The sequence below is a fragment of the Paraburkholderia sp. GAS448 genome, from assembly GCF_050435685.1.
GTDB lineage: Bacteria > Pseudomonadota > Gammaproteobacteria > Burkholderiales > Burkholderiaceae > Paraburkholderia.
The window spans coordinates 1-57671 of record NZ_JBNDKT010000019.1; the positions used below are offsets into that span (position 1 = coordinate 1).

Annotated in this window: 47 protein-coding genes and 1 pseudogene (1 of these 48 running past the window's edge); 31 read left to right on the plus strand and 17 right to left on the minus strand. The window is 61.9% G+C overall.

The window, feature by feature from the left end; translation table 11 throughout:
- The first annotated feature begins 316 nt into the window (after nt 1-316).
- From P3T23_RS28710 to P3T23_RS28740, 7 genes and pseudogenes are all read left to right on the plus strand, one after another.
- Entirely contained in the window at nt 317-1165 is an 849-nt protein-coding gene (locus tag P3T23_RS28710; protein ID WP_429319472.1) for a DUF2167 domain-containing protein, read from the plus strand.
- Nucleotides 1162-1881, plus strand: coding sequence for a hypothetical protein (locus P3T23_RS28715; protein WP_429319473.1), 720 nt, complete (start codon nt 1162-1164; stop codon nt 1879-1881). Before P3T23_RS28710 ends, P3T23_RS28715 begins: the two co-directional genes overlap by 4 nt.
- A complete protein-coding gene (locus P3T23_RS28720; RefSeq protein WP_429319474.1) occupies nt 1881-2264 on the plus strand; it encodes a J domain-containing protein in 384 nt (127 codons plus the stop codon). The genes P3T23_RS28715 and P3T23_RS28720 overlap by 1 nt, the downstream gene beginning before the upstream one ends.
- A 248-nt stretch (nt 2265-2512) precedes the next feature.
- Nucleotides 2513-3389 (plus strand): annotated as a pseudogene (locus P3T23_RS28725) (tyrosine-type recombinase/integrase).
- A gap of 21 nt (nt 3390-3410) precedes the next feature.
- Nucleotides 3411-4580 (plus strand): IS91 family transposase, encoded by a 1170-nt coding sequence (locus P3T23_RS28730; protein WP_429319475.1) that lies wholly within the window; start codon nt 3411-3413, stop codon nt 4578-4580.
- Nucleotides 4581-4778, plus strand: a complete 198-nt coding sequence (locus P3T23_RS28735) for a hypothetical protein (RefSeq protein ID WP_429319476.1) — start codon at nt 4581-4583, stop codon at nt 4776-4778. It begins immediately after the preceding gene.
- A gap of 833 nt (nt 4779-5611) precedes the next feature.
- Complete coding sequence (locus P3T23_RS28740) at nt 5612-6445, plus strand: DUF932 domain-containing protein (RefSeq protein WP_429319477.1); 834 nt, start codon at nt 5612-5614, stop codon at nt 6443-6445.
- 268 nt (nt 6446-6713) lie between these two features.
- On the opposite strand, the gene P3T23_RS28745 is transcribed toward P3T23_RS28740, so the two are convergent.
- The 5 genes from P3T23_RS28745 to P3T23_RS28765 form a co-directional block, all read right to left on the minus strand.
- The gene (locus tag P3T23_RS28745) at nt 6714-7523 is read right to left on the minus strand and encodes a hypothetical protein (RefSeq protein WP_429319478.1); all 810 of its coding nucleotides are present in this window, start codon (nt 7521-7523) and stop codon (nt 6714-6716) included.
- Nucleotides 7516-8208 carry a protein mobD gene (locus tag P3T23_RS28750; RefSeq protein WP_429319479.1) on the minus strand — a complete coding sequence of 231 codons (693 nt, stop codon included), beginning with the start codon at nt 8206-8208 and terminating at the stop codon, nt 7516-7518. The genes P3T23_RS28745 and P3T23_RS28750 overlap by 8 nt, the downstream gene beginning before the upstream one ends.
- A 9-nt stretch (nt 8209-8217) precedes the next feature.
- Nucleotides 8218-8682, minus strand: a complete 465-nt coding sequence (locus tag P3T23_RS28755) for a hypothetical protein (protein ID WP_429319480.1) — start codon at nt 8680-8682, stop codon at nt 8218-8220.
- A gap of 2025 nt (nt 8683-10707) precedes the next feature.
- On the minus strand, nt 10708-12219 hold the full coding sequence (locus P3T23_RS28760) for an aldehyde dehydrogenase family protein (RefSeq protein ID WP_429319481.1): 1512 nt from the start codon (nt 12217-12219) through the stop codon (nt 10708-10710).
- A 58-nt stretch (nt 12220-12277) separates the two neighbouring features.
- Nucleotides 12278-13879, minus strand: a complete 1602-nt coding sequence (locus P3T23_RS28765) for a GMC family oxidoreductase (RefSeq protein WP_429319482.1) — start codon at nt 13877-13879, stop codon at nt 12278-12280.
- A gap of 810 nt (nt 13880-14689) precedes the next feature.
- On the opposite strand from P3T23_RS28765, the gene P3T23_RS28770 reads away from it, so the two are divergent.
- The 8 genes from P3T23_RS28770 to P3T23_RS28805 all read left to right on the plus strand — a co-directional run bounded on the left by P3T23_RS28770 (nt 14690) and on the right by P3T23_RS28805 (nt 25165).
- Nucleotides 14690-16390 (plus strand): DUF1302 domain-containing protein, encoded by a 1701-nt coding sequence (locus P3T23_RS28770; protein WP_429319483.1) that lies wholly within the window; start codon nt 14690-14692, stop codon nt 16388-16390.
- 106 nt (nt 16391-16496) lie between these two features.
- Complete coding sequence (locus P3T23_RS28775; protein WP_429319484.1) at nt 16497-17864, plus strand: DUF1329 domain-containing protein; 1368 nt, start codon at nt 16497-16499, stop codon at nt 17862-17864.
- 123 nt (nt 17865-17987) lie between these two features.
- A complete protein-coding gene (locus tag P3T23_RS28780; RefSeq protein WP_429319485.1) occupies nt 17988-19094 on the plus strand; it encodes a WD40/YVTN/BNR-like repeat-containing protein in 1107 nt (368 codons plus the stop codon).
- A 69-nt stretch (nt 19095-19163) separates the two neighbouring features.
- Complete coding sequence (locus P3T23_RS28785; RefSeq protein ID WP_429319486.1) at nt 19164-21659, plus strand: efflux RND transporter permease subunit; 2496 nt, start codon at nt 19164-19166, stop codon at nt 21657-21659.
- A gap of 47 nt (nt 21660-21706) precedes the next feature.
- Nucleotides 21707-22684: a lactoylglutathione lyase gene (locus P3T23_RS28790; protein WP_429319487.1), complete on the plus strand. Its 978-nt coding sequence runs from the start codon at nt 21707-21709 to the stop codon at nt 22682-22684.
- Nucleotides 22685-23512, plus strand: a complete 828-nt coding sequence (locus P3T23_RS28795) for an enoyl-CoA hydratase/isomerase family protein (RefSeq protein ID WP_429319488.1) — start codon at nt 22685-22687, stop codon at nt 23510-23512.
- A 4-nt stretch (nt 23513-23516) separates the two neighbouring features.
- A complete protein-coding gene (locus P3T23_RS28800) occupies nt 23517-24377 on the plus strand; it encodes an SDR family NAD(P)-dependent oxidoreductase (protein ID WP_429319489.1) in 861 nt (286 codons plus the stop codon).
- Nucleotides 24374-25165: an alpha/beta fold hydrolase gene (locus tag P3T23_RS28805; RefSeq protein WP_429319490.1), complete on the plus strand. Its 792-nt coding sequence runs from the start codon at nt 24374-24376 to the stop codon at nt 25163-25165. Before P3T23_RS28800 ends, P3T23_RS28805 begins: the two co-directional genes overlap by 4 nt.
- Nucleotides 25166-25215: 50 nt before the next feature.
- On the opposite strand, the gene P3T23_RS28810 is transcribed toward P3T23_RS28805, so the two are convergent.
- The gene (locus P3T23_RS28810) at nt 25216-28824 is read right to left on the minus strand and encodes an indolepyruvate ferredoxin oxidoreductase family protein (RefSeq protein ID WP_429319491.1); all 3609 of its coding nucleotides are present in this window, start codon (nt 28822-28824) and stop codon (nt 25216-25218) included.
- Nucleotides 28825-28917: 93 nt separating this feature from the next.
- Between P3T23_RS28810 and P3T23_RS28815 the strand changes: the two genes are divergently transcribed.
- Entirely contained in the window at nt 28918-29823 is a 906-nt protein-coding gene (locus P3T23_RS28815; protein WP_429319492.1) for a LysR substrate-binding domain-containing protein, read from the plus strand.
- A gap of 29 nt (nt 29824-29852) precedes the next feature.
- On the opposite strand, the gene P3T23_RS28820 is transcribed toward P3T23_RS28815, so the two are convergent.
- The gene (locus P3T23_RS28820) at nt 29853-30314 is read right to left on the minus strand and encodes a MarR family winged helix-turn-helix transcriptional regulator (protein WP_429319493.1); all 462 of its coding nucleotides are present in this window, start codon (nt 30312-30314) and stop codon (nt 29853-29855) included.
- Nucleotides 30315-30429: 115 nt separating this feature from the next.
- Between P3T23_RS28820 and P3T23_RS28825 the strand changes: the two genes are divergently transcribed.
- The 3 genes from P3T23_RS28825 to P3T23_RS28835 all read left to right on the plus strand — a co-directional run bounded on the left by P3T23_RS28825 (nt 30430) and on the right by P3T23_RS28835 (nt 34480).
- Complete coding sequence (locus P3T23_RS28825; RefSeq protein ID WP_429319494.1) at nt 30430-31983, plus strand: DHA2 family efflux MFS transporter permease subunit; 1554 nt, start codon at nt 30430-30432, stop codon at nt 31981-31983.
- Nucleotides 31984-32106: 123 nt separating this feature from the next.
- The gene (locus P3T23_RS28830) at nt 32107-32961 is read left to right on the plus strand and encodes an SDR family oxidoreductase (protein WP_429319495.1); all 855 of its coding nucleotides are present in this window, start codon (nt 32107-32109) and stop codon (nt 32959-32961) included.
- A gap of 115 nt (nt 32962-33076) precedes the next feature.
- Nucleotides 33077-34480, plus strand: a complete 1404-nt coding sequence (locus tag P3T23_RS28835; protein WP_429319496.1) for an MFS transporter — start codon at nt 33077-33079, stop codon at nt 34478-34480.
- A gap of 78 nt (nt 34481-34558) precedes the next feature.
- Here the strand turns inward: P3T23_RS28835 and P3T23_RS28840 are convergent, their stop codons facing one another.
- The 4 genes from P3T23_RS28840 to P3T23_RS28855 are packed head-to-tail and all read right to left on the minus strand — an operon-like array spanning nt 34559 to nt 37451.
- Nucleotides 34559-35443 (minus strand): fumarylacetoacetate hydrolase family protein, encoded by an 885-nt coding sequence (locus tag P3T23_RS28840; RefSeq protein ID WP_429319497.1) that lies wholly within the window; start codon nt 35441-35443, stop codon nt 34559-34561.
- A gap of 3 nt (nt 35444-35446) precedes the next feature.
- On the minus strand, nt 35447-36397 hold the full coding sequence (locus P3T23_RS28845; protein WP_429319498.1) for a VOC family protein: 951 nt from the start codon (nt 36395-36397) through the stop codon (nt 35447-35449).
- A 43-nt stretch (nt 36398-36440) separates the two neighbouring features.
- Nucleotides 36441-37199, minus strand: coding sequence for an SDR family NAD(P)-dependent oxidoreductase (locus P3T23_RS28850; RefSeq protein WP_429319499.1), 759 nt, complete (start codon nt 37197-37199; stop codon nt 36441-36443).
- Nucleotides 37200-37220: 21 nt separating this feature from the next.
- The gene (locus P3T23_RS28855) at nt 37221-37451 is read right to left on the minus strand and encodes a ferredoxin (RefSeq protein WP_429319500.1); all 231 of its coding nucleotides are present in this window, start codon (nt 37449-37451) and stop codon (nt 37221-37223) included.
- Between the two features lie 358 nt (nt 37452-37809).
- Here P3T23_RS28855 and P3T23_RS28860 point away from each other — a divergent pair, with 358 nt between their 5' ends.
- The 7 genes from P3T23_RS28860 (at nt 37810) to P3T23_RS28890 (ending at nt 45247) form a co-directional block, all read left to right on the plus strand.
- Nucleotides 37810-38658 carry an IclR family transcriptional regulator gene (locus P3T23_RS28860; protein ID WP_429319501.1) on the plus strand — a complete coding sequence of 283 codons (849 nt, stop codon included), beginning with the start codon at nt 37810-37812 and terminating at the stop codon, nt 38656-38658.
- Between the two features lie 435 nt (nt 38659-39093).
- Nucleotides 39094-40407, plus strand: a complete 1314-nt coding sequence (locus P3T23_RS28865) for an amidohydrolase family protein (protein ID WP_429319502.1) — start codon at nt 39094-39096, stop codon at nt 40405-40407.
- Nucleotides 40408-40593: 186 nt separating this feature from the next.
- The gene (locus P3T23_RS28870; RefSeq protein ID WP_429319503.1) at nt 40594-41742 is read left to right on the plus strand and encodes an acyl-CoA dehydrogenase family protein; all 1149 of its coding nucleotides are present in this window, start codon (nt 40594-40596) and stop codon (nt 41740-41742) included.
- A gap of 5 nt (nt 41743-41747) precedes the next feature.
- Entirely contained in the window at nt 41748-42839 is a 1092-nt protein-coding gene (locus tag P3T23_RS28875; protein WP_429319504.1) for an acyl-CoA dehydrogenase family protein, read from the plus strand.
- Nucleotides 42836-43639 (plus strand): crotonase/enoyl-CoA hydratase family protein, encoded by an 804-nt coding sequence (locus P3T23_RS28880; protein WP_429319505.1) that lies wholly within the window; start codon nt 42836-42838, stop codon nt 43637-43639. Before P3T23_RS28875 ends, P3T23_RS28880 begins: the two co-directional genes overlap by 4 nt.
- An 84-nt stretch (nt 43640-43723) precedes the next feature.
- On the plus strand, nt 43724-44848 hold the full coding sequence (locus tag P3T23_RS28885) for an acyl-CoA dehydrogenase family protein (RefSeq protein ID WP_429319506.1): 1125 nt from the start codon (nt 43724-43726) through the stop codon (nt 44846-44848).
- Between the two features lie 75 nt (nt 44849-44923).
- A complete protein-coding gene (locus P3T23_RS28890; protein ID WP_429319507.1) occupies nt 44924-45247 on the plus strand; it encodes a 2Fe-2S iron-sulfur cluster-binding protein in 324 nt (107 codons plus the stop codon).
- 73 nt (nt 45248-45320) lie between these two features.
- On the opposite strand, the gene P3T23_RS28895 is transcribed toward P3T23_RS28890, so the two are convergent.
- Nucleotides 45321-46598 (minus strand): cytochrome P450, encoded by a 1278-nt coding sequence (locus P3T23_RS28895; RefSeq protein WP_429319508.1) that lies wholly within the window; start codon nt 46596-46598, stop codon nt 45321-45323.
- 193 nt (nt 46599-46791) lie between these two features.
- Between P3T23_RS28895 and P3T23_RS28900 the strand changes: the two genes are divergently transcribed.
- Nucleotides 46792-48438: a phytoene desaturase family protein gene (locus P3T23_RS28900; RefSeq protein WP_429319509.1), complete on the plus strand. Its 1647-nt coding sequence runs from the start codon at nt 46792-46794 to the stop codon at nt 48436-48438.
- On the opposite strand, the gene P3T23_RS28905 is transcribed toward P3T23_RS28900, so the two are convergent.
- From P3T23_RS28905 to P3T23_RS28925, 5 genes are all read right to left on the minus strand, one after another.
- Nucleotides 48394-49149: a TetR/AcrR family transcriptional regulator gene (locus P3T23_RS28905; RefSeq protein ID WP_429319510.1), complete on the minus strand. Its 756-nt coding sequence runs from the start codon at nt 49147-49149 to the stop codon at nt 48394-48396. The genes P3T23_RS28900 and P3T23_RS28905 overlap by 45 nt on opposite strands.
- Before the next feature lie 155 nt (nt 49150-49304).
- The gene (locus tag P3T23_RS28910) at nt 49305-50039 is read right to left on the minus strand and encodes an SDR family oxidoreductase (protein ID WP_429319511.1); all 735 of its coding nucleotides are present in this window, start codon (nt 50037-50039) and stop codon (nt 49305-49307) included.
- A 15-nt stretch (nt 50040-50054) separates the two neighbouring features.
- Nucleotides 50055-51533, minus strand: coding sequence for an acyl-CoA reductase (locus P3T23_RS28915; protein WP_429319512.1), 1479 nt, complete (start codon nt 51531-51533; stop codon nt 50055-50057).
- Nucleotides 51534-51540: 7 nt separating this feature from the next.
- On the minus strand, nt 51541-52959 hold the full coding sequence (locus P3T23_RS28920) for a hypothetical protein (RefSeq protein WP_429319513.1): 1419 nt from the start codon (nt 52957-52959) through the stop codon (nt 51541-51543).
- Between the two features lie 123 nt (nt 52960-53082).
- Nucleotides 53083-54060, minus strand: coding sequence for a helix-turn-helix transcriptional regulator (locus P3T23_RS28925; RefSeq protein ID WP_429319514.1), 978 nt, complete (start codon nt 54058-54060; stop codon nt 53083-53085).
- A gap of 230 nt (nt 54061-54290) precedes the next feature.
- Here P3T23_RS28925 and P3T23_RS28930 point away from each other — a divergent pair, with 230 nt between their 5' ends.
- The 4 genes from P3T23_RS28930 to P3T23_RS28945 form a co-directional block, all read left to right on the plus strand.
- Nucleotides 54291-55577, plus strand: a complete 1287-nt coding sequence (locus P3T23_RS28930) for a cytochrome P450 (RefSeq protein WP_429319515.1) — start codon at nt 54291-54293, stop codon at nt 55575-55577.
- Between the two features lie 80 nt (nt 55578-55657).
- Complete coding sequence (locus tag P3T23_RS28935; protein ID WP_429319516.1) at nt 55658-56689, plus strand: hypothetical protein; 1032 nt, start codon at nt 55658-55660, stop codon at nt 56687-56689.
- Nucleotides 56690-56726: 37 nt separating this feature from the next.
- The gene (locus P3T23_RS28940) at nt 56727-57083 is read left to right on the plus strand and encodes a nuclear transport factor 2 family protein (RefSeq protein WP_429319517.1); all 357 of its coding nucleotides are present in this window, start codon (nt 56727-56729) and stop codon (nt 57081-57083) included.
- A 105-nt stretch (nt 57084-57188) separates the two neighbouring features.
- Nucleotides 57189-57671 carry the 5' portion of a glutathione peroxidase gene (locus P3T23_RS28945; RefSeq protein ID WP_429319518.1) on the plus strand. 63 nt of this gene lie beyond the right edge of the window, so 483 of the gene's 546 nt are visible here — the first part of the coding sequence; it begins with the start codon at nt 57189-57191; its stop codon lies off the right edge, out of view.

Sequence of the window (57671 nt, forward strand, 5' to 3'; positions counted from 1 at the left end):
TATCGCCTTGAACGAACCGCTTCATCTTGCTCATCCTCCGCTATCGGATGAAGAATTTTAGCGCTCCAAAAATGCGTTTTGACACACTCTGGGCCAACAGCCGCCGTTCGCTCCCGCGTATTCCCTGCCACTCAAACGGCCGTTTCGCGACGACGGTTTAGCCGCCAGCTGGCTCTGACGGTAATACCCTCCCCCCGTAGCCAAGCAGGACAACGCTGTTGCAAGACCCATGACCTCATAGGAAACTGTGGGGTCCTTTCTTCTTGCAGTCTCGGCAAGAACACAATTTCAAGCATCCACAGGGGCCTCTCACATTATGAAAAAAATTTTGCTTGCCCTGATTTTTATGCCAGTGCTCGCTTTCGCACAGAATGACCAACAACAAAGTGCAGCCGATAAGCAGACACAGGAGCTACGCACTCTCAATTGGCAGAATGGCCCCATAACAGGGACGATAGGTTCTCACGCCACCATTCGAGTACCACAGGGTTACGTTTTTTTGGATTCTCAAAATACCAGACGGTTTCTTGAAATTCTTGGCAACATTCCCAAAGATAATGAATACATGATGGGACCCCAATCATTAAGCTGGTTTTCTATCTTCTCATTTCACGAATCAGGATATGTCAAGGACGATGAAAAGATAGATCCTGACACCCTTCTTAACCAGCTTAAAGCCAGTGATGGGCCAGCCAATGAAGAACGTCAACGTCTCAATATGAGACTGATGTATACAGATGATTGGGTTGTGGAGCCACACTATGACATTCAAACCAAACAGCTTGAATGGGGTATTCAGTTGCATGACAGCACCGGCGCAAAGACTGTCAACTACACTACCCGGATTCTTGGTAGAACTGGCGTAATGAGTGCTACTTTGGTAACGGATAACAGTACGCTCGCGTCAGATACCAGAGCCTTCAAAGATATCCTAACGGGCTATAGCTATAATGCTGGCGATACTTATGCTGAATTTAGGCCGGGCGACAAAGTAGCGGAATATGGGCTCGCTGCTCTTGTTCTTGGCGGCGCAGCGGCAGTGGCGGCTAAGAAAGGATTTTTTGCCATCATTGCCGGGGCTCTTGTCGCTTTTTGGAAACTGATCGCTGCCGCTGTGATTGCTGTATTTGCAGGCATAGCCAAAATCTTCAAAAAGAAACAATGATTCATCTATCAACAGAAACACAGCTACTAATAGTGGCTGTGTTTTTTTACATCTATGACGCCTGCCAATTACTCTTTGTCAATGAAGGTATAATCACAGGCCACAGGAAAAATTGGACAGCAACCACCAATAAAAGTGGCGTGGGCCTGCTTGGAAAAAGATTATTCATACCCAATCTTCTGTTGCCGCATCAACCTATTTATAAATTGGCTTGGTATCCAGAAAGAATAGAGCAGACATCTACTGTAAATTGGAAGAATGAGAAAGCTTTGTATTCTTGGTTTACCCTTCCAGCCTACGGCATGGCAGTTGCCTTGTTCATTATCACACCAGTTACTTATTACAGGTTTAGAACGGACGAAGCATTGCTTTGGTGTCTTGGCCTAATCTACTATTTCTCACTTGCAGTAGGGGTGGGGCTATACCTCTATAGAAAACAACTTGGACTAAGCAGCAAGCAGGCTATTTCTATTTTTACTGAATGCTTATGCTGCCCACCGTTTACTATTAATATAGTTCGCAAACTCTCTCTATCAAGATCTATTCGAGCTAATTTTGTGGAATCAGCCTTTCAATTGGTTGATACAGTGCAATGGGCCAATCTACAGAATGAACTTGTCGATTACATTGATGAAGAAATCGAAGAAACCGACTTAGAATATAAGATTGCCCAGCTTGAAAAATCCAAGGGAATAATTTTAAGGATGGTTAAATAATGTCCGCCACAGAAATTCTTGTCGTTGCTGTGTGCCTGTTTGTTGGCTATTGGGTTGTATCAAAAATGATGACCCCAAAGGCGAAACCACAACCACAGGCATCATCAAAAAATGATTCAAAGCCTAACGATCCACCACCTAACAACGACACTTACAACAATACCAAACAAGAGAGCAAGCCTTTGCAGTGGTATGAAGTGCTGAAAGTGAGCCCCAATGCCACAGTGGAGCAAATTCAAGAAGCTTATAAAAAGCAAATTCGTCAATATCACCCAGACAAGGTGAACAATCTTGGCGAAGAGCTACGAAATCTAGCAGAAGAAAAATCAAAGGCTATCAATGTAGCATATCAAACCGCATTGAGAGCGAGAGGACAATATTAATTCAGGCGGCAATCCATAGCCTAACTCTGTCTGCGGCTAGCAGTCGTGGCAGGAAAGATGGCCATTGTAAGCATGGAAGCGGCCCTTTCCTTATCGCAGCGACGTTTGGCCGCAATGGGTCGATGGACTAAACCGCTCGCGCGGTAGGGGCTCCGGCGCGACGCCGGTGGCGAATGAGAGGTCCGTGACGCGATTGCTTATGTTGGCGAATGAGGCAATCCGCCTCGTTCTCCAGCAGGAGCCCCATCATGACCTCCTCACACCCGGGCGTCAGCCCGCTGCGCCAGCGCATGATCGACGACATGCACATGCGCCAGCTTTCGCCGAAGACGCAAGCCACCTATCTGCGCATCGTGCGGGAGTTTGCCCGGTTTCTCGGGCGCTCGCCTGGCACCGCCACCGTCGAGGATCTGCGGCGCTACCAGCTGCATCTGGTCGATCACGGCACCTCACCCGTGTCACTGAATGCCGCGATCACGGGACTGAAGTTCTTCTTCGAGATCACGCTCGACCGGCCCGAGCTGATGGTCAGGATGCAGCCGGTGCGCGTGCCCCGCACCTTGCCCGTCGTGCTCAGTCCCGATGAAGTGCGGCGGCTGATCGAGGCGGCCGGCAACCTGAAGCACCAGACCGCGCTGTCGGTCGCGTACGGGGCCGGGCTCCGCGCGAGCGAGGTGGTGGCCCTGAAGGTCACCGACGTCGACAGCCAGCGCATGACGCTGCGCATCGAGCAGGGCAAGGGCCACAAGGACCGCTACGCCATGCTCTCGCCGGTGCTGCTCGAGCGCCTGCGCGTCTGGTGGCACGTCGCACGGGCCCAGGGCAGGATTGCTCGATGGCGGGTGGCTCTTTCCCGGGCGCGATCCCGTTGACCAGCTTAGCCTGAGGCAGCTGAACCGCGTCATTCATGCCGCCGCCGAGGCCGCAGACATCGACAAACGTGTATCCATGCACACCCTGAGGCACAGTTTCGCCACACACCTGCTCGAACAGAAGGTGGACATCCGCGTGATCCAGGTGCTGCTCGGTCACAAGAAGCTTGAGACCACCGCGCTTTACGCCCAGGTGGCCACCGATCTGCTGCATGAGGTCACCAGTCCGCTGGACCGTCTGCCTCCCGATTAGGCCCGCGCGCTGCAGCGCCTCATGCTGGAGGTTGCGGACATCTTCCGCAGCCACGGGCCAGCGTGGCGGGCCACGGCACACCTGAGCCTGGGGCAGCTGAAGGTCATGTCGGCCATCGAACAGTGCCGCACCGCGGCGCTGGGCGGGCATGTGCTGCGCTGTTCAGGCTGCGACCACATCGAGGTCGCGTTCAACTCCTGCCGTAACCGCCACTGCACGAAGTGCCAGGCCAGTGCCGCACATCGCTGGCTCGAGGCGCGCCAGGCTGACCTGCTGCCCGTGGAGTACTACCACGTCGTCTTCACGCTGCCCGCGCCCATCAGTGCCATCGCCTGGTACAACAAGGCCGTCATCTATGGGCTGCTGTTCGATATCGCTGCTGAAACGCTGCGCACCATCGCCGCGGATCCGAAACATCTGGGTGCCAACATCGGCGCCACGTTCGTGCTGCATACCTGGGGTTCGGCGCTCACGCATCACCCGCACGTGCACGGCATCGTCCCCGGTGGCGGGCTGTCGCCGGACGGTGAACGCTGGGTAGCATGCCGGCCCGGCTTCTTCCTGCCCGTGCGCGTCCTCTCGCGCCTGTTCCGGCGCCGCTTCCTCGAGGCACTCCAGGCGGTTCACCTCCGTGGCCACCTGCAGTTCTTCGGCGAGTACACCGGGCTCGCTGATCGCGCCACCTTTACCCGGTGGCTTGCGCCGCTGCGTACCTGCGAATGGGTGGTCTACGCCAGGCGCCCGTTCGCCGGACCGAAGGCGGTGCTCGAGTACCTCTCACGCTACACGCACCGCGTCGCCATCTCCAACCAGCGCCTCGTTGCCTTCGATGAGCGCGGCGTGACGTTCCGCTGGAAGGACTACCGTGCGAAGGGACGCACCCGCTACAAGACCATGACGCTTGAAGCCGGCGAGTTCATGCGGCGCTTCCTGCTGCATGTGCTGCCCGGCGGCTTCCATCGCATCCGTCACTACGGGCTGCTGGCCAACCCGGTACGCCGCGCCAGTCTCGCCAAGGTGCGTGAGCTGCTGGACGTCGTGCCCGAGGCCGGCACCCAGCCCGACGATCCCAGGGGAGCTGTCCCTCCGGTCTTCGTCTGCCGCCACTGCGGTGCGCCGATGATCGTCATCGATATCCTCCAGCGCACGGCGCCCATTCGCGCACCACCCATGCCGCGAGGCGAGACATGAGTGCAACGCTTCATGAACGTGCAACCCGACCGTCGGCTCTGCGGCAACGCGGCCCACGGGCGCAAGCTCGCGCCTGTCGTTTCGCGCAGCCCCTCACACGTCCGCGTCATCATCACCATTGCGCGGCTGCACCGCTTCGCCACCGCGTCAGCGCCCATCCAGCATCCCGACCGGCCGCGCCGCATCCGACACCGCTGAGCATGCTGACCTATCAATCGCCATAGCCGCGAAGCTCCTACCGCATCGGGGCACTCCGCGGTTTCCTCCATCGAGGCTTATTCGACGCCTGCCGACACGCGCGGAGGCGCCGTCACATTCCTGCGGCCGATGGCAGGCATCGAATAACCCTAAACGGGAAGACTCATTCGCCATAACGAAAAGCTGACGCTCGCCGACACCTGGTCGCGAATGTCAGCAAAGTGATCTGGAACGGCCGCACGTTCCTGATCGACCACCGTCCGCTAAGGCCGAAAACCGACCCCGCGTCGAGGTGTCGGCAAGTTCCCGATCCCTTCGCTATGAGAGGCCGGCGGCCGCGCGGCCATGGAGCCGCGGGCCGCACGACCGCCATCAATCCGGCTACTCGAGGCGCATCCTGGCCTGCCGCCGCGCACGGTTGTATATCATCTGATGGCGCCGGTTGTCGGTCATCAACTCCAGGCGCAGCAGTCAACCCCGTCGCTTCTTAGCGAGGGGTGGCCTACGCGACCGCGCCCTAAGGACCGCACCTGCATGCCCGGTCAACCCGAGGCATGGCATGCACCCGGCTCCCAGCTTCCCGCCCTTGACCCGCGACAGTAGCCGATAGCGGGCGCGCATCAAGGGGCGAGGGACCGTGTTGCCCGCACCCCTCCCTCGCCTTTTTCCTTGACGCCCGCCCGCTATCGGCTCCTCCAGTCGCACGGGCGCGAACCCCGGAGCCTGGCGGTAGCAACGCCAACCCCGAGTTCCACCGGGAAGTGTCCAGCCGCAATGGCAAGGCACCTCCCCTCGCCCGGTTCAGGTCCTCAACCTTGACTGTGGAGATTGCCATGCAACTCGCTTCCTCTTTCCATTACGGCTCCCCGATGCTTCGCGCTGACGCGCCCCTCTCGGACGACCAGATTCGTCGGGTTGCTCCCTCCATCTTCGCGGACGGCAAGCACGAAAGCCGTTCCGAACGCTACACCTACATTCCCACCATCGACGTCCTGCGCGGCCTGCGCAACGAAGGGTTTCAGCCGTTCATGATCTGTCAGACCCGCGTACGCGATCAGGGCAAGCGCGAATTCACCAAACACATGCTCCGGCTTCGCCATGCCGACCAGATCTCCGGCGAGGAAGCCGACGAAATCGTGCTGCTCAACTCGCACGACGGCACCAGCAGTTACCAGATGCTGGCGGGCACATTCCGGTTTGTCTGCCAGAACGGCATGGTCGCGGGCGAGAACATCGCCGATATCCGCGTACCGCACAAGGGCAACGTCATCCAGAACGTGATCAATGGCGCTTTCGACGTGCTCGACGGCTTCGACCTGATCCGCGAGCAGAAGGACGGCATGCGCGCCGTCGAGCTGAACCGCGACGAGCAGCATGCATTCGCCCGCTCCGCCCTTGCGCTGCGCTACGACCCGACCGACGCCGAGGCACCGGCCCCCGTCACTGAAAGCGAGCTACTGGTGCCGCGCCGTTTCGAGGACCGCCGCGACGACCTCTGGACCGTATTCAACCGCGTGCAGGAAAACCTCATGAATGGCGGGCTGCATGGACGCTCGCGCAGTGGACGCGCCATGTCGACTCGCCCCATCACCGGCATCGACCAGAACGTGAAGCTCAACCGCGCGCTGTGGATGCTCGCTGACGCCATGCGCCAGATGAAAGCATAAGCGCCTCAGGAGCAGCAACGTCCCTCCGCCCCGCCCCACCTCGTTCCATCAGGACTCCCATCCGGGTCATGTCCTGATGGAATCCGGCAGCACCCAACCCGGACCCTTCTTTTTAGTTTTCTGGAGTCAGTCACGCAATCTCAACCCGAAACCCCTGCGGCAACCACCGACGAAACCGTTTCGCCGCTCGAAACCAATTTCGGCAACGAACAGCCGGTCGCCACCGTGCCGTATTCCAGCCTGGGGCCCTCGCCGCTCAAGGCCAGCACTACGACATAGCCGTCGCCCGCGCCGAAGACAAAGGCTGCCGGCCACCGGTGATTGCCTTCGACCAGAACGACGCGGCAGCAAACGTGCTACGCCACGCCGCCGAATTCATGGAAGGCGATACCGATGAGGTGTAACCCATGCGGGCAGACGGCAAGCCGTCTGCCCGCCCCCAATGCACGCCTGCCCACCATCCGGCCAGCGCGCCCGCACCCGCCGCCACCAGCATCACAATCAGCCCACCGACGACCAGCCCATAGCACACCCGCTCGAGCCGCCGCATGGCGATGCGCTCGAATGACGTGAGCGCAGCGTCGATCCGTTTCTCCTGCGCACGTGCAGCGACAGCCGTCGCCCCCACGAGCCGGTTTCCGGCAACTTGAGCAATGCGGTTCGCCGCCCGCTGCGTCAGCGCAGCCAGCGCCTCGTCGTTCAGCGCTGCAAGCGCGGCCCGGTAGCGCTCCTCGTGTTCGTCGGTCATCTGCCCGGCCAGTTCAATCGTCGCCTTGCAGCGCGCAAGCGCGTCGCGGTGCTGCATCATCAACGTATCCGTCGCTGCTCGTGCCTCCGTCCGCACAACATCCAGACCGCCCGCGCCTGCCTGCCGGATGCGTTCCGGCATGGTCTCGTAGAGTCGCCCGTAGTATTCGAGCATAACCAGCACAGACCACAGCGCATCGTTATCGCGCAGATTGAGCGCACCCGATACCCGCCTCATTCGCAGCACACTGGCATCGTCGGGCAATTCACCCGTGACGTCGAGAAACAGACAGGCAAGCGTATCCACCGGCCTGCCCTGTCTGTTATCCATCGACCGTTACCTTCGCGAACATGGCATCGCATAACGAACGCCAACGCAAGAGCTCGACCCGTTCACCGATATGCATCGTCGCCACTGCCTTACGGATCGACATGCGCTGGCTGCGAAGCTCGTCGGCGACCCGATCCGCGAGATCGGGAAAGTCCAGTGAATAACCGCGCGCTTCGATGGAACGGCGAAGCTGCGACCCCTGATACAGTGTGAACTTGTCCGCCGGACCGAAGTAGCCATTGCGCACAACATTCGTCACCGCGTCCGGGAACGTCTCGCTGAAAGCGCCCAGCAGTTCAAGGCTGTCGCGTTGCCGGTTGATCACCCACAGGACAACAAGCCGGCGCCGAAGCTCGCCAAGCGCTCCGGCCAGTGTCGCGCCGAACTGCTCAACACCGGTCTGGCTCCGCGCCGCAGTGTTGACAACGATCGCCGCGTCCCTTTGCTCGTCGCAGAAATTGACGAGGCCGATCCAGCCGTCCGCATCGTCCAGGTTATAGGCGATGCAACGCATCTCATCCTGAACCGCTTTCATTACGTCCGGATTGGCGGTATCGGTCTCCACCAGCGCCGCATGAATATCGCGCCGTAGCAGATAATCGGCCAGCGCGAGCGCAACGAAGCTCTTGCCCACGCCGCCCTTGCTGCCACCAACGAGATAGATGGGGTAAGTCGTCATGTCCATTTGAATCCTCTAAAGGTTCTCGGTATCTGGCCGGATCTCGAATGAGAACGCGTCACGCATCACCATGCTTCCTGGCCTGCTAACTATCTTTCCCCCATCCTGCGTTTGATTCTCTCTGACAGCCTCTGCGCGAGCTACATCGCCCTTACTTACCCTCTTTACACGAGGCGACGGTGCAGCATTGCCTCGTGCCGATTCCTTTGCTACCTGTCGAGCTGGCTTGTCTTTTTTCGATGGGTATAACGCGTACTTGACCGAGCCAACACTAAAATCGACTCCCTTCTTCCTTGCAATTTCAACGATTTCTTCCAGCGTATATCCCTTCTTCCTCACCGCACCGATCACCAGACGCATCTCTTTCATCGCATCGGTAATAGAGACGCGCTGCTCGGCCTCTGGCTTGACCGGCAGTGATTCCAGAGAGCGGACAAGCTCATCCCATTGCGTCCGGGTATAGCTTTTCGCAACTGGCATGGTTCGCTCCGTCGTGCTCTCTTCATCCCATCTTGTTCACTCAGGAAGACGCCGTCAACACCTGTTTCTTGCCGGATTTTCGCTATCGGAACGTCATGGAATCAAACGGATCGCGTCGGAATAAGAGAAATATTTTGGACGCGTCTGCCACAAGCAACGGACCGGGCCGATGTTCAGAAAACGTAGCGAAGGAATTCTGCGCAGACCCTACGACGGCGGAGGCGCAGAACGATCACAGCAAACGGGCTGAATCGCTCTGGCCATCAGGATTCACACATTGGAGCTGCGAGCCGACAAAGACTCGATAGTCTCGCGTACCATATCCCTTGCTCTGTGAACTGCCGATAGCGGTGCCTGCACGCCTTCGCAAAAGACACGGCAGATTTTGGAAATCAACGGCCACCCGGAGCTGAATCGACGTTGCCGATTCAGCGCATGCGATTACCGACTCCAGCCGCCACTCGCGCAGACATCTGTCATTCAGGTAGCCGCAGTGGACCGGATCACTAAACAGAAATCGCCCTGCCAAGTATGCCGCCCCGATCGATCGACATCCCGCACCACGAGATACGGTTCGCGGTCAAGCAAAGGAAGACGTGCGGACTTGATAGGTGCATCCCGCGGACGCATCTAGCCACCTTACAGATAGTTCCCGGCCGACCTCGCTGAAAGCGCTTAGCCGTCAGACAAAAAAACGATATTAAAAGGAGGGATGGCAGGATAGGCTACCGCCGGTTTTGGGCGCCATGTGCGACGCACTTCTACTAGACAAACATGGTCGCGGCCTCAACAACTTTGCGCTTGTCAACAAGCGCTCTCGCGTCGACCGGGATCCTGTTGCGTATTCCGGTAATGTCGATCAGATCAAGGAGAATATCGAGAGCTGCATTCGTGACCGCCGAAATAGCTCGCCGTCTGCAGCCGAGTCGAGGGGCTGAACGCACCCTACTCCAGCCAGCCGGCACGATGTCGCGCCCAGGACTGCTTGCAAAGAACAGCGGGCGCTAGAGGCTTCGTCGCGGCCGACGGGTGTCGGCAATTGTGATCACTGTTAGCTCGCCTTGAGGCGGCTGCTTTACCGAAAAGCGGCACTCTTGCTGCGTCGGTCGGGGGCATCAAGGAGATGCAAAGAACGATAGTACTTCGAGTCGGACAACCACCAGCCGATCCGTGCTGCCCGCTCTCGCCTTTGCGACACCTGGTTACCGCGATAACGTGTGCTATCGCCACCCCGACCAGCAGATTCACTTACCACGAGCGCACCAAGAAGTCGTCACTGCTCTGCCATTTGGGCATTTTGCATAAAAGAAATGATCGACATTTGAACGATCGCACTTTTATTGTCGATTGCTGACGCTAGCCCCGCTCAGTAGTAAGGACTCAAATTGCTTGTGTCGGGGCGGCGCCGGCCCAACGCCCGGCGACAAAGTCATCGCTGGTGAGTCGCACCGAATGGCCGGGCCAAGCACGCATTTTTCTTTCCGCGACTGCAAAAATACGCTTTCGACCATCCGAGAACGTCTGGAGCATGCGACTTGCATCGGCTCACGGCGACAGCCAGAAATGGACTTCAAGTGCCTCGCGTGTGATTGCGCACTCGGCGGTGCCAATCCGATCGGACAACCGGAAGTCGATTCTGCTTCCGTCGGCCGAAACGCTTGGTGCGAAATCAAGAACGTCCATGCCACACCTTGTAAATTCATCAGCGAACTTTTGGCTTGCTGTCGCTCGCTTCCAAATTTGACAGAACACGCCCCGCGGGCAATAGTCGGCGAGCACCGACAGTCAATTCAGGAAAACGCATGTGAAATGGCCCCTCGCGTTATAGACGCTGTTTTGACGTTTGCGGGCTACGAATTGGCCGTTGATGGTTAGTTTCATTCTGTTTTGAACAGAGACTTCCGCTGGTGAGAGATTACGGGAGACGAACGGCAATGGTTGGCAGCCACGGCGCGGTTTCGCCGTGTGCCGATCGATTCAATCGAACACATGTCATGCGTTCTGCCCTGCCTCTCCCCGAGCAGATCAAACCCCAATCCGGAACAGCACCGACTTCTCCTCCGTGTATTCATCCAGCCAGTTTTCACCGAATTCTCGCCCAAGCCCTGATCGCTTATATCCGCCGAACGGGGCATCCATCAACGAATACAGGCCGCCGTTGATCACCACGCCGCCGGTGCGCAAACGCAGCGCCATGTCATAAGCCTTCGCCGGGTCACGCGAATGAATCCCGCCATACAGGCCATATCGGCTGTCATTGGCAATCTGCACCGCTTCTTCGTCGCTATCGAAACCGATCACGCTGGCGACAGGGCCGAAGATCTCCTCCTGCGCGATCGACATTTCGTTCGTCACGCAGTCAAAAATCGTCACGTCGTAGAAGAACCCCCTGTCCAGATGAGCTGGCCGCCGCCCGCCGGCCACGAGCCGTGCGCCCTCGTCCTGCCCCTGCTGCACGAAGCGCTCGACGCGGCTGCGGGCCGCTTCGCGGATCAGCGGTCCAACCACGGTGCCGGCCGCCGCAGGGTCGCCGACGCTCAACTGCGCCGCAATCGCACACATGGTTTCGACATACGCGGGACGGATCGCGTTGTGCACGATATGACGTGTCGCCAACGCGCAGCCCTGGCCGCAATGGGTCGACACCTGGAACACGCCTTCCATCGCGGCTTTCTGCACGTCGGCATCTTCACGCACGATCAACGCCGACTTTCCGCCGAGTTCGAGCAGCGTCTTTTTGATGGTCGGCGCGCCTTGCGCCAGAATCGCCGCTCCCACCTGCTCCGAGCCGGTGAACGTCACCATGTCGACACGTGCATCCGCGGTCATCATCTGTGCGACGTCGGCATTGCCGGTGACGATATTCAGCACGCCGTTCGGCAATCCGGCTTCCTGTGCGGCCTCCCCGAACAGCAGCGCCGAAAACGGCGTATGCGGCGACGGTTTGAGCACGACCGTATTACCGGCCAGCAAAGCCGGAAACAGCTTGGCCAGGTTGGTGAGAAACGGCGCGTTGAACGGCGTGATCGCCGACACCACGCCGATCGCTTCCCGCACCACGACGCCGCTGCCAATCAATTGCGCGCCGGCGGGATCGAATGGATTGAGCGCGGTCGTAATCGGCAGATGGCGCGCCGCCTGGCTGAGGGAGCGCTCAATTGCGATTTCGACGATCTTCATCGGCGACGCGAACATCATGGTTTCGGCAAGTGCGCGCGTTGCCCCGGCTTCGACGATCTGCAACGCCTTGATGCGATCGGCACGCGCGAGCAACGCGGCATGCATGCGCCGCATAAAGCCGGCGCGCTCTGCCGGCGACATGCCCGGCCACGGCCCGCGATCGAATGCTTCACGCGCAGCGGCGAGTGCGGCTTCGGTTTCGTGCAAACCGCCAACCGGCGCTTCGCCGATCACTTCCTCGGTGGCCGGATTCAACACGGGCTGACGCTCGCCGCTTTGCGGCGTGACCCACGCGCCGCCGATAAAGAGCCGCGTCTGTTCGGTGAACTGCTTCGGCAGCGCCGCAAAATCGTTCATTCGATGTCTCTGTCCATGTCGTTGTCAGATGGCGATAGCGCTGGCAGCAAGGCCACGCTCATTGCTCGCCGAGTATCAGTTCAGCCGCGCGCATGCCGATCGCCATGGCGGGCGCGTTGGTATTGCCCGCGATCAGCGTGGGCATGATCGACGTATCGACCACCCGCAGGCGCTCGACGCCGCGCACCCGCAGTTTGGTATCGACAGCAGCGGCATCGCTGTTGCCCATCTGGCAGGTGCCGGACACGTGGAAGGCGGTCGAGCCGAATTTGAAGTACGCCTCGACCAGTTCCTCATCGGACGTGAACGCGGGACCCGGCGCGGTCTCAGCGGTGAAATGGCCACCCAGTGCCGGCTGACGCAGCATGCGCCGGATCAGCCGGACCAGCTCGACGCTGTGGCGGCGGTCCTGTTCGGTGTCGAGATAATTGGCGTCGATGGCGAGCGCCGCAGCGTGGTCCGCCGACGTGATGCTCACGCTGCCGAGACTCTGGGGATGCGTGAGATAAGCAACCCAGGTCATGCCAGGTTGCGTGTCGATCGCAATCTTGCCGTCTTTCACTGTCAGCGAATACAGGCCAACGCCGATCTCCGCATTCGGGCGCGTCAGCTCCGGGTTCGTTTTGACGAACGCGCAGACTTCGTGCGCCGCATGCGTCATCGGGCCCGCGCCACGCAGCTGATAGCGGAGCAAATTAGCAAGCAGCGGCCAACCGCGAAACTGCCGGTTCAGACTACCGCCCGTGACGCGCGCGCTCAGCATCACCGGCCGGTGTTCGCGCAGGTTGCGGCCAACCGCCGGCACGTCAGCCACCACGTCAATGCCGAGTTCGCGCAAGCGCTTGCCGTCGCCCACGCCGGAGAGTTGCAGCAGTTTCGGCGAGTTCAGCGCGCCCGCGCTCACCAGTACCTCGCGCCGCGCACTGACGGTCAGCGCGGCGCCCTCGGCCGTGCGTAGCGATACCCCAGTCGCGCGCTTGCCGCTAAAGTTGATCCGCTCGACCTCGACACCCGTGCGGATGTCGAGATTCGGACGGCCGCGCACGGGCTCGAGAAACGCCCTGGCCGCGCTCCAACGGCGCCCGCGCCAGATGGTTCTCGGCTGGTAGCCGATCGCCGCATCCGCAGCGTCATTGATGTCCCCCACTCGGGGCACACCGCTCTGCCCCGCCGCCTCGATTACCGCTTCGCAAAGCGGATCGCCCGCTGGATGCATCGACACTTTCAGCGGACCACCCGCCCCGCGCCACTGCGCCTCGCCGAGTTCGTGATCTTCCATGTCCTTGAAGCAACGGCCCATGTCAGCCCAGCCCCAGCCAGTGCAGCCCGCGGCTTCCCAGTCGTCATAATCCTGCGGGTGACCGCGCAGATACACCATGCCGTTGACCGAACTCGAGCCGCCGAGCGTGCGCCCTTTCAGCCAGTCTTCCGAGCCGCGACCGTCGCGTTGGGTGGCGCGATAGCTCCATACGAGCGGACCACCCGGGCTCAGGATCTTGCCGATGCCTCGCGGCATGTGGATCAGCGCGCTGCGATCCGGGGGCCCGCTTTCGAGCAACAGCACGGACACGCCCGAATCCGCCGACAAACGGTTGGCCAGCACACAGCCCGCCGACCCTGCTCCAACAATCACATAGTCGTAATGCTCACGAAAAGCCATCGATCATTCCTGTGAGAGGTTCACGGTTTTGTCCGTTGCCGGTGGTGGCGCTCTTCCGAGTGTGGCTCCCAATTGCCGAACGATTATGAACACATGCATATAATGTGTCTCGTATTTTTCGGTTTATTCAGGGTATCCATGGATATTGGCGCTCACAGCACCCTGCGAGGGCCGGGTAACTCCTGATAGCGGACAAGTTGAACAGGTTCGATTCTGATGATCAATTTAATAAAATGCCAGCGGATGGTCTGACTGGCCAGCGTTACACCCCGACTGTCGAGCATGCAGCCCCACGCCTCATCACACTCCCTGTTGTCTGTTCCGTACGTCTACCAGTTGACGTCCTGCCTCGGGTTGCGCGCGAGACGGCCTCGCCGCACCGGTCTCCGGCGCCTCGCGGTTGCCCGGAATGCCTTGCCGCAGAAGGATCCGGGCAAGAATCCAGGGCTCTTGCCCCATAGCAGGCACACATCTTCCACCCGCGTAAATAGGTGGGCTCTCCGTCTGCCGACGTTACGCCGCGTGGCATCCTCATCCCTGTCGACAAGATGAATATGAACAATGTTTTGGATTTTGTTTCGAATAAGGGAAAACGAGAGAATCGGACTGGAAATTCTATCTATAGAATTCCATTCCGAATCCAGGCGAATCTAGCAAGTCCCGACGAGCAGACTGCACAGAGTTGAACACTGTGTTTAATTCCCTGGGCGGCAGCGTGGAACCCACGAGGCCAGCAGCACCGTGCCGTCACCAGCGTCAAACAAAAAACCCGCCCCACCAGGGAGCCTCGGAGACAAGGAGATGAAGGGAATGAGCAGCTGCGCCACATTCAGGAAAAACCGGATGAGCCTCGGTATCGCGATGGCTCTGGGATGCTGGGCTGCATCGGCAGGTGCGATGCCGCTCGGCTCGAACCCCGATCTGAACATCAACTGGGATAACACGATCAGCTACAACCTGGGCATGCGTGCCCAGGGCATCAACGACTCGATCGGTAATAACCCGCTCTACAGCGAGTCGGAATACAAGTTCGGGCACGCAGGCGACATCGTGACTAACCGCATATCCAACCTGAGCGAATTCGATGCGGTGTACCGCGACAAATTCGGTTTCCGGATTAGCGCGTCGATGTGGAAAGACTTCGCGTACGGTAGCGACGTGAACAACAACCCCGGCCTGGCTTATCCCGGAGTGCCTTATTCAAGTCTGAACTCGTACGCCAACAATCGCTTCAGCAGTTACACCCAGCGCTATTACCAGCAAGGCGCGGATCTGCTGGATGCGTTCGTGTTCTACAAGTTCGAGATCAACGGCCAGCCGAGCGCGATCAAGGTCGGGCGCCTGACGCAATACTGGGGTAACGCGCTGATCTTCGGCAATCAGGGTATCAATTACGGTCAAGGCGCCTTGGACGACATCAAGGGCGCCGCCTCCCCGGGCACGCAGGCCAAGGAACTGGCGATCCCGCGCGCCCAGGTGCTGTTCGAAACCCAGCTCACGCCGACTGTCTCGCTGGCCGCGCAATATTTCGCGGAATACATGCCGACCCGCCTGCCCGAAGGCGGCACTTATCTGGGCACGGTCGGCTTTGGCTTCCAGGGGCCGAACCTGTTGCAGGGCGCGATTCCGCGTGGCAACGACGTCATGCCGAACAACGGCTTTCATAACGACTATGGCGCGAAGGTGACCTGGGCGCCGCAATGGCTCGGCGGCACGTTCGGCTTCTATTACCGCAATCTCACCGAAACGCAGCCGTGGGTGCTGCTTGGGGTGAACCCGGCAACAGGCGCGGCCAACTATCACCTGGCCTATGGCTCGAACGTGAAGCTGTACGGCGTCAGCCTCGACCGCCAGATCGGCGACTTCAGCACCGGCTTCGAAGTGTCGTACCGGCATAACACGGCGTTGAACAGCGGCACCGGTCCGCTGGCAAGCGATCTGAGCGGCCAGGAGGGCGCACGCGGCGACGTCGTCAATGTGATCGGCAACATGCTAGCCGGCTTGTCGCGCACGCCGTTCTGGAACACCGGCAGCGCGCTGGCCGAAATCTCTTTCACGCAACGGGTCAAGACCACCAGCAACGCCGCGCTCTATAACGGCGTCGGCAACTCGGCCGAATGTCCAAGCGGCAGCAAATGGGCCGGTTGCTCCACCAACAATTCGGTAGCGCTGGCGGTGCAGTTCGATCCGCAATGGCTGCAGGTGTTTCCGGGCGTCGACATCGACGCGCCGATGTTCATCCAGTACGGCCTGTGGGGCAATACACCGAGTCTGGGGGGGACCAACCAGGGTTCGATGATCTACACCTTCGGCCTGCACGCGCTGGTCCAGAACAAATACAACGTCACCTTGCAATACAACGGCTATCACTCGCATGCGGGCGGCCAGACCAACTTCGGTCTCGTCAACGGTTTGCCGAGCGGCGGTCCGTCGTACTACGCAACGGGCAACGGTCCGTTTTTCTACAACGACAAAGGTTGGGTTTCGCTCACGTTTTCTTCTTCGTTCTGATGGGCGCCGGTGCCCCCGCTTTCTGTCACGGACGCCGTCACGAGCGCCGGATAAAAAGCCGTCCTGCACCAGCTGGGTATTTCTGACACATATTCTGGAGACAAGCATGAAACTCGCAATGGTACTGGCAACGATGGCGACGGCGGTAGTCGTCAGTGGGCCTGTGCACGCGGCGGTCAGCGCCGACGAAGCCAAGGAACTGGGCGGCGGCAAGCTCACCGAATTCGGCGCCACGAAAGCGGGCAGCGCGGACGGCTCGATCCCCGCGTATACGGACGGGGTGAAGGACCTCGCCATTCCCGCCGACTTCAAGCCCGGCAGCGGCCGCTACCCCGATCCGTTCAAGGACGACAAGCCGATCGAATCGATCACCAAGGCCAATGCGGCGAAATACGCCGATCAGCTGACGCCGGGCACCAAGGCGCTGCTGGACCGCTTCCCGGGCTTTCGCGTCGACGTCTACAAGACGCGCCGCACGATGACCTATCCGGACTGGGTGCTGAAGAACACGGTGGGCTGCGCAACGTCGGCCAAGCTGGTCGGCAAGGTCAAGGGCGATGGCGTGGAAGGCGCGTTTGGCTGCATCCCGTTTCCGATTCCGAAAGATGGCTATGAAGTAATGTGGAATCAGAACATGCGCTACCAGGGTGTGCGCACGGATTTCCGCTTCCGCACCATCTTTGTCGATGAAGCGGGTCATAAGACGCTGATGGGCGACCAGGAATCGAAGTTCATCTATCCGTTCTACGACCGCAATGCGACCAAGCTGAACGATGCGTACTTCCGCCTGACCTACACGAACTTCTTCGGTCCCGCGTCGCAGGTCGGCCAGCTGTATCTGGCGAAATACAGCGTCAACAACGGCGACCAGGATGACACCACCTGGATCTACATGCCGGGTCAGCGGCGCGTGCGGGTCGCACCGGAAATGAAGTACGACACGCCGATGGCGGGGATCGGCGGCACGCTGCTGTTCGACGAAATCGGCGGCTTTCAGGGGCGCATGGACCGTTTCGATTTCAAGCTGGTGGGCAAGAAAGACATTCTCGTGCCGTACAACAACTATCGCGCTTATCAGTCGCCGAATCTGGTGGGCGACAAGTTCGCCAATCCGGATGTGGTGCGCTGGGAGAAACACCGCGTATGGGAAGTCGAGGCGACCCTCAAGCCGGGCCAACGTGATGTCTATAGCCACCGCACCTATTACATCGACGAAGACACCTGGCTGATCGTCGCGTACGACGCGTACGACCAGAGCAATGCGCTTTACCGCACGTCCTACACGCTGGACATCATTCCCTATGACAAGCCGCGTGTTGGTCAGCCGATCCAGGTGGTCTACGACCTGACCAAGGGCAACTATGCGGTGATCGCCGACGAGGGCGATCCCGCAACGCACATGATTCCGTACGACGAACTGCCGAACCAGGCGTACTACACGCCGCAAGCACTGCAAAGCTCCGGCGTGCGCTGAACGCGCGAGGCGCCCACTCGCCGGATCGGTGTCGCCGACCCGGCGAGCGAGCGGCCCAGGCAATCCCGGTGCGAACCATGAGTAGTCGATGAGTTGTCAATCTGTGTCTGCGGAGATTTACCCATGACTTTCCGGTCAGTGCAATGCATGACGGCCATAGTGGCGGCGCTGGCGTGCGCTCCGGTGCTTGCCGCGGCGAATAGCGCGGAGCCACTGGCGCCCCGTGCGGCTGCGTTTGTCGATCCGCTCGACGCCCCAGCCGAAGCCGCCGCCTCACCCGGCACCCGGCCGATGACCGCAGTGGCGAGCGCCGGTCAACGTCTTGTGGGGGTGGGGCAACGTGGCGTGATCGTCGTGTCCGACGATCATGGGCATAGCTGGCGACAGGTCCCGAGTCCCGTGCAAAGCGACTTGACGGCAGTCGCCTTCCCGACTCCGTCCGAAGGTTGGGCCGTCGGCCACGACGGCGTGATTCTGCACACGTCCAACGGCGGCGCGAGTTGGGCCAAACAACTCGATGGACGCCTCTCCAACGCGCAGTTCGTCGCCTACTACCGCGCGGCAGCGGCACGCGGCGACGCGAACACCGCGTCATATCAGAAGCAGGAAGAGAACAACGCCAAGGCCGGCGCGTCGCTGCCCTACCTCGACGTCTGGTTCGACAACGCGAGCCACGGCTACGCGGTTGGCTCATTCGGCTCGTTCGCCGTCACAAGTGATGGCGGCAAGACCTGGCAGCCAGCGCTCGAGCGCATCGACAACCCCGACTTTCTGAACCTTAACGCCATTCGCGGCATTGGCGGCGACGTGTATATCGCCGGCGAGCGTGGCATGGTATTCCGCCTCGATCGCGCAAGCGGCCAGTTCAAGCGACTGCAGTCGGGTTACGCCGGCAGCTTCTTTGGCATCGTCGGCAATGACAAGCTGCTCCTTGCATTCGGTTTGCGCGGCACCGTTTATCAAAGCGTCGACCAGGGCGCGAGCTGGCAAAAGGCCGACACCGGTACCGATTCGACGCTGAACGGCGCCACTGTGCTCGGCGATGGCCGCATCGTGATCTGCGGCAGCCGGGCGATGCTGCTGGTCGCTGACCCGGTCACGGGCGCCTTCCGGCGCGTCTCGGCCGATACGCCGATGCTGTTCGCCGGCGTTGCCGCGGATGGCGCGGATCGCGTGGCGCTTGGCGGATCGAGCGGCATGAGCGTTGAAGCAATCGGCGTGCGCCGCTGACCAGATCAGATGCGGCACGCGGACCGGCCGCGCAGACGCCATTGAATTGCATTCCTAAAGGTGTTCAACATGGATAACCCCCACGATCAGTCGGCAGCGAAGGACCAACCGCAACCGGCGCAGCCGTTCGACCGCCGCTCGGGCGGTCCTGTCGAGCGGCTGATCTTCAATCATCGCGCGCTCATTGTGATCGTCTGCGTACTGCTGACGGCGCTGTTCGGCGCGCGCGCCACGCGACTGGAAGTCAACGCGAACTTCCTGAACATGATTCCGCAGTCGCATCCTTTCGTGCGCAATTATCTCGACAATGTCGCGTCACTACGCGCGCTCGGCAACTCGCTGCGAATCTCGGTCGAGAACACCAACGGCTCGATCTACGATGCCGACTATCTGCGCACGCTGCAAAAGATCAATGACAAGGTGTTCCTGATGCGCGGCGTGGATCGCGCATACATGAAGTCGTTGTGGACGCCCTCGGTGCGTTGGACCGAAATCACCGAAGACGGTTTTCGCGGTGGTCCGGTGATGCCGGAAGCCTATGACGGCTCCGCCAAAAGCCTCGACGAATTGCGCCGCAACGTGGCGCGCGCCGGTATCGGCGGGTCGGTGGTCGCCAACGACGAGCGTTCCAGCGTGGTGTTCGTGCCGCTGCTCGACAAGGACCCTGCCACGGGTGCGCCGCTAAATTATCGCGAGCTCTCGCACGATCTGGAAAAGCAGATCCGTTCGCTCGAGACCGGCAACGACAGGATTCACATCGTCGGCTTTGCGAAGCTGGCGGGCGATCTGATCGACGGCCTCGACGGCGTGCTGATTTACTTCGGCATTTCCGCGTTGATCGCCGCGCTCGCGCTGTATGCCTACACGCGTTGCTTGCGTAGCACCGGTCTCGTCGTACTGTGTTCCGCCGCCGCCGTGATCTGGCAACTCGGCATCGTGCAGTGGCTCGGTTTCTCCATCGACCCGTATTCGATTCTCGTGCCGTTCCTTGTCTTTGCGATCGGCGTGTCGCATGGCGCACAGAAAATGAATGGCATTACCCGCGACGTCGCACGCGGTGTGCACCGTTATGCGGCCGCCCGCCATACGTTCCGGCGGCTGTTCCTCGCCGGCCTGACCGCACTTCTCGCCGACGTGGTCGGCTTCGCGGTGCTGATGATCATCGACGTGCCCGTTATCCACAATCTCGCGCTCGCCGCCAGCATCGGCGTGGGTGTGCTGATCTTCACAAACCTCGTGCTGCTGCCTGTGCTGCTGTCGTACACAGGCGTGAGCCGGTCCGCAGTGCGCCGCGCGCGATTGAGCGCCGATCCGCACGCAAAGCGCGGCCTCGTGGCACGCAGCTATCAGGTCTTCGAGCGCTTTGCCACCCGCAGATGGGCGATCGGCGCGATGGTCGGCGCGCTGCTGCTGTTCCTCGGCGGCTTTGCGATCAGCACACACCTGCAGGTGGGCGATCTCGACTCCGGTGCGCCCGAATTGAAAGCGAACTCGCGCTACAACCGCGATAACGCGTTCATCAACCAGCACTACAACCTGTCGAGCGATGTATTCGCCGTGATCGTCAAGACACCTGCCGGTGGGGTGGAGAGCTTTCCGACGTTGACCGAGATGGACCGCCTGGAGGCGAAGCTGCGCGAGACTGAAGGCGTGCGCGGCACGGTGTCGGCATCGAGCGTGGTGCGGCAGTACACGGCTGGCAACTTCGAAGGCTCGCCCAAATGGCTGACCGTGAATCGCGATCCGTTCGTCTCCGGGGACGCGTTTTCCAACGTCGTGGTGGCAATGCCGGAACTGACCAACGCCGACCGCACGGTCGCGCCGCTACTGGTATTCCTGAGTGACCACAAGGCCGAAACGCTGACGCGCGTGGTGCACGTGGTGAACGATTTCGCTGCGGCGCACGACACGCCCGAGCGACATTTTCTGCTGGCCGCAGGTTCGGCCGGCATCGACGCGGCGACCAATATCGTCGTCGAACAGGCCAATCGCGAAATGCTGCTGCTCGTGTATGCGTCGGTCGCGATCCTCTGTTTCATCACATTCCGCACGTGGCGCGCGGTGGTCGTGGCGCTGATTCCGCTGATGTTGACCTCGGTCCTCTGCGAAGCGTTGATGGTGATACTCGGCATCGGCGTGAAGGTCGCCACGCTGCCGGTGATCGCACTCGGCGTGGGTATCGGGGTCGACTACGCGTTGTATCTGCTCTCCGTGCAACTCGCGCGGCAACGCGCCGGCGCCACGCTGCGCGAGGCCTACCGCGACGCGCTGATGTTCACCGGCAAGGTGGTGATGCTGGTCGGCTTCACGCTCGCTGGCGGCGTCGTCACGTGGGTCTGGTCGCCGATCAAGTTCCAGGCCGACATGGGGATCCTGCTCACCTTCATGTTCCTGTGGAACATGGTCGGCGCCCTCGTGCTGATTCCGGCGCTCTCCTATTTCCTGCTGCGGCCGAAAGCCGAACGTCTGCGCGGCGGCTCCGGCATTGCGTCCACCGAAGCCACGCAAACCGTGAACGCCGCCTCGGCCACCCGCCTGCGCGCCGCTGCGCCGGCGGCTCGTTAGGCGTCCTTACAAGCCGTTCATCCAACTCTTTTTGGAGATTCACCGATATGTTCGATCTGCTGATGACCGCCGACATGATGGTTCCGGACCCGGACGGGATGACCGAATTGCTGGTCAACAAGCTGGGCATTCACAAGCACCCGAACTGGCGTCAGGCGTTCGACAACCATCCGTACATTGCGCATTTCCTGCGTGTGCACAAGTCACTGGCGGTGGCACCGACACGCGTAGAGCCGCAAGTGCATCTGGATCGCCTGAATCCCGGCGACCCGTCGTTCCATCATTTCCTGCAAAGCCTCGAAGCATTTCAGGGCAAGCATCGGCCGATCCTCACGCACTCGATCGTGGTGGCCGCACACGGTCCGAAGTTCGAGCAGACTGTCGAGCGTTTGATGCGTCGCCGGCTGCCGTTCCGGATGGCGCAGCGCACGCCCGAGATGCCGTTCGACCGTCTGTGGGTCGGCGTGACGCCGGAGCGCCCTGAATACGAACCGTCCGTGGACGGCGGCCTGTGCATCGAGATCATGCCGATGGAGCCGCTGCAACTGCCGCCCGAAACCTTCGCGAGCCCTGCGCCGCAACCACGCGATCTGCAGCCGGGCCAACTGGTGCGCGTCACCGCACGCGGCTTTCTGGTGCGCGATCTCGACGACACCCTGCGCCGCTGCTCAGCGAATCTCGACTGGGAACCGGTCGGCGCAGTAGAAATGCTGGTCGGCGAAGGCTACCGGCGCGCGCGGATGGGCTTCACGCTGCCCAACAGCGCGTCCCTCGACGTGCTCGAGGCGACCCGTTGGGACGGTGAGGCCGGCCGCTATCTGAACAGCTGGGGGCCCGGCCCGTATTTCGTGCGGATCGCGGTGAACGGCCTGCAAGTCAAGGCCGAAGAGCTGAAGGCGCGCGACATCGGTTTCGACTGGATCGAATCGTCCGAAGCGGTGGACGGCCGTTCCCTGATTCGCATTCACCCCGCCGAACTCGACGGGCAGCTCTTCGAATTCGAAGAATTTCAGGCGCCCCGCTAAATGCTGACCACCGACGAGGGGACCACCACCATGAATGGGCTGACGATCAACCCCACCGTGCGCATCGAGCGCAGCAGCAAGACCGCGTGGATCGTGCTGAACCGGCCGGAACAGATCAATGCGATCAACGACGAGATTCGCCGTGGCGTGCCGCAGGCGCTGCAGCTCCTCGACACCGATCCCGATGTCCACGTGATCGTGCTGCGCGGCGAAGGCCCGCGAGGCTTCTGCGCGGGTGCGGACATCAAGGAAAAGCGCGGTCCCGAATCGTCGCTGCAGGTTCGGCGGCGCATGGAGCGCTCGCGCTGGATCGAGGCGCTCGATCAGGTCCAGAAGCCGGTGCTCGCCGCGCTGCACGGCTTCTGCATGGGAGGCGGGCTGGAAATCGCGCTCGCCTGCGACATCCGCTTCGCATCGCCCGATACCGTGCTAGCGTTGCCGGAAACCGGTCTCGGTCTGATTCCGGGCGGCGGCGGCACGCAGCGCCTCGCGCGGGTGGTCGGTCACGGCCGTGCGCTCGACGTACTCCTCACCGGCGACCGGATGAACGCGCAGCAAGCGAAGGAAATCGGCCTCGTCACGCGCATTTCGGCGACGCCCGAGAGTCTCATCGCCGAAGTGCAAACACTGGCGGACCGGCTCGCGGCGAAATCGCCGGCGGCCACCATCTACGTCAAGCAGGCCGCGCGTGCCGCGCTCGAACTGGATCTGCGCCGCGGCCTGGACCGCGAACTCGATCTGTTCGCGTTGCTCGCCCCAAGCGACGACGTGAAAGAAGCCGCGCTGGCCTTCAAGGAAAAGCGCACCCCTGTTTTCACTGGAGACTGAGCAGATGACTAGTGGTATTGGCGGTACTGGCGGCACGCAAGCGACGACCGGCAAGCTCGAAGGCAAAGTGGCCATCGTCACTGGCGCGGGAGGCGGACTTGGTGCGGCCTGCGCGCGCGGCCTTGCGGCGCAAGGCGCGCGCGTGGCGGTCGTGGATATCGACGGCGATGCGGCGGTGGCGGTGGCCGCGTCGATCGGGGAACAGGCGATCGGCCTGCGCACCGACGTCTCGTCCGAGTCTGAGGTTAAGGCGATGATCGCGGCGGTGCTGGAGCGCTTTGGACGTATCGATATCCTGCATAACAATGCGGCCGTGCTCGACGCCGCGCAACGCAGCGGCGACCGCGACGTATGCAACGTCGAAGTCGAAGCGTGGGATCGCGCGATGGCCGTCAATCTGCGCGGCCCGATGCTGTGTTCGAAGCACGCGATTCCCGCGATGCTGAAAGTGGGGGGCGGCTCGATCATTCACGCGTCGTCCGGATTTGGCGCACAGGGCGATTTCACCTTGAGCGCATACGCCGCGTCGAAGGCCGGTTTGACGATCCTCAGCAAGTCGATTGCCGCGCAGTACGGCAAACAACGCATTCGTTCGAACACGATCCAGATCGGTCTCGTGGTCGCAGAGAATGGCGGTGCGCATCCGCTGCCCGAGGACATCAAGGCGGTGATTCTCGACGGCCATCTGACGCCCTATCTCGGTGAACCAAAGCATGTGGCGGACGTCGTGTGCTTTCTCGCTTCGGACGAAGCTGCGTTCATCACCGGCGCGACCCTCCCCGTCGATGGCGGCTTCACCAGCCACGCGCCGACTTTGGCGCCAATGCGTGCGCTGTTCGCCGCGCGCGGTAGAGAAGCATATTGAGCGCGCTACCGTCGTCGCGGGCGCAGCGGATTTCCGGTGACTCTGCCGGGAAGTCGAAAACCGCCGGCAAGCCGACTATCGTGTTGGTGCACGGTGGCCAACACAGCGGCGCCTGCTGGCAGCCCACCGTGGACGCATTGCGTGCGCTCGATCCCTCAGCGCAAGTCCTCGCCGTCGATCTGCCCGGTCACGGTAACGAACCGGGCAATCTGGCAACGCTGACAATCGGGCAATGCGTCGACAGCGTGACCGCGCAGATTCGGGCGACACGACCGAGCCGCGTGATGCTGGTCGGCCACTCGATGGCGGGAATTACGTTGCCCGGTGTGGCTGCGCGGCTCGGGTCCGCGCTCGTGCAACGAATGGTTTTCATCGCCTGCTGCATTCCGCCCGACGGCAAGACCGTGCTCGATACATTGCACGCGCCGATGAACGTGATCGCCGCGCGAGCCGCGCGGCGCACTGCCGTCAGCGCGCCCTTCCCCGCGTTCATCGCGCGCTGGGTGTTCGCCAACGGTATGACGCGGGAGCAGAAGCAACGCGTCGTGGCGGGTCTATGCGCGGAAAGCACAAGGGTAACGACCGAGCCGGTCGACCGTTCGACACTGCCGCGCGTGCCGATGAGTTGGGTGTTGACCCAGCGCGACCGCGCGTTACGGCCGAAAGTGCAGCGCCAATTCATAGGCAACCTCGGAGGTGTGGACGAAGTGATCGAACTCGATACCTGCCACAACGCGATGATCAGCGAACCGGTGAAGCTGGCGGAGATTTTGTTGAGCCGCTGTTGAGCGTAGTCAGGGACGCTCTCTTCATGCAAGCGCCCCTCAGCTTCGTCACGTCACACTACGAGCCGCTCACCTCGCGGCTCCTTCGACTGCTTCGGCGCCCCTGCCTGCGCATACTCCGTCATCAACGCCTGCCGCTTCTTTTCCACCGCATGGATGTTGCGTTCCTTGACGTGACCGAAGCCACGAATCTCGTCCGGCAACTTCGCGAGCCTGATCGCGATGTCGAGGTTGTCCGCATTCAGTGAAGCGCAAAACGTGTCCACCAGCGCGATGTAGTCGTCGATGAGTTGCCGCTCCACGCGCCGTTCGGCAGTCTTGCCGAATAGGTCGAAGGCTCCGCCGCGCAGGCCTTTGAACTTCGCTAGCACGCGGAACAGGGGCAGCACCCACGAGCCGAAGCGACGCTTCACCAGGTGGCCATGTTCGTCGCGCCTCGCGAGCAAAAGCGGTGCGAGATAGAAGCTCAATGTGTAATCTTTGCCCGGCTCGCCTTCGAACTGGGCGCGCAGCTTGTCGAGATACGCCGGGTCCGCATAGAGCCGTGCAACCTCGTATTCGTCTTTGTAGCTCATCAGCTTCGCGAGGTTCTCTGCGACGGCGTGTGTGAGCGGAATCCTTGTATCGTCGCTGATTTGCATTTCTCTCGCGCGCAGTCGTCCCACTATGTTTCTGTAACGGGCCGCGTAGCGTTCGTCCTGATAGCCGACGAGAGCCTGCGCGCGAGTCTCGATCAGCTTTTCCAGCGACTGCGGCATTTGCAACACGACCGCGTCGGCGCGGGTGTGCCGCGGGACGAACTGATCCGCCGCTGGCGCGCCATGTTCCGCGATATAACGCCCCCAGTCGAACGCGAGGCGGTTTCTCTGCACCGCCACGCCGTTCAGTTCAATCGCGCGCAGCAGACTCGCGTTTGAAAGCGGTAACCAGCCCTTCTGCCACACGTAGCCCAGTAGCAACGGGTTCGCGTAAATCGTGTCGCCCAGCAGCGTCAATGCGAGCTGATTGGCATCAATGAATGCGCAATGCTCGCCGATGTTGGCACGCAGATCGTGCTCCGTCTGCGTACCTGGGAAGATCCAGTGCGGATTCTTCACAAACTCGGCAGTGGGCGTAGCGCCGCTATTGATCGCCGCGCGTGTGACGTCGATACGCGTCCTGGATAGCACTTCAGGCGATGCCGACACGATTGCATCGCAACCGATGATGAGCCGCGCTTCGCCGGTGCCAATGCGCGTGGCGTGCAACGCGTCGGGCGTCGGCGCAAGCTGGATATGACTCAACACCGCACCACCTTTCTGCGCGAGGCCGGCCATATCGAGGACGACGACGCCCTTGCGTTCCAGATGCGCGGCCATGCCGATGAGCCCGCCTGTCGTGACGACGCCCGTGCCGCCCACGCCGGTCACGAGAATGCCGTAGCGTTGCGCCAGCGGCTCGATCCGCGGCTGTGTCAACGCTGCAAAATCCGGCATGCGATCGTCACCTCGCGCAGCACTGTCCGCGCCTGCCGGTTTTTTGACTTGCGCACCTTCCGCCGTGACGAAGCTCGGACAAAAGCCCTTCACGCACGAAAAATCCTTGTTGCACGACGACTGATTGATCTTGCGTTTGATGCCAAGCGGCGTCTCGAGCGGTTCGACCGACAGGCAGTTCGACTGCACCGAGCAATCGCCGCAACCTTCGCAGACCGCATCGTTGATGAATGCGCGTCTGGCCGGATCGGGATACGCGCCGCGTTTGCGGCGCCGGCGCTTTTCCGTCGCACAGGTCTGGTCGTAGATCAGCACCGTGGTGCCGGCCGTGTCGCGCAACTCGCGCTGGATCGCATCGAGCCGGTCGCGATGATGGACCTGGACGCCCGTCGGCAAGGCCACTGCCGCCGAGTATTTCTCAGGCTCGTCGGTGACGATCACCACCCGTTTCGCTCCTTCGGCGACGACCTGAAACGCGATCTGCGGCACCGTCAGCACGCCGTCGACCGGCTGGCCGCCGGTCATCGCGACCGCATCGTTATAGAGGATCTTGTAGGTGGCATTGGCGCTCGCCGCGATCGCCGCGCGAATCGCCAGCAAGCCGGAATGGAAATAGGTGCCGTCACCGAGATTGACAAACACGTGCTTATCGCTCGTGAAATGCATCTGGCCGAGCCATGCAACACCCTCGCCGCCCATCTGGCTGAACGTGTCGGTCTGGCGGTCCATCCACATCGCCATATAGTGGCAACCGATGCCCGCCAGCGCACGCGAGCCTTCCGGAACCCGCGTCGATGTGTTGTGCGGGCACCCCGAGCAGAACCACGGCTTGCGTTCCACCGTGACACGCGGCTTCGCTGCTTCGCGCTCCTTCGCCTCGATCACCGCGACGCGCCCGGCGATTCGCGTGGCGACGTCGGCGGGCAAATCGGTTTTCGCGAGACGTCGTGCAATTGCTTTCGCGATCAATGCCGGCGACAGTTCGTGATGCGCCGGCAGCAGCCAGTCGCCCCGCGGCACCGACCACTCGCCGCCTTCATTGTCGCGCTCGTCGAACTTGCCGTAGACCTTCGGACGCACGTCGTCGCGCCAGTTGTACAGCTCTTCTTTGAGCGCGTACTCGAGGATCTGGCGCTTTTCTTCCACGACCAGGATTTCCTGCAAGCCTGTCGCGAAGTTGCGCGCGTCCTGCGCATCGAGCGGCCATACACAACCCACTTTCAATACGCGGATACCCACTTGCGCGCAGGTTGCGTCGTCGAGGCCTAGGTCGAGAAGCGCCTGGCGCACGTCGAGATAGGCCTTGCCGGCGGTCATGATGCCGAAGCGCGGCGTGGGCGAATCGATCACCACGCGGTTCAATTTGTTGGCGCGCACATAGGCGAGCGCCGCGTACCACTTGTGGTCGAGCAGTCGCGCCTCCTGCGCGAGCGGCGGATCGGGCCAGCGGATGTTCAAGCCGCCTTCGGGCATCGTGTAATCGGCCGGCATTGCGATCTGCACACGCTCGGGATCGATCTCGATCGATGCGGTGGATTCCACCACGTCGGTTACGCATTTCATCGCGACCCACAGGCCCGAATAGCGGCTCATGGCCCAGCCGTGCAAGCCGTAGTCGATATATTCCTGCACGCTGGACGGATACAGCACCGGAATGCCGCTTGCGATGAACGCGTGCTCCGATTCGTGCGCCACCGACGACGACTTCGCGCCATGATCGTCGCCTGCCAGCACCAGCACGCCGCCGTGTCGGTCAGTGCCCGCCGAATTCGCGTGGCGGAACACGTCGCCTGTGCGATCGACGCCGGGTCCCTTGCCGTACCACATGCCGAACACGCCGTCGTACGTCGCGCCGGGCCATAGATTGATCTGCTGCGAGCCCCACACGGCGGTCGCCGCGAGGTCTTCGTTGACGCCCGCCTGAAACACGACGTCATGCGCTTTCAAATGACTTTTGGCCTTCCACAGCGCCATATCCAGCGCGCCAAGCGGCGAACCGCGATAGCCCGAAATATAGCCGGCGGTATTCAGACCCGCGCGACGGTCGCGTTCTTTCTGTAACATCGGCAGGCGCGCCAATGCCTGGGTGCCGCTCATGTAGATGCGGCCTTCGTTCAAAGTGTATTTGTCGTCGAGCGAGACGGCGGCGAGCTCCGCTTCTTGAGCGGGCGAGTCTGGCGCGTTCATGGGCTTGTCCCCGAGATTGGTTTCGGGTCAGTATAGGCAGGCCATTTCCGTCGGTAAAACCACAAAAACGCAAGCCTCGCATCCGAAAAACGCATGGCCAAAGACGTTACGCTCAGACAACTCCGCTACTTCGTCGCCGCTGCTCGCGCGGGCCAGTTTTCGATGGCTGCCGTGAGCGAGCATGTGTCGCAATCGGCGATCACCAACGCCGTGATCGCGCTCGAACAGGCGCTCGGTGCCCGCTTGTTCGACCGTGGCGCGCACGGCGTCACGCTGACCGCCGACGGTCACGATTTCTACAATCATGCACGACACGTGCTGGAGTCTGTGCGTGACGCGTTGCATAAACCGCGTTCCGGCGCACGGGCCAGTTCGGGCACGGTAAGGATCGCTGCCTCTTATGTCGTGTTGGGCTATTTTCTGCCGGAATTGCTGGCGCGCTTTCGTGCGAGCTTTCCGGCGATCGAACTGGATTTGCGCGACATGGATAGGCCGGCCATTGAAGAGGCCGTGCTGCGGGGAGAGATCGATCTCGGCGTGACCCTCGTGTCGAATGTCGGTCGACTGGACGACTTCGGGCGCCAGATCCTGATCCGCTCGAGGCGGCAATTGTGGACCGCGCCCTCGCATCCGCTGGCGATGCTGCCGAGCGTCTCGCTGGCCGATGTTGCCGCGCATCCGAGCATTGTCCTCACCGTCGACGAAGGGGAGGCCTCGATGATGCGATATTGGCGCGCGGCCGGATTGGAGCCGACTATCGGGTTTCGGACCGGCTCCATGGAAGCCGTCCGTGGCCTCGTGGCCAACGGTTTCGGCGTGACCGTTCTGTCAGATATGTTGTTTAGAGCCTGGTCGCTCGATGGAATGCGGATCGACGCGCGGCCTCTCGTCGACGCCATCCCGCCTATGGAAGTCGGCTTGCTATGGCGGCCCAGCGGAGAGATTGCGCCAGCGGCGCGCCAGTTGCAGGAGTTTCTGATTCAGGCACACAGCGCATAGCCCGCAGCTTCGGTAGAGGCAGAGTCACCTCAAGCGTCAGCCGTGCTGCAGTTCGCGATCGCCTTGGCCAGATTCGCCCTCATGCGATGCAGCAACCCGACGAGCACTTCCCGCTCGTGAGCATCGAAGCCGGCTAAAGCTTCGTCCGCAACCCGGTCCCCGACATCCAGCACCTGGACGAGCGCTGCCTGTGCTTTCCGGGTCGCTTTCACGCAGTAAGCCCGCCGGTCGCTGGCATCCGCCACCCGCATCACCCAGCCGCCTTCGGTCATTCTGTCCAGCAGCCTCGTCAACGAAATCGGCGAAATCTCCAGTGTCTCGGCAAGCCTCGCCTGATTCGTCTCGCCATACCAGGAAAGGTAAGCCAGCACCCGGCTCTGGGCGCGCGTCAAGCCAAGGCGAGCCTTGGCACGCTCATCGAAAAGGCGGCCGCACAGCCGGCCCGCGTGCGTGATCAGAAAGCCCAAGCGGTTGTCGTAGCCGTTTTCCATGCCGGCGATTATACGAGTCAATTTAGTCAAATATGAACATGACGTCGATATCTGTCTCAATTACAATAAGCACGCTTATTAATTTTGCGCGCGACGCGACTGAGACCTCTACGTTATGGCAGGACATTCCACGGCACCCGCCCAGCCGCTGCAACCCGGCGCCGGGCTCAACCGACCGCTCATCACCGTGTCGATCATGCTGGCCACGCTGATGCAATCACTCGACAGCACGATCGCCAACGTGGCACTGCCGCATATGCAGGGTGCGCTGTCCGCGTCGCAGGACGAAATCACCTGGGTTCTCACCTCGTATATCGTGTCCGCGGCCATCGCCACGCCGCTCACCGGATGGCTCGCCACCCGCTTCGGCGTCAAGCATCTGCTGGCTGCGTCGATCACGGGCTTCACGATCGCTTCCGGCCTCTGCGGTCTGGCGGACTCGCTGCCGCAAATCATCATCGCGCGGTTGCTGCAAGGGATCTTCGGCGCGTCGCTGGTGCCGCTGTCGCAATCCATCCTGCTCGATATCAATCCGCGCGAAAAGCAGGGGCAGGCGATGGCCTTGTGGGGCATGGGCGTAATGGTCGGGCCGATTCTCGGGCCCACGCTCGGCGGCTGGCTCACCGAAAGCTATAACTGGCGCTGGGTGTTCTTCATCAACCTGCCGGTGGGCGCCTTCGCGCTGTTCGGCACACTCGCCTATCTGCCGGAAAACCGCCGCAAGCTCGGCGAGCGGTTCGATTTTTTCGGCTTCGTCACGCTGAGTCTGGCCGTCGGCGCGCTGCAGGCGCTCCTCGATCGCGGCGAGCAACTCGATTGGTTCAGCTCGCTGGAAATCCGCATCGAGGCACTGGTGGCCGTCATCAGCTTCGCCTTCTTCGTTGCCCATACGGCAACCGCAGGGCCCCGATCTTTCTTCCGCTATCAGTTGTTAAGGGACCGCAATTTCGTGACGGGCGTGTTCTTCATCTTCGTGGTGGGCGCGGTGATGTACGCCACGCGCGCCCTGTTACCGCCGATGCTGCAATCGCTGATGGATTACGACGCTGCCACCGCGGGTCTGGTCAGTGCGCCGAGCGGCATCGGCACGATGATCGCCATGATGGTGGTGGGCCGGCTGATCGGTCGTTTCGACGTGCGCGTGCTGCTCGTCACCGGCTTTTTGATCTCTGCGTTCGCGCTGTGGCAGATGACGCACTACTCGCTGGTGCTGTCGCAATCGAACATTGTCTGGCCAGGTGTGATACAGGGCTTCGGCCTGGGCCTCGTGTTCGTGCCGCTCAGCACCGTCACCTTCTCCACGCTGCCCGGCGAGCTGCGTAGCGACGGCACCGCCATCTACAGCCTGATGCGCAACATCGGCAGCAGTATCGGGATTTCGGTGGTCCAGACCTTCATCACACGCAATACGCAGGTAGCGCATGCATCGCTGGCCGCCCATGTCTCCGTGTACGACCCGGTGGTGCAGAACCAGGTCGACCTGCATTCGCCGAGCGCCATTGCGCTGCTGGACATGCAGATCAACCAGCAGGCCTCGATGATCGCGTATATCGACGACTTCAAGCTGATGCTGATCGCCACCTTGGTGGTGATTCCTTTGCTGGCCATCATCCGCCCGGCCCGTCATTCGAGCGCGTCGTCCACCAACGCTCATGTCGCAATGGACTAGCGCTAGATGCGAAGAACCTGGGACGCCGGTTTATCTGTACATTTATCGCTATCCTGTTTAAATTATAAAAACCAGAAACCATTCAGCGGGCCCTTCATCCCTGCGCCCGACACGAGGAGACATATGCAGATCGACTTGAGCAGCAAGCGCGTGATCGTCACCGGCGCGTCACGCGGCATCGGTCGCGCGATCGCGCGGGCCTTTGCAGCCGAAGGCGCGCGCGTCGCCATTTGTGCGCGCACCAGCGCCGACGTCGAAGCCGTCGCGCAAGACCTGGAGGACCGCGGCGCTTCGGCGGTGATCGCGCGCTCGGTCGACGTGACCGATACCGAAGGCGTCAAGCACTTCGTCGAACACGTCGCGCAAAGTTGGGGCGGCGTCGACGTGCTGATCAACAATGCGGGCCAGGGCCGCGGCGGGAATCTCGAAACGCTCACGCCGGAACAGATCCTCGAACACGCCAACATCCTGCAAATGGGCCATTTCCGCTTCGTGCAGGCGGTCGTGCCGCATATGCGCAGGCAGCGCTGGGGCCGCATCATTGAGATCAACGCGCTCGCAGGCGTCGTGCCGACGCCCGACGGCATTCCGTCAGTCGTCAACCGCGCGGCCTGCGTGGCGATGTCGAAATCGCTTGGCATGTCGCTCGCGAAAGACAACATCCTCGTCAATACCTTGAACATGGGCTGGATCGACACGGGCCAGTGGGACCGCCACTATCGCGAGATGCCGGCCGGCTGCACACGCGAGGAATTCGACAAGATGGTGCTGAAGGTCGTGCCGATCGGCCGCTTTGGCAAGCCGGAAGACGTCGCGGGCATGGCGCTGTTCCTGTCGAGCGATTACGCGAGTTTCATCAGCGCGGCATCGATCGATATTGCCGGTGGCATGGGCGGCCAGATCGCGTACTACCCAACGCTCAAACGCGATTTCTACGAGATGGTGAAAGCGCGCGGAGAGGCAGTGGTCGACCAGTAAGCGGGCGGGAAAACCATCACGCTAACGCAGCGTATTTTCTGCATACTGCATTCCATGACGTATGACACCGCCCGCCTCGCGCGGGCGGTTGTCCATCTGCCTCGGGAGTTCCGCTTTGCCCACCGCTCTCACGCCACGGACGCAGCAAGCCTCGTCCGTCTCGCCTGCTGCCTGCGCAGGCACAGCGTCCAGTTATCCACCGGCCCGTTACGCGTGGTACGTCATCGCCGTGCTCTTCGCGGCCACCTTGCTGTCTCAACTCGACCGTCAGCTGCCCGCGCTGCTGGTGCGTCCTTTGCGCAAAGAATTCGGCATCTCGGATACGGCGTTCAGTCTGCTGCAAGGCTACGCGTTCGCGATCTTTTACACGCTGACCGGTTTGCCGCTCGGCCGCCTCGCGGATCGCGGCAACCGCCGCAATCTGATCTTCGCGGCGCTACTGTTCTGGGGCGCGGCCACCGCGCTGTTCGCGTTCGGCCAGAGCTACAGGCACCTGCTGCTCGCGCGGGTCGGGGTCGGGATCGGCGAAGCAGTACTGGCGCCGGCCGCCTATTCGTTGATCGCCGACTACTTTGTGCCGGCGCAGCGTGGCCGGGCGATCGCGGTCTATTACGTCTCGATTGCGATCGGCTCGGGCGCGTCATTGCTGCTTGGCGGCTGGCTGCTGGCGGCGATTCCGCCGGACGGTCTGCCGATTGCCGGCTTCGGCACCGTGCCGGCGTGGCGCCTCGCGTTTGTCGCGGCCGCGCTGCCGGCCGTGCCGCTCGCGTTGCTATTGCTGGTGACGGTGCGCGAACCTACCCGCCAGGAACTGACGGTGACAGGCAGCGGCATCGAGGCCGGCGAGACCGCTTCCGTCGGCGATTTCGTGCGCTATCTGCGCCTGCATGCCGCCACGTTTGCCCGCGTCCTGACCTATCCGGCCTTGCTGTCGATCATCGGCTATGGAGCGCTTGCCTGGGCACCCGCGTTGTTCGAGCGCAGCTTCGGTATGCCGCCTTCGCGTTCCGGGCCGGTGCTCGGCCTGATCATTGCAATTGCAGGCGCGGGCGGCACGCTGCTGTGCGGTTTTCTCAGCGATGCGTGGAGGGCGCGCGGCGTGACGGCCGCACGCTTTCGCGTCGCGCTGCTCGGCTCGGTGGTGTTCGCGCTGCCGTGCGTGCTATGGCCGCTGATGCCAAACGCTCGCCTCGCGTTCGCGCTATTGTTCGTCAGCGTGTTCGGCCTCGGCATTGCGCAGTCGGCCGCACCTGCGGCGATTCAGGCGGTGGTGCCCAACCGGATGCGCGGCCAGGCCATCGCTTTGTATCTGCTGCTGGCCGGATTGCTGGGCATCGGTCTTGGGCCGACCGCAGTCGCGCTCGTCACCGATCACCTATTTCATCGCGATGGCGCGTTGCGCTATGCCGTGGCTTGTACGGCGGCGCCCGCCGCGCTATTCGGCTTGTGGCTGATCGGCTCGGGCGTGAAGCCGTACGCGCGGACGCTTGCCGCTTTGCACGTTGCGCAGCGTCGGTAAATGAAAACGGCGGCTGAGCTTGAGTGCCGGCCGCCGCGTGATTACGATGCGCGCAGTGCGTATGTCAATTCTGTCGGCTTATTCACCACGCCCCAACCTGCCGATCGCGCGCATCGGTGAGAGCACCCGCTTCGCTCCGATACGGTTGCGCAGCACACCGATGCGCTCGATCTGCGCTTCAATCACATCCCCCGGTTGCAGGAAGCGGCCATCTTCGAGTCCTACGCCGCATGTCGAGCCGGTGAAGACCAGGTCACCCGGCCGTAAAGCAATACGTGCATCCACGTAGTTCAGCAATTCGTCGACCGGGAAAATCATCTGGTCGGTCGTGTCGTGCTGACGCTCCTCGCCGTTAATGCGCAAGCTGAGCGTCACGCACGGCTGACCAGGGCCGCCGAATTCGTCCAGCGTGGTGATCCAGGGGCCGATCGGCGCGGTGCTGTCGAGGGCTTTCTGTGTGAACAGATCGAGCGAGCCGAGCCGCTTGCCGGCATCGCGCGCGCTGATGTCGTTGCCGACCGTGTAGCCGAGCAGACAGGCGCTCGCCTGCGGTTCGTCGCCGAACGCACGCCCGACGACTGCCACCAGCTCGACTTCGTAGTCGAGTTGATTCGTAACGGCGGGATATTGAATCTCACCGTCCGGCGGCACGAGCGCCGAGGCCGGCTTGATATAAGCGAGCGTATGCGGCGGCGCCTGTTTGCGGCCGAGCCGCACCAGATGCGATAGATAGTTCAGACCGACGCCGAACACGCGTGCCCCGGGATTCACCGGCGGACATAACTGCAAGCCGGCCAGCGGCAAACGGCGCGCATCGAGTTCAAGGGCTGCCTCACCCTGATCCGCGAGCGCCGGCGCCCACACTTCGAACGGCGCGCGAATGCGTTGCACTTCGCGCGCGCTTTCGTCGACCTGAGCCCAGAAACTCTCGCCCGCCGCGTCAAGGACTCTCGCGAGCTTCATGGGCTAAGCCTGCTGACGTTTGGCGGCAAGAATCGCAAGGCCCTCGGCATCCATCACTTCTTCGGGCGCTCGCACGCTCGGCCCGAGAATCGGACCGACCAGTTCGTGACCCCATGTGCTCAGTTTCTCCGGATTCAGTTCGAAACCGTCGCCGTGCCATGGCTCGAGTTCAGTGATGATCTCGAACGCGAAGCCTCCCGGCGAGAAATGATAGAACGATACGTGCGGGTCTTGCGTGTGCTGGCCGAGGGTCATCATCATCGGCAGCTTGCGTTGCCTGACGATGTCGTAGGTCTCGCCCACGTCACGAAGATTGTTCACGAAGAGACCGATGTGCTGGATGCCCATCTTGTTCGGCCCGAGGCCGTACGCAATATCGTGGCTCGTGCTGGTGTTCAGCTTCGAGCGATAGAACGCGGTTTTGCCCTTGCCTGCTCCCGCGCCGTAGTAGTGAAAGCCCATCACCACGGTCAGGAAGTGCTCGAGTTCCGGCGGGAACTCCGGCGTGATTACCACGAGATGGCCGAGGCCTCGCGCACCGGCATTGAAGCCGCCATGCGGGCGCCCCGGGATGAACGAGCGCGGCATCCATTTCTGCGAGTAGAACAGTTCATGCTGATAGCCGACCGGATCGCGAAAACGCACCACGTCCCGCACGCCGCGCCGTTCCGCGTCGCCTTGAGTCACTTCGACGCCTGCTTCGCGCAGCCGCTCGACAGCCGCCTGAAATTCGAGTTTGCCGCGAGCTTCCCAGCCGATATACGCAAGCCGGTCGACCTTGCCGGGATGAAATGCGAAACGGTGACGACGGTCGTCCATGCGGAAGTACAGCGAATCGCGATCCGCGTCTGGCGATGCGCCGATTTGCCAACCCAGCACTTCGGGGCCGTAAGTGCGCCACTCATCCATGTTGGCCGTCTCGAAACCGAGGTAGCCGATGCCGATAATATCCACGACGTCTCCTGATAGGGTGATCTGTCAGGCATGCACGGCGCTGTTACAGCGCGAGCATGCCGCCGTCCACGACGATGTCGGTGCCGGTGATATATGAAGCTTCGTCCGACGCCACGAACAGCGCCGCGGCGACGATTTCTTCCGCTTCTGCCGCGCGTTCCATTGGAATGCCGGCGAGCAGCATGGAACGCGTGGCCGGGTTATCGAGGAACGGCTTGGTGCCGGGCGTGACGACCACGCCTGGGCTGATGCTCACCGCGCGAATCCGATGCTTGACGCCTTCCACCGCGAGTTGCCGCGTCAGGGCAATCACGCCGGCCTTCGCTGCCGAATGTGCGCCGATGCCGGTCGCCGCCGACGCACTCCATGCCGCCACCGACGAGATATTGACGATCACGCCGCCTTGCGCCGCGAGATGGCGCCAGGCAAAGCGCGTTGGATAGAACACAATGTCCAGTTCATTGCGCAGCGTGTAACGCCAGTCGTCCACCGACATCTCGCTGACCGGACCGAAGCGTGCCGCCGATGCGTTGTTGTACAGAATATCGATGCGACCATAAGTGGCGACCGCGTCTTCGATCCACGCCTGGGCGCCTTGCGGATCACCCAGATCGACGCTGCCAGGCCCCTCCATCTCGAGACCCTCGGCGCGCAGCAACGCGATGGTCTCCTGCTGCGCCGCCGCGTTCAGATCACAACCGAACACCTTTGCGCCTTCACGCGCGAAACGTATTGCGGCCGCCCTGCCCTGGCCGCCGCCGGTGCCGCTGATCAGCGCTACCTTTCCTGCGAGCCGTCCCATGTGGTCGGTTCTCCCGTTGGCTCAGACGGTAATCGCTTCGACGCTCAACGCTTCAGCGGGACAAGCGGCCGCGCCTTCGCGCGCATCTGCTTCGAATTCGGCGGGAATCGTCTCCGCCTCCAGATAGACAAGGCCGTCCTCGTCGAGTTTGTAGACCTGCGGGCACAGTTGCGCGCACAGGCCATAACCGCAGCAGCGGCTTCGATCCGCGCTTACGCGCAACATCACTGATGCCTTGATTTCCGAATTCATGTCTCCTCCTTTTGGGCGCGTGGCCATACATGGCCGTTGGCTGGAAATTATATGCACAGATTAATCAAATGTGTTTATTTTATGGTTCGGGTTGACCCTGGCCGCAGGTCTTCGCGGAGCTGTCTCCTCACGCGCGGAAGCATCGTCGACCGTGCATCTTTGATCGGGTAAGCCACTATGAACAAAGGCTTTGCGCCGGGACTATTCTGGCTTCAGAATATAATCACTGCCGGTAGAACGATCCCGGAGCGATTCCAGAACACCGTGAACACCCTTTGGCGCCGCGTTTCTTACGGGCGAGGATAGAAATTGAACGGCACGTGGCAGTGCCCGGACGGCAACCAAGAGACCGCCACCCATGACGACGAAGAACAACACTGTTGCAAGCGAATCGGTAGGACCCCGCGCGAGCGTGGCGCGCCGCTCCGCTGAGGGAGCGCCGAAAAACCATGGCCCGACGAGCGCGGTAACGGTGAAGCCCGTTGCGAATGCAATCCGTATCCTGCGTTATCTCACGCAGACAGGTGCGCCCGAGCGAGCCGCTGATATCGCGCGGCATCTGTCAATCAATCCGAGCACCTGCTTCAACATCTTGCGCACACTCGTTGCTGAAGACGTGGTCGATTTCAATGCCCTGTCGAAGACCTATTCGGCAGGCCTCGGGTTAGCGCGACTGGTGGAGCAACTGGTCACGCAAGGGCAACGGCTGCAACTGGCTGCGCCGCTGATGCAGGATCTCGCCGCCGAGTTCGGCGTCACCGTGACCTTGTGGCGCCGGCTCGGGGCGGACCGGATCGTTCTGGTGAGTTCCGAGTCGAGTCCGACTGATTTGCACATCGACATGCCGGCCGGACAGCGGCTGCCGATTTTGATGGGCGCCAGCGGACGTCTGTTCGCTGCCCGCCTCGGGCTCACCGATGAACAGTTGCGGGAAGAATTCGAACAGCTGCGTTGGGCGCGGCCGATTTCGCTCGAGACCTACGTGCGCGAAGTGAATCGCGCGCGGCGGCGTGGGTGGGCCAGCGATGATGGGTACTTTGCTACCGGTGTGATGGCGATTGCGGCTGCGGTCTGCGACAAGAGCGATAACATCGCGTTTACTGTCTCTACGGTCATGATTCGAGGCGACCGAGGGGAGACCCAGGTAGATGCGCTCGGCGAGGCCGTTCGCGATCTGGCTCACCGGCTGGAGTCGGTACTGTTCTGAGTGGTTCTTCTCTTTCGGGCGCGGCGGCCGCGCGCCCGAAACATTGGCGTTTGCGCGTTGCCTTTCATTCGGCGCGATGGCTCGCCTGCGTGTCGCCGCGTCTTTCCTGACGCATCGGCCCTTCCTTCGAAGTATTAAACCGCGTTCGCACTGTAGGGGTTCGAGTCCCCTTCCTGCACCGCCTCCGCCTCATAACGGCATCCCCCCGCCCGCATACCAAACGAAGCCCAACTCCCCGAACCTGCGGACGGGTCCCGCCGTGGGCAAAAATCCGCATTCCTTCTCCCTGTAAACCCTAAAAACGCCGCGCCAGAGGCGTATATATGAACATTATCGTTGATTGTGTTTAACTTGTTATCTACTATCTCAATACGAACTCGCTCCAAACCCGGCTCGCCGACTCGAAGGTGAGCCTCTTCACTACGGGGACCCCCGATGAAACTGGAAGACCTCATTCTCGTCAGCGTAGACGATCACGCGATCGAGCCGCCTAACGCTTTCGCACGTCACATGCCCGCCAAATACAAGGGCCGCGAACCGAAAGTCGTGCAACGCAGTGGCCGCGATGTTTGGGAATTCGAGGAAAAGGCCACGGGCTACATGGGCCTCAATTCCGTCGTAGGCCGGCCGAAAGAAGAGTACGGCATGGAGCCGCTCGGCTACGAGCATATGCGCCGCGGTACCTGGGACATCAAGGCGCGAGTTGATGATATGAACGCCAACGGCGTGCTCGGTTCGCTCTGCTTCCCAACTTTTCCTGGCTTCGCCGGGCAGCGCTTTCAGACCTATGCCGATCGCGGCGTTTCACTTGCAGCGATCCAGGCATACAACGACTGGCATCTGCACGATTGGTGCAACGCCGCGGCGGGACGCTTTATCCCGTTGATGATCACGCCCTGGTGGGACCCGCAAGCCGCCGCAGCCGAGATCGAACGGATGGCCATGCAAGGTGTGCATGCCCTGTCGCTCTCGGACAACCCCTCGCTGCACGGCTACCCGTCGATCCATAACGATCACTGGGATCCGGTCTACAAAGCCTGTGCGGACAACAACGTCGTGATCTGCTGCCATATCGGCACCGGCGCGAAGGCCGATCACGCTTCCGACGAATCACCGATTGACGCGTGGATCACCTCCATGCCGATCTCCATCGCGAATTCGGCGGCGGACTGGATCTGGGGGCCGATGTGGAAGAAATATCCCACGCTGCGGATGGCGCTCTCGGAAGGCGGTATCGGCTGGATTCCGTACCTGCTGGAACGTGCGGACTTCACGCACCGTCACCACCATGCATGGACCATGTCGAACTTCGACGGCAAGATGCCGAGCGATATCTTCAACGAGCACATCATCACCTGCTTCATTGAAGATCAGTTCGGCCTGAAGAACCTCGATTCGATCAACCTCGACAAAGTCACCTGGGAATGCGACTACCCGCACTCCGACTGCACGTGGCCGAATTCCGCCGACGTGTTCTGGGAACAGGCGCAAGCGCAAAACGTGTCCGATGAAGTGATCAACAAGATCACCCACCTGAATGCGATGCGCGAGTTCTCGTACGACCCGTTCCCGCTGCTCGGCCGCGAAAACTGCACGGTCGGCGCGTTGCGCGCCAAGGCCAGGCACGTGAGCATCGAGCCCGCGCTCGGCATGGGTGGCGCCGCGCCGGTACGCGATCCCAACAAGCCGGTGACGTCCGGTGACATCAACCGGATGTTCGCCGCGGCCGACGCCCAGGCCGCGCTGTAAGGCGGTCCACGCATGCCGCGGCTGTACCTGGCCGCGGCGTCCGCAACACAGACCGGGCCGCGCTGCATGGATCGGCTTCGTGGTTCAAGCGACCTATGCGTCCGGCGTGGCCCGCGTAATGCGCTCGATATCCTCGGCCATGATCGGCGCGCTCCGGTGCCCGCTCCCTTGCGTCCCATCCGAACTATGTCCGCTAACGCTTTTCGCTATCACAGCATTCCCACCGACGCCGAGCCGTTGCGCGAGCAGGTGCGCGCGTTCCTGGCCGATGCCTTGAAGACTCGCCCCCCGCTCAAGCGTGCCGAATCGTGGATGGGCGCCGATCCCGCCTTCAGCCGCGAACTCGGCCGGCGCGGCTGGCTCGGCATGGCGCTGCCCAAACGTTATGGCGGCAGCGAGGCTGGCCCGTTTGCACGCTATGTCGTGATTGAAGAATTGCTCGCGGCGGGTGCACCCGTATCCGCGCACTGGATCGCCGATCGCCAGAGCGGTCCGCTGCTTCTGCGCTACGGGACCGAAGCGCAGCGCGAACGCTATCTGCCGGCGATCTGCCGCGGCGAAAGCTATTTTTGCATCGGCATGAGCGAGCCGAATTCCGGTTCGGATCTCGCGTCGATCCGCACTCGCGCGGAACGCCAAGGTGACGGTTGGGTGCTCAATGGTCACAAGCTGTGGACCACCAACGCGCATTACTCGCACTACATGATCGCGCTCGTGCGCACGGGCGACAAATCCAGCGCGCAACACGAGGGCATGTCGCAATTCATCATCGATCTGAAGGCGCCGGGTGTCACGATCCGCCCAATCCGCGATCTCGCCGGCGGCGAGCATTTCAACGAAGTGTTCTTCGACGACGTGCAGCTGAGCGCCGACGCGCTGGTCGGCACCGAAGGCCAGGGCTGGGAGCAGGTCACCGCCGAACTCGCCTTCGAGCGCAGCGGCCCCGAGCGCTTTCTAAGCAGCATCGCGTTGCTGCATACGCTGATCGATGCGATCGGCTGCCGACCCGATGCCTTGCAGGCGCGCGAGATTGGCCGGCTCACGGCCCGGCTCTTCACGTTGCGGCAGATGTCGCTCTCGGTCACAGCAGAACTTGCGGCCGGACGCAACCCAGCGTGGGCCGCGTCGTGCGTGAAGGATCTCGGCACGACCTTCGAGCAGGAGATTCCCGAAGTCGCGCAACTGTTGCTCGATACGCTGCCCAGCACCGGCGGCGGCAGCGACCACGCACAAGTACTCGCCTATCTGATGCAGATGGCACCCTCCTTTTCCCTGCGCGGCGGCACGCGCGAAATCCTGCGCGGCATCATCGCGCGCGGACTTGGACTGCGGTAATCGCCATGAGAGAAATTTTCGAATCCACCATCGAGCGCCTGCTCGGTGACACTGTCACTCCCGAAGTCCTGCGCGAAAGCGAAGCTGGCGCGTGGCCGGCGGCTGTATGGAGCGCCATCGAAGAGTCCGGCTTTGCCGTGGCGGCCGCTTCTGAAGCGCAGGGAGGCGCCGGCGCAAACTGGGCCGATCTGTTCGTCGTGGTGCGCGCGGCGGGCCGTCACAACCTGCCCTTGCCGCTTGTCGAAACGCTACTGGCCAATGCGCTACTCGGCGAATGCGGGCTCGAAGCGATCAACGCGCCGCTCGGTATTGCGGGTGGCGGCTCGGTGGCGCTGCAGCAGGGCCGCGTGAGCGGCACTCTGTTAGACGTGCCTTGGGGCCGTCACGTCGGCCACGTGGTCGCTATCACGGCGGGCAAAGAACCGACGCTGGTGCTGCTCGACACGGCCGATGCACACGCGAAATTGCGCCTGAACACCGCGGGCGAACCTCGCGACGATCTGCGTTTCGAGCGTGCCGCTTGCGTGAGCTGCGTGCCCTTGCCCGCCGATCTGCAGGCCGACGCACTGCGACTGGGCGCAGCCATGCTGCGCAGCGGGCAGATCGCGGGCGCACTACAGGCGGTGCTCGACATGACGATTCTCTATGCCACCGAACGCGTGCAGTTCGGCAAGCCGATCGGCGCGTTTCAGGCGCTGCAACAGCAGATCGCCGTGCTTTCCGAGCATGCGGCCGCCGCAGCGGTGGCCGCAGAGTGCGCGTTCAGCGCATCGCTGGACGGCGCCGGCGGCTTCGCCGAGCTGCCGATCGCCGCAGCCAGGGTGTGCAGCGCGGAGGCGGCAAGCTTCGCGGCGGCCGCGGCGCACACCGTGCACGGCGCGATCGGTTTCACCCATGAACATGCGCTGCACCACTCGACACGGCGGCTGTGGTCGTGGCGCAGCGAATTCGGCAACGCGACCTTGTGGGCGCAACGGCTGGGCGCCGCGGTATGCGCGGCCGGCTCGGCGGGATTGTGGCCGGCGTTGACCGCGGGGCGCCTCGCGCCGCTCGATCGAACTGCAGCGGCAGTCCCGCTGCAAGGAGTCGCGGCATGAGCGCAGCTTTTTTGAGTGTCGAACGCGATGGCTTGGTGCTCACCGTGCGGTTGAACCGTCCCGAGACGCGCAATGCACTGTCTGAACCCGCGCAAATGGATGAGCTGGTCGATCTGTGCCAGCAGGTGCGCCGCGATCGCTCGATCAAAGCGCTCGTATTGACCGGCGCCGGCAGCGCGTTTTGCGCTGGCGGCAACGTGAAAGACATGCGCGAGCGCGGCGGCATCTTCGCCGGTTCGCCGCATGAGGTGCGCGACAGTTACCGCAATACAATCCAACGCATCCCGCTCGCGCTGTACGAGCTCGACGTGCCGGTGATCGCCGCCATCAACGGCCCGGCAATCGGGGCAGGGCTGGATCTCGCGTGCATGTGCGACATCCGCATCGCATCGGACAAGGCGCTCTTCGCCGAGAGTTTCGTGAAAGTCGGCATCGTACCGGGAGACGGCGGCGCATGGCTGCTGCCGCGCGTGATCGGCATGCAGCGCGCGAGCGTGATGTCGTTCACCGGCGACACGATCGATGCGGCGAAAGCGCTCGAATGGGGGCTGGTGGCCGAGGTCGTCGCCGCTGACGATCTGCTCGCGCATTCACAGGCAATGGCACGACGCATCGCCGCCAACCCGTCGCATGCACTGCGGTTGACCAAACGGCTGCTGCGCGAAGGCCAGCATATGCGGCTCGATTCGTTGCTGGAGTTGTCCGCCGCCTATCAGGCGCTCGCGCATCACACCGAAGACCACCTGGAAGCGGTCAACGCATTTCTCGACAAGCGACCGCCGCGCTACGTGGACAGATGATCGACCACAGCAAGACAAAGTCACGCGCACCAGACGTGCCCCACTCCACCCAAACGCACAGCAACAACCTCGCAGGACATGACCATGCGGACCGTTTTCAGGGAAGACCACGAACTATTTCGCGAGCAGGCCCGGCGCTTTATCGAAACCGAGATCGTGCCGAATCTGCACACGTGGGAACAGGCCGGCATCGTACCGAAATCACTCTGGCGCAAAGCCGGCGAAATCGGTCTGCTGTGTTCGACCGTGCCCGAGGAGTATGGCGGCAGCGGCGGCGACTTCGGCCATTCCGCGGTGATGATAGAGGAACTGGCGCGAGTCAATGCAACAGCGGTCGGCTTTACGACGCACTCGGAGATCGTCGCGCCCTATCTCGTCGCGTATGGCAGCGAGGAGCAAAAGCAGCGCTGGCTGCCGCGCATGGCGAGCGGTGAACTGATCGGCGTGATCGCGATGAGCGAGCCGGGCATCGGCAGCGATCTGCGTTCGATGCGCACCGGCGCGCGGCGCGAAGGCGATCAGTACGTGATCAACGGGCAGAAGACGTTCATCACCAACGGCGGCAACGCCGGCCTGATGGTCACCGCCACCAAACTCGACCCACAATCGCGCGATCTGACGCTGATCTGCGTCGAAGAAGACACCGAAGGTTTTACCAAAGGGAAACTGCTGGAGAAGATCGGGTTGAAAGGACAGGACACCTCCGAGCTATTTTTCGATAACGTGCGCGTGCCGGTCGGCAACCGGCTTGGTGAAGAGAACCAGGGCTTCAGCTATCTGACGCATCAGCTCGCGTGGGAGCGCACTATCATCGGGATTCGCGCGGCGGCCTCGGTCGATGCGTTGCTCGAGGAGACCATCCAGTACACCCGCGACCGGCGCGTGTTCGGCAAGCCGCTGTTCGACTTTCAGAACACACGTTTCAAGCTGGCCGAAGTGAAGGCGCAAGCCACCATGCTGCGCGCGTTCGTCGACGAATGTCTGGGCAAGGCGATGCGCGGCGACCTGACCGCCGAAGTCGGCGCGATGTGCAAGCTGGTCGGCTCGGAATTGCAAGGCAAGCTGCTCGACGAACTGCTGCAACTGTATGGCGGCTACGGCTATATGAGCGAGTACAAGATAGGCCGGGCGTGGGTCGATGCACGCGTGGCGCGCATCTACGGCGGCACCTCTGAAATCATGAAGGAAATCATCAGCCGGTCGCTGTAGGACTGCCGTTCAAGCTGCACGCCAATCCGCGCGATTCGAAAACCGGCATTTTACCAACGCTATCAGGAGACAACCATGCCCACACTCTCATACATCACGCACGACGGCACGCGCACCGACGTCGACGCTGCCGTTGGCTCGACGGTGATGCAAAACGCGCTTCAGCGGAACATCGCCGGAATCAGCGGCGACTGCGGCGGTGCATGCCAGTGCTGCACCTGTCACGTGTTTGTCGAACAAGCGTGGCAAGACAGATTGCCGCCGATTGACGATATGGAAGACGCGATGCTCGACAGCACCGCCGAGCCGCGCCGCGCGAATAGCCGCCTGTCGTGCATGCTGACCATGAGCGCCGAACTCGATGGTCTCGTCGTGCACCTGCCCGCTTCACAGATCTGAGCGGATAACCTGGCGACATTGAAGAAGGCGACCCGCGGGTCGCCTTCTTCAATCTACCGCCTGTTTTTGCGCCTCAATCCCAGACCACATGCACTGCGTGCGGGCCGCGCAATTGTGCGCCAACGATCTTTGGTTTCGGCATCTCGGGATCGAGCCGCAGGTTCGGCAGCAAGTCGAGGATGGTATTCACCGCCACCGCAAGTTCCACCTTCGCGATAAATTGCCCAATGCACATGTGCGGACCGAATCCGAATCCGAACGAGGGTTTGAGCTTGCGGTCGATATCGAAGCGCTCGCTGTTCTCGAACACCTCCTCATCGCGATTCGCCGACGACACGATACATTGCACCATCGCGCCCTTCGGGATGCTGAAGCCGCCGATCTCGGTGTCCTGCGCGGCCTGGCGTACCTTGAATGTCGCCACCGGTTCGAAACGCACGGCTTCGTCGATCGCTTTCGGCACGAGGCTACGATCCGCGCGCACCCGTTCGAATAGTTCGGGCCGCTCCAGCAACGCCACCATCAGCGAGCCGAAAGTGCGCGTGGTGGTCTCACCCGCCGCCGGCAGCAATGAACGCACGAAAGTCGCGACTTCGTGATCGTCGAGATGACCGCCCTCGTACTCGGCCCGAATCAGCCTGGAGATCAGGTCGTCGCCTTGCGCGCCGTTCTTGCGCACTTCGGTTACTTCGATCTTCACCGCGTCGTAGAGCGCCTGGGCGGCTTCCATTGCAGCTTTGCGAGCCAGAGCGGCTTTTTCCGCGTCGACTTGCGGACCAGCCAGAATCGCCAGCGCCCAAGCCGCGTATTGCTCGATCTGCTCGGGACGGTTATCGGGAAAACCGATCAGCGAATAGATCAAACGGATTGGAAAATGCAGGCCGAAATCCATCAGATCGGCGCGGCGCTTCGGCACCATCGGCTCGATATATTCGTTGCGTACAATCGGCGCCATTTTCGTCTCGCGCCAGCGGTTCACCACGTCGGGCATGAACACGGGTTGCAATAGCGAGCGAGCGCGGCGATGCGCTTCACCGTCCAGTCCGGTCAGGATCAGGCCGTCGAAGAATGCGCCGAGCCCTTCGGCGATGAAGCCGCTGGTGAAATTTGTGGCGTCGCGCAACACCGACATCACGTCCTTGTACTTGAACAACGTAAATGTGGGCCGGTTCGCGTCGAGGCCGGCGATGTTCGGCACGCCCAGGCGGGCCATGAAGTCTTCCGCGATCACTGGAGAATTGCGGCGCATCTCGCGATAGATTGCGTGCAGGTCGACGTCGCTGCCTTTGTAGTTGTCCGCGACGCCGGCGAAGGCGCTCTCGAGCGAAGTTGCTGCGGCGGGTGTGCTCATGCCTGTCTCCATCGTTGATATTAGGCGCGCGACCTTAGGGCTCGGTCTGATAACCGTTTGACCGCTGGTCAACGCATTATATTGAACAGTTTTGCAGATTGTGATCCACTTAAGACATGGAGGCAAGACAAAAGGCGCGCGCCGCGATCGACGCAAACGCCCATGCACCCTGACAACAAAAGGACGGAGACACATGGCAACAGAAGTAACTTACGACGCGTTGATCGTCGGCGGCGGCCACAACGGGCTATCCGCGGGCTGCTATCTCGCCGAGGCAGGCAAGAAGGTGCTGGTGCTCGAAGCGCTCGACAAGGTGGGCGGCATGGCTTCATCCGGCTATCTGCTGGAAGGCGCGCCGCAGCACATGGTTCACCCGTGTGCGCTCGACATGATGTCCATGCGCGTGCATCCACGCGTACCTGCCGAATTGCAGCTGGAGCGGCACGGTTTTCGCCAGATCGAACTGACGCCGGGCTACGTGTATTTGCATCCGGACGGCACCTCGCTGGTGTTCTGGCGCGATCCGGAGAAGACCGCTGCCGAGATTCGCCGTTATAGCCCGAAAGACGCCGACGCGTTTCTCTCCTTCATCAAGGTCGTGTTCGCCTTCATCGACATGGCAGTTCCGATGATGCGCGTCGACCCTGCCGATAAAAATCTGGGCGCGAAATTTGAGGCTTTCAAGGCGGCGCTGCGCAATCGCAAACTGAAGCCCGAATTGATGGCGCTCCTTACGGGGTCCGCCTTTCAGGCCGCGCAGGAGCATTTCGAGCATCCGGTCACGATCTCCGCGATGTGCTGCCTGACCGGCCTTGCTGGTCCGATCACGGCTGACGGCAGCGGCATCTACTACGCGTTGCTCGGCTTTTTGCACCGTTTCGGCGTGGGCCGCGTGGTGGGCGGCATGCAGACCTTGTCCAACGCGATGGCCGCTCGGCTGCGGGAACTAGGCGGTGAAGTGATGACATCGGCAAACGTCGCTGAGATCATCGCGGACGACCACGCAGCGCGTGGGGTGCGTCTCGCCGACGGCCGAACGTTCTATGCGCATGCTGTCATCGCGAGCTGTCATCCCAAGGTCGCGCTGGATCTGGTTACGCCCGGCCGGGTCGAAAAGCGCCTGTTGACGCGCATCGCGCATGCACCAGCCAATGCGCATGGCGCGTCGCCGCTGAAGGTCGACATGGCCCTGCGCGGCCAGATTTCGCTCAAGCGGTTCGAGGCAAAACGCGACGACGGTCTCGATCTGCGCAAAACCTGTTTGCTGATCGGCACCACGGAGGCCGTGCTGGAAAACTTCCGCGCTTCGGCGCGTGGCGAAGTGCCGACGTTGCCCTATCTGACGATCGCGGCGCCGAGTGCAGTCGATCCGTCACAAGCCCCGGCCGGGCAGGACACAGTCTATCTGTACCCTCCCGCCATGCCGACCCAGCCGCGCGAGGGCTGGGACGCGATTCGCGAGCGCGTCACGCAGCAGGTGATCGACCAGGCGAGCGAGTACGTGGACGGCCTGAAAGAGTTCGAGATCGCGCGGCGCATGGAGGCGGCCCCGGACTTCACGCAGCGGCTGAACACGGTCAACGGTTGCGTGGTGCACATCGACACCAGCACGATGCGCTCGAACAAGTTCCGACCCGCTTATGGGCTGGGCGGCGCGGCGTTGCCCGTGCGCGGCTTGTACTTCGGCGGCGCCGGCATTCATCCGGGTGGCGGCGTGAATGGCATGCCGGGCCGCATCGCCGCGCAACGCGTGCAGCGCTATCTCGGCAAGGCCGAGCGGCGCGGCACGACGCAATCAGGCTTCGTGATGGCCATTCTCGCCGCGTGGGGCGTCTGCTAACGCCGTCATGGCCGGCCGCTTCAATGGTGGCCGGCCGTGGGCAAGCACGGTGGAGAGCACGAAGTCCACCGAGAATTCGCGCCATGCTGTCGCGCCCGCAGCAGACGTTGTATCGAAACCGGCGACTGCGGACACGGTGTAATGATTGGTGAAGCCGCCGGTAGTGAGCAGCGCGCACGCGGCGTAGAACATGCGCGCATCCACGCCGTCACGGAATTCGCCGCTCGCCGCACCGCGTTGCAAGATGCGCTCCATCTGCTCAACCAGCGCGGGCGCCAGATCGACAAAGCGATTGCGTTCGACACCATGCGTGTTGTGCTCGTGAAAGCGCAGACTTTCCTGTGCCAATGAACCGAGTGTGGGATCAAGCCGGTATTGATCGATTGCGTGTTGCAGAAATACCCGCAGCGCTTCCACCGGGGGCAGGTGGTCGAGTTCGAGCGCCAGCAGATCGGCCAGCACGTCCTGCGCGGACTCGTCGAGCACGCTGGCGAACAACTGTTCCTTGCTGCTGAAATAGTGATAAACGAGCTGCTTGGTCACCCCGGCCGCCCGTGCGATATCGTCCACACGGGCGCCCGCGAGGCCTTTCTCCGAGAACGCTCGGCGCGCCTCTTTCAGTAGACGGCTGAGCGTGGCCCGCTTGCGCGAGGGCGAAGTGAGCGCCGTGGAAGTGGAAGGCGCAGCGGTTTCGTTGAGCGTCGAAGGCATGGATAGGCTGTACACGATGCAAAAAGGAAACGAAACGCCGCCTATATGGTTGAAAGCGCCTTTCCAGGCGCAGCCCACAGCGGCGTTCGGCTGATGCATTGTAGTGCCGATCGCGCATAAAAAGCGCTTCGTTCTCACACGCGGCGCCCTCACGTTCAGAAGCTTTGGGCGAGGGGCCGCACGACGATCTCGTTGACCGCAACCTGCTCGGGTTGTCCAATCGCATAGACGATCGCGTCGGCGATCACGTCTGGCGACATCGCGCCCTCGAACAGTTTTTGCGCACGCTCCCGGAACGCCGGCACGGTGATGCTGTCGGTGAGTTCGCTCGCCACCAGCCCCGGGCAAATCGAAGTGACGCGCACCTTGCCCGCGCATTCCTGACGCAAGCCTTCGCTGATCGCACGCACCGCGAATTTGGTCGCCGAATAGACCGCACCGCCTGGCCCCACGGTCAATCCCGCTACCGACGAAATATTGATCACGTGTCCGGCGCCCTGTTCGAGCATGCCGCCGAGCACCGCGTGAATGCCATACAGCACACCCTTGATGTTCACGTCGATCATGCGGTTCCAGTCGTCGACGCAGCCTTGCGCGATCATCGACACTGGCATGATGCCGGCATTGTTGACCAGCACGTCGACGCGGCCAAAGCGTTCGCGCGCCTTCTGTGCGAGTTGTTGCAGATCGGCTGATTGCGTGACATCGGCAGGGCCCCATAACACGTTGGCGTCGCCGCCGAGTTGCTCGGCCAAATGCCTCAGGCGATCAGCGCGCCGCGCGGCCAGCACGAGTTTTGCACCCTGCCGGGCTAGCCGTTTGGCCGTCGCTTCGCCGATGCCGCTGCTCGCGCCGGTAATCATGATCACCTTGCCTTCGATCGAATTCATACGCTTCATCCCTCGTTAAAGTTGATTGCGCGAGCGCGCTTCGCCCGCTAGCGATTCCACCAGCACAGGGTCGGCTGTCTCTTCAGTAACCCATTTCACGGTGCGGCGAATCGGCTCGATCGCGTCCTGGCGGTCGAGGTTGTGCTGCAAGGTGGCCGCCGCGCCGAGCGACACCAGTCGCTGCGCGCCCTGATACGCAAGCCGGTCGCGCAACGTGTGTTTGAGCGCTTCAGGAAAAATGCCGATAGTCTGCGTATACGCGTTGACCGAGCGCACGGTGGTGTCGATCTCGTCGATCGGCACCAGATTCCCCACCCGGCAACCAAGGATGCGCGAAAAGCTGACCGGCGCGCCGTCGCGCGACACGATCAACGCGCCCTCATTGCTTCTGCCGCCGAAAACCTTATAGTCGTCCTCGATCATGCGGATGCCGTCGAGTTCTTCTTTCAGCAGTGGATCGAAAGCCTTGTGCGGCGTGGAGAGGTTTTCGGGTAATGCCTGCAGGGCTGCAAACGTGAGTTCGGCGAGCTTCGCGCACCGCTCGAGGCCGGCTTCATCGGTGCCCGACTGCACGTAGACCACGCGCGCACTGACGCAGGCTTCCTGGTTCTGTGCACCGATGTCGAGCGCGAGGCGCCTCGCCACGCTGGCCAGCGTCGGCTCATCGGCGAAGGCTTCGCGGCCGATGATCGTGCCGCTCAGTTTTGGATCGAGCGTGATCAGATCCAGCCCCGGCTGCAGATAACGCGTGATGTGCCTGACCGAATCGAAGCCGCCCCAGGCGATCAGCTTCTCGACTTTGCGGGGATCGTAGATATGCCGCTCCACCGCTTCATTGCCGCCTTTCCAGTAGGCGACGCTTAGATGTTTCGTCAACGGATGGTCTGGCGCCATGTCGATCATCGTGCGGGCCAGCGCTATCGACGTCAGTGGATCGTTCGAGGGCGCCTTGATGATCGCATCGGACCGCGTAAGCGCATTGCGAATCAGCGTCAGCACCGCGACCACCGGCGCGTTGCCCGCGATCACGTGGACGCAGCGCGCGCCGAATGCGCGCGTGCGCGCGGTGACGCCCGGCAGACTGCCCGGCTGCTCGACCCAGCCCTCCAGGTATTCGGCGCCGACTGAACGCGCAACGATGTTGTACAACTCCTCGCGTTGAAAGAGGCGTGGCGTGCGCGTGTAGTGAAACCGCAAAATACTTTCCGACAGACCCGAGGTGGCGCACGACAGCTCGAAGGCCTGCTGCAAGTGACGGTTGTCGGCGAAATTGAGGTGCTGGCCGAGTTCGACCAGATAGTCGACGATCTGCTCGAGACTCAGTGTGTACAGGTCCGCCATCTGTGATGGCGCGCGCAGGGTGAGTTCGTCGACATGACGGCTCAGATCCGGGGTCGTGAACGATACGCCGCCGCGACGGCCGCCGAATGTCAGCTCGTCGCCTTCAATGAGCTTGCCGCGAATGATCAACGGCACGTTATAGGAAGTGGTCATGATCGGCTTACTCGGAAAGTTCGGTCAGGAAGTTGAGCGCTTCATCGTGCGCCGCCGGTGCACCGGCGCAAATCACTTTGTCGTCGCCGCCCTCCTTCTCGCTGTAGCGGCGAATCGCGGCCAGCAGATAGGGGCCGCTACGGCCGCACTTGCAGGGTTTCTCGTAACCGTGCAGCGTGATTTCGTCGCCGGTTACGAGGCCAGCCCAGTAGGTGCCAGGCAAGAGATCGAGCGAAGCGAAGCGGCCCGTCAAACCATCTTTGCGAGGCAGCGGTTTGCCGGTTGCCGGATCGAGCAGAAACGCGATGGTGGTGGGCGGTACATGGTAGTGACCTTCCTCGCAGCGCATGCAGAAACCCATCTGTTCGCTGCAGCCGTAAAACTCATAAAAGTTGTCGAAGCCGAGGAACTCGACGAGTTGCTCGCGCCAGTTATCCGGCATGTTCTTGCCTTTCTTGCCGCCGCCCGTATGCAGCACGCTGCCGGTGCCGAACACCTGGCGCGCTCCCCGTGCAAGACCTTCGGCAGCAGTGTCGTACAGGATCGTCCAGACCGCGCCCATGTAGACGTCGCGCCCGGCGAAGCGGTTGATCGCTTCCGCAAAGAACTTGCGCAACTGCTCCGGACGTTCGCGCTCCACCCGCACCAGTTCCTCGCGTTTGGCCAGCAAGGCCTCGGAGATGTGCAGCGAGCCGAGTTCGCCTTGCGCCTCGGCCGCAGCGAGACGGCCCGATAGCGAGGCGACATCCGCGGAAAACCGCGCGTCGGGATACATGAACAATGCGTTGTGCTCGCCGCCCGCGTACATCTCGACCTGATAGCCGCTCCCGCGCGCGGCCGCGCTCGCGCCCTTGCGATAAGTCGGCGCGATCAATGGACGCGGGTTTGCAATCAGATCCGGGCCGCTGCCTGGAGCGCGCCAGTCGCGAATGCGGCTTGCCGACAGCGTGATGTTCTGACGCCACTCGCGATCGGTACGCGGCAGAAAAGACAGCTTCCCCGTGGTACCTGACGTGTGGAACACGCGCAGATTCGTTTGCGCGTCGAGCAGATCGATCCAGTCGTCGATCAGCTTGATGCCGGATGCGTCGACGTGGCTCAGGTCTTCAGTGGTCAAACCGTTAAGCCAGCGCGTGAGCTTGTCGAACTGCCCGCGTTCGAGATACGAAAGCGGATATGACTTGTACACCGTATGTGCGAACAGCAAAGGGGCGACGTCATCGATGCTCTCGATCGTGTCGACACCCTGTTCCGCGGCGAGACGCTCCAGCACCGGAATCTTCGTGCGCATTTCGCCGAACCGCAGGCGCGCGCCGCTCAGTTGTATGTCGTGGATCTGCTGCTGGGTGAAACGGAAGGCGTCGTCGTAGCACGCGGTGACGAGCGCGGCGGGATCGGCAAGGAGCTGCTTGTACAGCGTGGACATGGTGTCTCCGTTCGGGCTGTTGGACTATTCGGACCGCTCACAGACTGATTCGCGGTGCGTGTCTGAATGCTATGAAAACGAGCCGCCGAACAGAACCGCTAGTTGTCGCGCCACGCGGTCAAACTATCGTGGAACGGACATGTCGCGTTCCGGAGCCGTTTGCAAGCCCAACATTTCGAGCCGGTAGGCGCGCGGCGTACGCCCGGTCACCTTGCGAAACGCCGCGCCGAATGCCGCCGCGCTGGCAAAGCCGCATTCGTAGGCGACCGTTTTGATCAGCACGTCGGCATGGGCCAGGCGTCCTTTGGCCTGGCGGATGCGCGCGTCGGCGATAAACGCGCTGAGCGTCATGCCAGTGCTGTTCCTGAAAGTGCGCGAGAGGTGTCGCGCGCTGATATGGCAGGCCTGTGCCAGCTCCATCACACCCGGCGACGCCCCATACGCGCCCTCGACCCGCTCGCGGATCAACCGCAGCTGCCACGGCGCGAGCTTGCTCCCCTCGCTTTCGTTCGCCCGTTCATCGACACCGCGAACATGCCGCGTGATATGCACGAGCATCGACATCATTAAGCTCTCTGCCAGCGCCGCGCTGGCAAACCCCGGGCTGTGCGCCTCGCCGGCCAGTTGCAGCATCGCGGCGCGCACTTCGGCCACCCGCAAGTCGCGGCACTGTTCCAGGTGGGCCGAGTCCCATTGCCAGTCGCGCAACTGATCGAAGCGCTCGGCCTCGAACATGCAGCAGACCACGCGCCGTCGCATCGCTCCACAACGCACATGGAAGGTTTGACCGCCCGGCACCAGCACGCTCTCACCGAGCGGGCCAAACGCCGTCTGCCCAGCGTCGCCGCGAAAGGCGCCGTATGCGCCGTGCTCGCGCGGATCGAGTGATAGATCCAGATAGCCCATTGACGGGCGAAAGACGGCATCCAGCGAGTCGTCGAGCGTAAACGTGCGCACGTTCACTTCGAGCGATGGCGTGGTCAGATGGGCATCCACTGACAGATGCGGGGGCGCCATCCGTTCGCGCCGCACCAGCCTGCCGCTGCCGGCGACCGTGTAGAGATCGGAGACGTTCGGGTTCACCGCTTGAGCGTACGACATGGCACCCTAAGACTGAACATTTATGCACAAGATGTCTATATAAGACGTTTCCGGGGGAAACGCCTATAGCGACGAACCCCTATCCCGCCGAGTTTGACAGCGCGTCAAACGAACCCAGAGGACAGTACAGCCGTTGCTCGCTAAGCTGCACAGCAAGACGGATACCGCCTCCGCTCACATCACAAGGTCCGATCGTGCAGCCGGGCCAAACGAGACCCATGAGGAGACACATGAACGCACCCACGCAAGAAGGCCTCACGCTCGATCTGGAGGCGGCCTACCACGCCGTCTCCGACACGTTCCGCGGCCCCGACCTCGATTTGCAGGCGCTGTGCCGCGAGATGCGCCATACGCAGCCCGTGATGCAGGGCGATTTCGTCGCCACTAGGCTCGGCGTGCCGACCAACGCGGGCGCCAAAGCGGCGCAATGCGCGGTGACGCTTTTCAAGTATCAGGACGTGCTGGCCGTGATGCGGGATGCCACCACCTTCACCAACGGCTTCATCGCCGAGGGCCTTGGCGCGTTTTTCGACGGGCTGATCGTGCTGGCGATGGACGGCGACGCTCACCGTCGCGCGCGCGGCCTGTTGCAGTCTGTATTCATGCCGGAAACGGTGAATCGCTGGCGGCCTGAACTCGACCGTGTGATTCGCCAGGACTTTCTCGAACCTCTGGTGCCGAAAAAGCAGGCCGAACTGATGGACTTCGGCCTGTACTTCCCGATTCGCGAGATGTATGCGCTGATGGGATTCCCGACCGACGACACAGCCCGTTTCAATCAATACGCCACGTGGGCGCTTTCGATGGTGGCGGGCAATCAGATCGACCCGGAGAAGATCAAGATTTATGGACCGCTCGCGGCCTCCGCCGTCAAACATCTTTACGACGCGGTGAAAGAGGTCGTGGTGCAACGCCGCGCCGAAGGCGCCAACGGCGACGACCTGATCAGTCGCCTTATGCGCGCGGAGTACGAAGGCCACATGCTCGACGACCACGAGGTAACCACCTTCGTGCGCTCGCTGCTGCCCGCAGCCGGCGAGACCACCACACGCACGTTCAGCTCGATCATGACGCTGTTGCTCGAGCGTCCTGAACTGGTCGAGCGGGTACGCAAAGATCGCACGCTGATTCCGCGTCTGATCGACGAAGCCGTGCGATTCGAACCGGTCGCGACCTTCAAGGTGCGCCAAGCCGCACGCGACGTCGAGATCGGCGGCGTGAAGGTAACGAAAGGCGAGTTTGTGCAGTGCATGGTGATCTCCGCGAATCGCGACGAAGACGCGTTCGACGACCCGGACACCTTCAATATCGACCGTAAGCCACGGCCCTCCTTCGGCTTCGGTTTCGGCACGCATATGTGCATCGGCCAGTTTGTCGCCAAGGTGGAATTGCAGTGCGCGGTCAATGCGATTCTCGATCTGTTTCCGAACGTGCGGCTCGACCCCAGCAAACCGGCACCGAAAATTGCCGGCGCACAGTTGCGTGGCGCGAAGTCCGTGCCGGTCATCTGGGACTGATTCTGGGGCTGACAGCGCGTTTTTTATCGGCGCACTTGCATCTCGCGCATCCTTACCGCACGAATTCCCTCGAAAAAACCATGATGCACTTCGACACTCTTCCCGAACGCGGCAATTTCACGTTTCAGACCCTTGTGGCGCCACACAAAGTGAGTGGCCGCGCGATGCACGACCTGCGCGGCTTTTACGGACTGCAACTGACCAAGGGCATGCCATTCGGCTGCGTGCGCGACGACAACGGCGAAATCTATGCGTTCGTCCGCGCCGTCAACGAACCGGGCAGCACGCCGAATCCGACAAAGTTCGTCTACCTTTCCACGCAGGTGGACGGCAAGCATTTACGCATCGACAAGTCGCGCATCGAGCCACGTGCGATGACGCTATTTCCGCGGCGCTGGCTCGAAGGCGATACGGCCTGCTGGTCGAGCCTTGAAGGCGAACCCGGCGCGGCGTGGCGACTGACTGCATCGGGCGAACGTCTGAGCTGGAAAGAAGACGGTCTGTTCGATCTGAGCGGGCCGCTATTAGGCCAGGGCATGCAGTGGTATCTCCCGGGTTCCGACTGGGGTACGTTCTACGTTTCGCAGATCTACGACATCGCCGGTACCTGCGACGGCCGTCAGGTCAAAGGTTTGATGTGTTTCGACCAGGCCTATATGGCCGAAGGCGGCGCGATCCACTTCAAGAAGGATCTGGTCGTCAACAACAAGATGCATGTGATCTGGTGGTCATTCGCGACCGTCTATAAGGACGGCACGTGGGACGCCGGCTCCTTCATGGTCGGTCACGACAATCTCGGTTACGCGATCTTCCAGAATCACAAAGGCGAGATTCGCACCACCACCGATATCGAAGGCAGCGTCAAACACAAGGACGGCAGCTACTTTGTGGACAGCGCGCGCATCGTGCTCGATGGGCATGAAGAGTGGGAATATCTGCCCTGTCCGAAAGGCGAGATGATCGACTTCGTCGGCGGCTTTCCGATTACGGCGCAGCAGGAAGGCCGCTGGCGCCGCGTCGGCGATACGCGCGAGCCGGATCGCTGGCTTGGCTGGGGCGAATCCGATCGACGCAACGGCACCGCGCGCAACGTGCGCGGCGCGGATCTTTGACGCACGACGGTGCGTTCCATTTTCAGACGAAGCAACCATGTCCACTCACGAAACTTCTGAATCCATCGCGGCCTTCCTTCACGATCAGACCGAGCACTGGAACGCCGGCGACAAGGCAGCATTCTTCGGCGCTTACCGGCACGTCGCGCCAGAGGGGCTCACGATCGAATACGTCGGACGGCCACCGCAAGACGGCTGGCCCATCCTCGATCACATGTGGGAGAACCAGCGCGCGAATATCCGCGCCGAACCGGTTGCGAAAATCATCAATGGCAACGAGGCCGCCTGCTACGTGCGCAATGTGGTCATTGGCACGGACCGCGTGATCGAGACTGTCGAGCTGTTTCGCTTCGCGGCTGGCCAGCTGTTCGTGCGCTACTTCATCAAGCAGTAGCAGTAAGCCGACGGTTGCCGGGAGAGCACGCCGGGCGCGGTCGAACATAATCGCGTACAGTGCAAGTCAGAGGATTTTCATCTGTCCGCAACCCGAGGACTCGCAATGACCACATCGATTTACGACATTCCTGTTAAGACTATCGACGGCGCACCCAGCAACCTCGCGCAGTATCGCGGCAAAGTGCTGCTGGTCGTCAATGTAGCGTCGAAATGCGGGTTGACACCCCAATACACAGGGCTGGAAAGCCTCTATCAGGACAAGCGTGCAGCCGGTCTCGAAGTGCTGGGTTTTCCGGCCAACAACTTCAAGGGCCAGGAACCAGGCTCAGACGATGAAATCAAAGCGTTCTGCTCGACCAGCTACGACGTGCACTTCCCGCTCTTCTCGAAGATTTCGGTAACAGGCGAAGACAAGCATCCGCTGTATGCAGCACTGACGGGCGCGCAACCTTCGGCGATCGGCGACGGTCGGTTCCGCGAGCGCCTGAGAGGCTATGGCGTCGAATCGGGCGATCCGGTCGAAGTGCTGTGGAATTTCGAGAAGTTTCTGCTGAACCGTGAAGGCGAAGTGGTTGCGCGTTTTGCT

Excerpts from the sequence above, each read along its gene's own strand:
- P3T23_RS28765 (WP_429319482.1), bottom strand. The coding sequence starts at position 13,879 with ATGGCTTTTCGTGAGCATTACGACTATGTGATTGTTGGAGCAGGGTCG.
- P3T23_RS28930 (WP_429319515.1), top strand. The coding sequence starts at position 54,291 with ATGAACGCACCCACGCAAGAAGGCCTCACGCTCGATCTGGAGGCGGCC.
- P3T23_RS28920 (WP_429319513.1), bottom strand. The coding sequence starts at position 52,959 with ATGTCCACGCTGTACAAGCAGCTCCTTGCCGATCCCGCCGCGCTCGTC.
- P3T23_RS28715 (WP_429319473.1), top strand. The coding sequence starts at position 1,162 with ATGATTCATCTATCAACAGAAACACAGCTACTAATAGTGGCTGTGTTT.
- P3T23_RS28885 (WP_429319506.1), top strand. The coding sequence starts at position 43,724 with ATGCGGACCGTTTTCAGGGAAGACCACGAACTATTTCGCGAGCAGGCC.
- P3T23_RS28760 (WP_429319481.1), bottom strand. The coding sequence starts at position 12,219 with ATGAACGATTTTGCGGCGCTGCCGAAGCAGTTCACCGAACAGACGCGG.
- P3T23_RS28775 (WP_429319484.1), top strand. The coding sequence starts at position 16,497 with ATGAAACTCGCAATGGTACTGGCAACGATGGCGACGGCGGTAGTCGTC.
- P3T23_RS28840 (WP_429319497.1), bottom strand. The coding sequence starts at position 35,443 with ATGAAGCTCGCGAGAGTCCTTGACGCGGCGGGCGAGAGTTTCTGGGCT.
- P3T23_RS28790 (WP_429319487.1), top strand. The coding sequence starts at position 21,707 with ATGTTCGATCTGCTGATGACCGCCGACATGATGGTTCCGGACCCGGAC.
- P3T23_RS28855 (WP_429319500.1), bottom strand. The coding sequence starts at position 37,451 with ATGAATTCGGAAATCAAGGCATCAGTGATGTTGCGCGTAAGCGCGGAT.
- P3T23_RS28800 (WP_429319489.1), top strand. The coding sequence starts at position 23,517 with ATGACTAGTGGTATTGGCGGTACTGGCGGCACGCAAGCGACGACCGGC.
- P3T23_RS28940 (WP_429319517.1), top strand. The coding sequence starts at position 56,727 with ATGTCCACTCACGAAACTTCTGAATCCATCGCGGCCTTCCTTCACGAT.
- P3T23_RS28730 (WP_429319475.1), top strand. The coding sequence starts at position 3,411 with ATGCTGGAGGTTGCGGACATCTTCCGCAGCCACGGGCCAGCGTGGCGG.
- P3T23_RS28780 (WP_429319485.1), top strand. The coding sequence starts at position 17,988 with ATGACTTTCCGGTCAGTGCAATGCATGACGGCCATAGTGGCGGCGCTG.
- P3T23_RS28925 (WP_429319514.1), bottom strand. The coding sequence starts at position 54,060 with ATGTCGTACGCTCAAGCGGTGAACCCGAACGTCTCCGATCTCTACACG.
- P3T23_RS28900 (WP_429319509.1), top strand. The coding sequence starts at position 46,792 with ATGGCAACAGAAGTAACTTACGACGCGTTGATCGTCGGCGGCGGCCAC.
- P3T23_RS28825 (WP_429319494.1), top strand. The coding sequence starts at position 30,430 with ATGGCAGGACATTCCACGGCACCCGCCCAGCCGCTGCAACCCGGCGCC.
- P3T23_RS28755 (WP_429319480.1), bottom strand. The coding sequence starts at position 8,682 with ATGCCAGTTGCGAAAAGCTATACCCGGACGCAATGGGATGAGCTTGTC.
- P3T23_RS28905 (WP_429319510.1), bottom strand. The coding sequence starts at position 49,149 with ATGCCTTCGACGCTCAACGAAACCGCTGCGCCTTCCACTTCCACGGCG.
- P3T23_RS28830 (WP_429319495.1), top strand. The coding sequence starts at position 32,107 with ATGCAGATCGACTTGAGCAGCAAGCGCGTGATCGTCACCGGCGCGTCA.
- P3T23_RS28785 (WP_429319486.1), top strand. The coding sequence starts at position 19,164 with ATGGATAACCCCCACGATCAGTCGGCAGCGAAGGACCAACCGCAACCG.
- P3T23_RS28880 (WP_429319505.1), top strand. The coding sequence starts at position 42,836 with ATGAGCGCAGCTTTTTTGAGTGTCGAACGCGATGGCTTGGTGCTCACC.
- P3T23_RS28865 (WP_429319502.1), top strand. The coding sequence starts at position 39,094 with ATGAAACTGGAAGACCTCATTCTCGTCAGCGTAGACGATCACGCGATC.
- P3T23_RS28745 (WP_429319478.1), bottom strand. The coding sequence starts at position 7,523 with ATGGATAACAGACAGGGCAGGCCGGTGGATACGCTTGCCTGTCTGTTT.
- P3T23_RS28740 (WP_429319477.1), top strand. The coding sequence starts at position 5,612 with ATGCAACTCGCTTCCTCTTTCCATTACGGCTCCCCGATGCTTCGCGCT.
- P3T23_RS28860 (WP_429319501.1), top strand. The coding sequence starts at position 37,810 with ATGACGACGAAGAACAACACTGTTGCAAGCGAATCGGTAGGACCCCGC.
- P3T23_RS28875 (WP_429319504.1), top strand. The coding sequence starts at position 41,748 with ATGAGAGAAATTTTCGAATCCACCATCGAGCGCCTGCTCGGTGACACT.
- P3T23_RS28750 (WP_429319479.1), bottom strand. The coding sequence starts at position 8,208 with ATGGACATGACGACTTACCCCATCTATCTCGTTGGTGGCAGCAAGGGC.
- P3T23_RS28850 (WP_429319499.1), bottom strand. The coding sequence starts at position 37,199 with ATGGGACGGCTCGCAGGAAAGGTAGCGCTGATCAGCGGCACCGGCGGC.
- P3T23_RS28915 (WP_429319512.1), bottom strand. The coding sequence starts at position 51,533 with ATGACCACTTCCTATAACGTGCCGTTGATCATTCGCGGCAAGCTCATT.
- P3T23_RS28890 (WP_429319507.1), top strand. The coding sequence starts at position 44,924 with ATGCCCACACTCTCATACATCACGCACGACGGCACGCGCACCGACGTC.
- P3T23_RS28720 (WP_429319474.1), top strand. The coding sequence starts at position 1,881 with ATGTCCGCCACAGAAATTCTTGTCGTTGCTGTGTGCCTGTTTGTTGGC.
- P3T23_RS28870 (WP_429319503.1), top strand. The coding sequence starts at position 40,594 with ATGTCCGCTAACGCTTTTCGCTATCACAGCATTCCCACCGACGCCGAG.
- P3T23_RS28770 (WP_429319483.1), top strand. The coding sequence starts at position 14,690 with ATGAGCAGCTGCGCCACATTCAGGAAAAACCGGATGAGCCTCGGTATC.
- P3T23_RS28710 (WP_429319472.1), top strand. The coding sequence starts at position 317 with ATGAAAAAAATTTTGCTTGCCCTGATTTTTATGCCAGTGCTCGCTTTC.
- P3T23_RS28895 (WP_429319508.1), bottom strand. The coding sequence starts at position 46,598 with ATGAGCACACCCGCCGCAGCAACTTCGCTCGAGAGCGCCTTCGCCGGC.
- P3T23_RS28935 (WP_429319516.1), top strand. The coding sequence starts at position 55,658 with ATGATGCACTTCGACACTCTTCCCGAACGCGGCAATTTCACGTTTCAG.
- P3T23_RS28815 (WP_429319492.1), top strand. The coding sequence starts at position 28,918 with ATGGCCAAAGACGTTACGCTCAGACAACTCCGCTACTTCGTCGCCGCT.
- P3T23_RS28820 (WP_429319493.1), bottom strand. The coding sequence starts at position 30,314 with ATGGAAAACGGCTACGACAACCGCTTGGGCTTTCTGATCACGCACGCG.
- P3T23_RS28795 (WP_429319488.1), top strand. The coding sequence starts at position 22,685 with ATGCTGACCACCGACGAGGGGACCACCACCATGAATGGGCTGACGATC.
- P3T23_RS28910 (WP_429319511.1), bottom strand. The coding sequence starts at position 50,039 with ATGAATTCGATCGAAGGCAAGGTGATCATGATTACCGGCGCGAGCAGC.
- P3T23_RS28810 (WP_429319491.1), bottom strand. The coding sequence starts at position 28,824 with ATGAACGCGCCAGACTCGCCCGCTCAAGAAGCGGAGCTCGCCGCCGTC.